Source organism: Bacillus sp. 7884-1 (assembly GCF_002272245.1).
Lineage (GTDB): Bacteria > Bacillota > Bacilli > Bacillales > Cytobacillaceae > Neobacillus.
In genome coordinates this window covers 57,672-101,321 of sequence record NZ_NPDD01000129.1, presented here as the reverse complement: position 1 = coordinate 101,321, position 43,650 = coordinate 57,672, and the positions used below count along the sequence as shown (strand labels likewise).

45 protein-coding genes and 2 pseudogenes (1 of these 47 cut by a window edge) are annotated in these 43,650 nt (G+C 41.3%); 11 read left to right on the top strand and 36 right to left on the bottom strand.

Annotated features, from left to right (window positions below; translation table 11 throughout):
• The 4 genes from CHI06_RS15810 to CHI06_RS15795 form a co-directional block, all read right to left on the bottom strand.
• Nucleotides 1-660, bottom strand: a 660-nt coding sequence (locus tag CHI06_RS15810; RefSeq protein WP_257009322.1) for an ArsB/NhaD family transporter, incomplete at its 3' end; no start/stop codon positions are given.
• 15 nt (nt 661-675) lie between these two features.
• Nucleotides 676-1,026, bottom strand: a complete 351-nt coding sequence (locus CHI06_RS15805) for an ArsR/SmtB family transcription factor (protein ID WP_095249587.1) — start codon at nt 1,024-1,026, stop codon at nt 676-678.
• Nucleotides 1,027-1,906: 880 nt separating this feature from the next.
• Nucleotides 1,907-2,215, bottom strand: a complete 309-nt coding sequence (locus CHI06_RS15800; protein ID WP_095249586.1) for a monooxygenase — start codon at nt 2,213-2,215, stop codon at nt 1,907-1,909.
• A gap of 14 nt (nt 2,216-2,229) precedes the next feature.
• Nucleotides 2,230-3,150 carry a DsbA family protein gene (locus CHI06_RS15795; protein WP_095249585.1) on the bottom strand — a complete coding sequence of 307 codons (921 nt, stop codon included), beginning with the start codon at nt 3,148-3,150 and terminating at the stop codon, nt 2,230-2,232.
• 144 nt (nt 3,151-3,294) lie between these two features.
• Between CHI06_RS15795 and CHI06_RS15790 the strand changes: the two genes are divergently transcribed.
• On the top strand, nt 3,295-3,849 hold the full coding sequence (locus tag CHI06_RS15790; RefSeq protein WP_095249584.1) for a TetR/AcrR family transcriptional regulator: 555 nt from the start codon (nt 3,295-3,297) through the stop codon (nt 3,847-3,849).
• Between the two features lie 609 nt (nt 3,850-4,458).
• On the top strand, nt 4,459-4,833 hold the full coding sequence (locus CHI06_RS15785; RefSeq protein ID WP_095249583.1) for a YmaF family protein: 375 nt from the start codon (nt 4,459-4,461) through the stop codon (nt 4,831-4,833).
• A gap of 81 nt (nt 4,834-4,914) precedes the next feature.
• Here CHI06_RS15785 and CHI06_RS15780 read toward each other — a convergent pair whose 3' ends face one another.
• The 13 genes from CHI06_RS15780 to CHI06_RS15720 form a co-directional block, all read right to left on the bottom strand.
• Nucleotides 4,915-5,265, bottom strand: coding sequence for a hypothetical protein (locus tag CHI06_RS15780; protein ID WP_095249582.1), 351 nt, complete (start codon nt 5,263-5,265; stop codon nt 4,915-4,917).
• 191 nt (nt 5,266-5,456) lie between these two features.
• Nucleotides 5,457-5,573 carry a YjcZ family sporulation protein gene (locus CHI06_RS29400; RefSeq protein ID WP_133370119.1) on the bottom strand — a complete coding sequence of 39 codons (117 nt, stop codon included), beginning with the start codon at nt 5,571-5,573 and terminating at the stop codon, nt 5,457-5,459.
• A gap of 219 nt (nt 5,574-5,792) precedes the next feature.
• Nucleotides 5,793-6,983 carry a phosphopentomutase gene (locus CHI06_RS15770; protein WP_095249580.1) on the bottom strand — a complete coding sequence of 397 codons (1,191 nt, stop codon included), beginning with the start codon at nt 6,981-6,983 and terminating at the stop codon, nt 5,793-5,795.
• Between the two features lie 2 nt (nt 6,984-6,985).
• Entirely contained in the window at nt 6,986-8,146 is a 1,161-nt protein-coding gene (locus CHI06_RS15765; RefSeq protein WP_095249579.1) for a YhfX family PLP-dependent enzyme, read from the bottom strand.
• Between the two features lie 43 nt (nt 8,147-8,189).
• Nucleotides 8,190-9,326, bottom strand: a complete 1,137-nt coding sequence (locus tag CHI06_RS15760) for an aminotransferase class V-fold PLP-dependent enzyme (RefSeq protein WP_095249578.1) — start codon at nt 9,324-9,326, stop codon at nt 8,190-8,192.
• Nucleotides 9,327-9,329: 3 nt separating this feature from the next.
• Nucleotides 9,330-10,256, bottom strand: coding sequence for a phosphotriesterase family protein (locus CHI06_RS15755; protein ID WP_257009321.1), 927 nt, complete (start codon nt 10,254-10,256; stop codon nt 9,330-9,332).
• Nucleotides 10,257-10,331: 75 nt separating this feature from the next.
• Nucleotides 10,332-11,624: a YhfT family protein gene (locus CHI06_RS15750; protein ID WP_095249576.1), complete on the bottom strand. Its 1,293-nt coding sequence runs from the start codon at nt 11,622-11,624 to the stop codon at nt 10,332-10,334.
• Nucleotides 11,625-11,650: 26 nt separating this feature from the next.
• Nucleotides 11,651-12,007, bottom strand: a complete 357-nt coding sequence (locus CHI06_RS15745) for a DUF2620 domain-containing protein (RefSeq protein WP_095249575.1) — start codon at nt 12,005-12,007, stop codon at nt 11,651-11,653.
• Nucleotides 12,007-12,384: a PRD domain-containing protein gene (locus CHI06_RS15740; protein ID WP_095249574.1), complete on the bottom strand. Its 378-nt coding sequence runs from the start codon at nt 12,382-12,384 to the stop codon at nt 12,007-12,009. Before CHI06_RS15740 ends, CHI06_RS15745 begins: the two co-directional genes overlap by 1 nt.
• 64 nt (nt 12,385-12,448) lie before the next feature.
• Entirely contained in the window at nt 12,449-13,381 is a 933-nt protein-coding gene (gene yhfZ, locus CHI06_RS15735; protein ID WP_095249573.1) for a GntR family transcriptional regulator YhfZ, read from the bottom strand.
• A gap of 175 nt (nt 13,382-13,556) precedes the next feature.
• Nucleotides 13,557-14,909, bottom strand: coding sequence for a glycosyltransferase family 2 protein (locus CHI06_RS15730; RefSeq protein WP_095249572.1), 1,353 nt, complete (start codon nt 14,907-14,909; stop codon nt 13,557-13,559).
• A gap of 336 nt (nt 14,910-15,245) precedes the next feature.
• Nucleotides 15,246-16,226, bottom strand: a complete 981-nt coding sequence (locus CHI06_RS15725) for a siderophore ABC transporter substrate-binding protein (RefSeq protein ID WP_095249571.1) — start codon at nt 16,224-16,226, stop codon at nt 15,246-15,248.
• Between the two features lie 432 nt (nt 16,227-16,658).
• Nucleotides 16,659-18,734 (bottom strand): carbohydrate-binding domain-containing protein, encoded by a 2,076-nt coding sequence (locus CHI06_RS15720; RefSeq protein ID WP_179292643.1) that lies wholly within the window; start codon nt 18,732-18,734, stop codon nt 16,659-16,661.
• 174 nt (nt 18,735-18,908) lie between these two features.
• Here CHI06_RS15720 and CHI06_RS15715 point away from each other — a divergent pair, with 174 nt between their 5' ends.
• Together CHI06_RS15715 and CHI06_RS15710 are read left to right on the top strand one after the other, a co-directional pair.
• Nucleotides 18,909-19,592: a response regulator transcription factor gene (locus CHI06_RS15715; RefSeq protein WP_095249570.1), complete on the top strand. Its 684-nt coding sequence runs from the start codon at nt 18,909-18,911 to the stop codon at nt 19,590-19,592.
• A complete protein-coding gene (locus CHI06_RS15710) occupies nt 19,592-20,887 on the top strand; it encodes a sensor histidine kinase (protein ID WP_095249569.1) in 1,296 nt (431 codons plus the stop codon). Before CHI06_RS15715 ends, CHI06_RS15710 begins: the two co-directional genes overlap by 1 nt.
• A gap of 63 nt (nt 20,888-20,950) precedes the next feature.
• Here the strand turns inward: CHI06_RS15710 and CHI06_RS15705 are convergent, their stop codons facing one another.
• Nucleotides 20,951-21,448: an SRPBCC domain-containing protein gene (locus CHI06_RS15705; protein ID WP_095249568.1), complete on the bottom strand. Its 498-nt coding sequence runs from the start codon at nt 21,446-21,448 to the stop codon at nt 20,951-20,953.
• A 252-nt stretch (nt 21,449-21,700) separates the two neighbouring features.
• On the opposite strand from CHI06_RS15705, the gene CHI06_RS15700 reads away from it, so the two are divergent.
• Nucleotides 21,701-22,399 carry a polyphosphate polymerase domain-containing protein gene (locus CHI06_RS15700; RefSeq protein ID WP_095249567.1) on the top strand — a complete coding sequence of 233 codons (699 nt, stop codon included), beginning with the start codon at nt 21,701-21,703 and terminating at the stop codon, nt 22,397-22,399.
• Nucleotides 22,400-22,429: 30 nt separating this feature from the next.
• Nucleotides 22,430-23,113, top strand: coding sequence for a DUF4956 domain-containing protein (locus CHI06_RS15695; RefSeq protein WP_095249566.1), 684 nt, complete (start codon nt 22,430-22,432; stop codon nt 23,111-23,113).
• Between the two features lie 71 nt (nt 23,114-23,184).
• On the opposite strand, the gene CHI06_RS15690 is transcribed toward CHI06_RS15695, so the two are convergent.
• From CHI06_RS15690 to hprK, 3 genes and pseudogenes are all read right to left on the bottom strand, one after another.
• Nucleotides 23,185-23,961, bottom strand: coding sequence for a transposase (locus CHI06_RS15690; RefSeq protein ID WP_095249565.1), 777 nt, complete (start codon nt 23,959-23,961; stop codon nt 23,185-23,187).
• Between the two features lie 637 nt (nt 23,962-24,598).
• Nucleotides 24,599-25,132, bottom strand: a pseudogene (locus tag CHI06_RS15685) (cupin domain-containing protein); the annotation flags it as partial.
• An 88-nt stretch (nt 25,133-25,220) separates the two neighbouring features.
• The gene (hprK, locus tag CHI06_RS15680) at nt 25,221-26,171 is read right to left on the bottom strand and encodes an HPr(Ser) kinase/phosphatase (RefSeq protein WP_095249564.1); all 951 of its coding nucleotides are present in this window, start codon (nt 26,169-26,171) and stop codon (nt 25,221-25,223) included.
• Between the two features lie 197 nt (nt 26,172-26,368).
• Between hprK and CHI06_RS15675 the strand changes: the two genes are divergently transcribed.
• Entirely contained in the window at nt 26,369-26,656 is a 288-nt protein-coding gene (locus CHI06_RS15675) for a restriction endonuclease (RefSeq protein WP_095249563.1), read from the top strand.
• 36 nt (nt 26,657-26,692) lie between these two features.
• Here the strand turns inward: CHI06_RS15675 and CHI06_RS15670 are convergent, their stop codons facing one another.
• The 3 genes from CHI06_RS15670 to CHI06_RS15660 all read right to left on the bottom strand — a co-directional run bounded on the left by CHI06_RS15670 (nt 26,693) and on the right by CHI06_RS15660 (nt 28,927).
• The gene (locus CHI06_RS15670; protein WP_095249562.1) at nt 26,693-26,884 is read right to left on the bottom strand and encodes a hypothetical protein; all 192 of its coding nucleotides are present in this window, start codon (nt 26,882-26,884) and stop codon (nt 26,693-26,695) included.
• A gap of 191 nt (nt 26,885-27,075) precedes the next feature.
• Nucleotides 27,076-27,807 carry a hypothetical protein gene (locus CHI06_RS15665; RefSeq protein ID WP_095249561.1) on the bottom strand — a complete coding sequence of 244 codons (732 nt, stop codon included), beginning with the start codon at nt 27,805-27,807 and terminating at the stop codon, nt 27,076-27,078.
• A complete protein-coding gene (locus CHI06_RS15660; RefSeq protein WP_179292642.1) occupies nt 27,794-28,927 on the bottom strand; it encodes a hypothetical protein in 1,134 nt (377 codons plus the stop codon). Before CHI06_RS15660 ends, CHI06_RS15665 begins: the two co-directional genes overlap by 14 nt.
• Before the next feature lie 144 nt (nt 28,928-29,071).
• Here CHI06_RS15660 and CHI06_RS15655 point away from each other — a divergent pair, with 144 nt between their 5' ends.
• Nucleotides 29,072-29,563 carry a GNAT family N-acetyltransferase gene (locus tag CHI06_RS15655; protein WP_257009320.1) on the top strand — a complete coding sequence of 164 codons (492 nt, stop codon included), beginning with the start codon at nt 29,072-29,074 and terminating at the stop codon, nt 29,561-29,563.
• A 99-nt stretch (nt 29,564-29,662) separates the two neighbouring features.
• On the opposite strand, the gene CHI06_RS15650 is transcribed toward CHI06_RS15655, so the two are convergent.
• Nucleotides 29,663-30,487 (bottom strand): aldo/keto reductase, encoded by an 825-nt coding sequence (locus CHI06_RS15650; protein ID WP_095249559.1) that lies wholly within the window; start codon nt 30,485-30,487, stop codon nt 29,663-29,665.
• A gap of 200 nt (nt 30,488-30,687) precedes the next feature.
• Here CHI06_RS15650 and CHI06_RS15645 point away from each other — a divergent pair.
• A pseudogene (locus CHI06_RS15645) lies at nt 30,688-31,404 on the top strand (3-ketoacyl-ACP reductase).
• Nucleotides 31,405-31,527: 123 nt separating this feature from the next.
• Here the strand turns inward: CHI06_RS15645 and CHI06_RS15640 are convergent.
• From CHI06_RS15640 to CHI06_RS15630, 3 genes are all read right to left on the bottom strand, one after another.
• Entirely contained in the window at nt 31,528-32,472 is a 945-nt protein-coding gene (locus CHI06_RS15640; RefSeq protein WP_095249558.1) for an ABC transporter permease, read from the bottom strand.
• A complete protein-coding gene (locus tag CHI06_RS15635) occupies nt 32,465-33,397 on the bottom strand; it encodes an ABC transporter ATP-binding protein (RefSeq protein ID WP_095249557.1) in 933 nt (310 codons plus the stop codon). The genes CHI06_RS15640 and CHI06_RS15635 overlap by 8 nt, the downstream gene beginning before the upstream one ends.
• A 381-nt stretch (nt 33,398-33,778) precedes the next feature.
• A complete protein-coding gene (locus CHI06_RS15630) occupies nt 33,779-34,471 on the bottom strand; it encodes a hypothetical protein (protein WP_095249556.1) in 693 nt (230 codons plus the stop codon).
• A gap of 210 nt (nt 34,472-34,681) precedes the next feature.
• Between CHI06_RS15630 and CHI06_RS15625 the strand changes: the two genes are divergently transcribed.
• A complete protein-coding gene (locus CHI06_RS15625) occupies nt 34,682-34,990 on the top strand; it encodes a hypothetical protein (RefSeq protein ID WP_095249555.1) in 309 nt (102 codons plus the stop codon).
• Nucleotides 34,991-35,813: 823 nt separating this feature from the next.
• Nucleotides 35,814-36,014 (top strand): hypothetical protein, encoded by a 201-nt coding sequence (locus tag CHI06_RS15620; protein ID WP_095249554.1) that lies wholly within the window; start codon nt 35,814-35,816, stop codon nt 36,012-36,014.
• Nucleotides 36,015-36,163: 149 nt separating this feature from the next.
• Here the strand turns inward: CHI06_RS15620 and CHI06_RS15615 are convergent, their stop codons facing one another.
• The 8 genes in view from CHI06_RS15615 to CHI06_RS15580 are tightly spaced (at most 38 nt apart) and all read right to left on the bottom strand, a layout consistent with a single transcriptional unit that may run on beyond the window.
• Nucleotides 36,164-36,691 (bottom strand): chromate transporter, encoded by a 528-nt coding sequence (locus CHI06_RS15615; protein WP_095249589.1) that lies wholly within the window; start codon nt 36,689-36,691, stop codon nt 36,164-36,166.
• Complete coding sequence (locus CHI06_RS15610) at nt 36,691-37,263, bottom strand: chromate transporter (protein ID WP_095249553.1); 573 nt, start codon at nt 37,261-37,263, stop codon at nt 36,691-36,693. Before CHI06_RS15610 ends, CHI06_RS15615 begins: the two co-directional genes overlap by 1 nt.
• 22 nt (nt 37,264-37,285) lie before the next feature.
• Nucleotides 37,286-38,896, bottom strand: a complete 1,611-nt coding sequence (gene ggt, locus CHI06_RS15605) for a gamma-glutamyltransferase (RefSeq protein WP_095249552.1) — start codon at nt 38,894-38,896, stop codon at nt 37,286-37,288.
• A 38-nt stretch (nt 38,897-38,934) separates the two neighbouring features.
• Nucleotides 38,935-39,951, bottom strand: a complete 1,017-nt coding sequence (locus CHI06_RS15600; RefSeq protein ID WP_095249551.1) for an ABC transporter ATP-binding protein — start codon at nt 39,949-39,951, stop codon at nt 38,935-38,937.
• Nucleotides 39,948-40,922: an ABC transporter ATP-binding protein gene (locus tag CHI06_RS15595; RefSeq protein ID WP_095249550.1), complete on the bottom strand. Its 975-nt coding sequence runs from the start codon at nt 40,920-40,922 to the stop codon at nt 39,948-39,950. Before CHI06_RS15595 ends, CHI06_RS15600 begins: the two co-directional genes overlap by 4 nt.
• Nucleotides 40,923-40,940: 18 nt before the next feature.
• Nucleotides 40,941-41,771, bottom strand: coding sequence for an ABC transporter permease (locus CHI06_RS15590; protein ID WP_095249549.1), 831 nt, complete (start codon nt 41,769-41,771; stop codon nt 40,941-40,943).
• Nucleotides 41,771-42,724: an ABC transporter permease gene (locus CHI06_RS15585; protein ID WP_095249548.1), complete on the bottom strand. Its 954-nt coding sequence runs from the start codon at nt 42,722-42,724 to the stop codon at nt 41,771-41,773. Before CHI06_RS15585 ends, CHI06_RS15590 begins: the two co-directional genes overlap by 1 nt.
• 36 nt (nt 42,725-42,760) lie before the next feature.
• Nucleotides 42,761-43,650: the 3' portion of an ABC transporter substrate-binding protein gene (locus CHI06_RS15580; protein ID WP_095249547.1), read on the bottom strand. It continues 673 nt past the right edge of the window; the window shows 890 of its 1,563 coding nt (coding positions 674-1,563); the start codon falls outside the window, past its right edge — the gene reads right to left on this strand; it ends in the stop codon at nt 42,761-42,763.

Genomic DNA, 43,650 nt, shown 5'->3' with positions numbered 1-43,650 from the left:
GGCTTCGACAGGTTGCTTTAAATGAGCTAAATCATATTTCTTAGGTATGTTCCTTCTAAAGTAAATGTACAAGACTAAAATACTTGCCACTAAAGAAAATAAATTTGGAACAAACATTCTAGAGGCAAACTCTGCAAATCCAATTCCGAAAAAGTCAGCAGATACGATATTAACTAGATTACTCACCACTAGTGGCAATGAAGTTGTATCTGCAATAAAACCACTGGCAATAATGAACGGAAATATCATTTTTTCTTCTAGCTTTAAATTTCGTACCATTGCTAATACGATTGGTGTAAGGATAAGGGCAGCCCCATCATTTGCGAAGAATGCTGCCACGAGAGCACCAAGAACGCTCACATAAACAAACATTTTTATTCCGTTGCCTTTCGCCGCTCTTGCCATGTGTAGTGCTGACCATTCAAAGAACCCAATTTCATCTAATATTAAGGAAATAATGATAATGGCAATAAATGAAAAGGTAGCATTCCATACAATTTTGGTTACTTCGAGGACGTCCTGAAAGTCAACCACTCCTACAATTAAAGCTAGAATGGCTCCTCCACATGCTGACCAACCAATGGATAAGTTTCTTGGTTGCCCTATAACCAGAATAAGCGTAATTAAAAAAATCAATGATGCGAGTATCGTAGATACCAATATTTAGACCCCCAATTATTCACATGAAATTCGTAACCCTTGCTCTTCCAATTCCTTTAATCTAAAACCTTGGTTTGGAAGGTGTTGCAATAAATCTTGAACCAATGAAAAGTATTCATTATCTTTATTCAAAGAGTAGATTATCCATTGTCCTCTCCTTGTTTCCCTAACCAGCCCAGCATCTTTTAACTTACGAACATGTTGACTGATGGCTGGCTGACTAGTTTTAAATATTTCTACAAATTCACAAACACAAGCATCATGATTATCCAGAATTTTAATCATGGTTAAACGCGTTTTATCCCCTAACAATTTTAAGATGTTAGAAACCCGCTCTATTTCTACGATTGATTTTGTTTCCGACATAAATACCCCTCCCTAGCGTTTTATATAAGTAAATAATAATATTCTTATAATCATGATAAGTAAAATAAACTATAAAATATTTTTCGTTAAACCCTCAAATATTATGTAAGCAAACAGGATAGTACTATATATAAATAACCACTTATATAATAATTCACTTATATATAGATTACAAGTAATAGAATGTAAAGATATTGTTAAGAATTAAAAACGCCAACTGAAATGACAGCCATTCTTTTAAGTATTGCCTCGTAACAAAATTATTTAGGTTATCAAACCGCTTGTTAGCAAACATTCCGCAAGGCAAATCCACCATGAAAGTTCAGTAGAATAAAACCAAGTTATTTTCGTAAAGCAGGTTCTACCAATTAGCCGTTCCATTTGATTTCTGATAAAAAAGCAATTTCATAATGTTTCTGTTTACTACTCGTCAACTTTCAATGAACGCAGAATAGCACTTTAATATTATATAAAGTGCTATTTAAATGGTTAAAGAACTACCTCTTCTTAAACTCCCTCAGTTTGATACGAATATCTAACCTGCTTCGTTAGTTTAAGAACAAAATTTCACATTTTTATATTTGTTTAACATAAAAACCCAACATAACCTTTCATTCTCAAAACCCAATCCATACTTTTTTGTATGTTAATTTGTATCCAAAAATGTAGGTGTATATGTAAGGGTACACCAGCCAGTGTACCCTTACAATTTTATATACATTTTGTTATACAATTTTCAGTAAAAAACGCATAGAAAACGCTATATACCAACAAAAAACGCCTATCAAATTATCGTCCAATTCGATAGGCATTTTACTCTACATTTTCTTTGTTTGTGATAGGGAACGGAACCCGTTATCCTGAGCTCCCCCATTAAGTATTATTTCAAACTCGGAGCTTTTGTAATATCACTAAGCTTAGGATTAATGGCCATGATTTTCGCGTTGACACCTGTAATTCCAAATCCAGCTAATCTTTTTGTATGCATATCCAAATATTTTTGTGCAGTTTCTTTTGTTTCAAAAATATAAATGCCGCCGGCTTCGTTTGTTTCAGGGCTCTCTGTCCATATTTTCCACATGAAGCCTTCTTCCTCATTTATGCTTTGTGCTAAACCAGAAAACGCTGCCGCCATTTCATCTCCGAAAGGTCCATTCATTGTAAAATCAACTTGTAATACGTATGCCATATATCATTCTCCTTTTATTTTGTAAAATATGATTCCCCTAGAATTTCTTTCTTTTGATAACTGCCTTGTGGTAGTTCTTTTTCAACAAAAGCGCTAATTTCCGTTTGTTCAAGATCGTACATCACTTCAATTTCTTTTGAAAATAAAAGCTTTTCTTTTTCTAGTAAGCTAGAAAGAGAAAGTTTTGGGTTTGGCTGCAATTCTTCCTTGTTCAATACCTGCTTTAGACCATCGACATAGGATTCAAACGGACGCCCGCCTACAATTTTCACACCTTTGTTTTCTTCATTGATCATAATAATCGTTGGAAATCCTCTAGCACCAAGACTTCTAGCAAGAGCAAAATCTTCATTTAATAATTGCTGTCCTGCTGGCTGTTCCGCTTCATTAACAATCGCTTCTCCATCAAGACCGAGTTTATTGACGATTTCGATTAGAACAGATGGATCCGATATATTTTGATTAAATGGAAACAGGACTTCTCGAGCACGTCGTAAATACTCATAGGCCAATGCATCGTTATGATTTTTTTGAATCACTTTATAGACGCGTGAAGGCGGGAAGGATGATTGAACGGGATTGTCAATCATGAGTGATCCATCAATCGGCATGCGAGAATGTTCTCCCACTTCCCTCCAATGAGGGGCAACGTCCGCAGGCTTATAAATTCCGTTTGCAGGATCAATGGGGCCATCATGCCATTTCTCCAATAATCCACCCATCACTGGATGAAAGTTAAAATAGTGCCCATATTGTTCTTTGAAACGACGAAGGACCGGTTCAATCGCCCAGCAATGAGAGCAAATAGGATCCGTTACATAATAAACTTCAATGGATTTCTTTGGTTGACTAAAATCAATCAGCCCCATTTCTTCCTCTCCAGCTACTCCACATACACCTGTTTCTAAATCACAAATCATATTATTGTTCTTCATGTTCAATCCTCCTACAATCGTTTGTATTTGCTTTATACTACTATCTTAGTAAATAATGATAGTAATCCATACCGATAGTTCCTTCGATATGTCGGTTATACAACACATTGAAGAAATTGTTGAAAAAGTAGGAGTGATTACAAAATGACTCAATCAAAGACGGATCCCCGAGTGCTGCGGACTCGCAGATTAATTATGGATTCTTTCATTGAACTTTCCGCTAAAAAAGAATTTAAGGATATTACCGTAAAGGATATTACAACAGAGGCGATGATCAATCGTGCCACTTTTTATTATCATTTTGAAGATATCTATGACTTATTAGAGAAGGCATTATCTGAAGTATTATTAGTGAATTTGAACGGTGATTTTTATAAAAATGACAAACTAAACGATGAGGCGTTCGTTAGTATTTTCATAGCAATCACCAATTTTCAAAAGTCATTATCCAATCGCTGTCATAGAGGGTACGAGGATACCATTGCCCGTATTATTAGGGAACAGCTTGAGATTATTTTTTATAAAATGTTGGTAAAACAAAATGCAGCGGAAGAAGATGCAACACATAAAATCAATGCTGTCATCTTAAGCTGGGGGATTTATGGAGCTTCTTTGGAATGGAAACGAAATGGGATGAACGTACAGCCAGAAGATTTCATTAAACCATCCCTTCCCTATTTAATGTCTGGGATTGAGTAATGTTTAAAGACTGGCTTGGCTTTCGTAAAAAGTCAATTTCGACAAAAGATGATTGAATCCCTCTTAATTAAACGTTTGATTTAAACTCCACTAAACCCTTATGAAAAACGAACTTTATTCTCCTTTCAAAAGAATTTCTTGTCGAGGAGGAGGTTTGTTTTTTCCCCAAAATCCTGCAATTTTATCCAATAAAAACGACTTTCCACAATCTTTGACGGGTTCTTCCACGTTGGCATGGTAATCAAACGTTTGTGTAAAAATGGAATAACCCCCGCTAAGAAAGCTTTCTCTATTAAATCATGTAAATAAATTGTCGGTCGGTGGGTAGAATTTAATGTTTATCTTGGTAAAACCCCTTAAAATGAGTTATTTCCCCTTTAAAATACATTCTTTTGCAAAAACCTTGTTTTTCCCCTATTACACAAACGATTGATTAAATATGGCCCAAACCCTTTTAAACACATGGTCATCACCCAAATTCCTATGAAAAATAGATCGAAACCTGCATCCCTAAACGAGGATATCCGCAATGCCTTTCATAATGGGCAATAGCACAAATGTAAAAGAGGTTGAATAATGTGTTAAAAAGCTTTTTAGGAGTGATGACTCATGGATATCCCTGTTTCTGGCTTTATGTATGCTTCAGATGATTCAGACCCAATGCATTCCCATCGACTTTATATAACTTCCTGGGATGGAAGGCCCGTTCATGCTCATGGATTTAGCGGCATTACATCTTTTGACGACGGACACAGCCATCAATACGCCGGACAGACCGAACCGGCACCTACTGGGGTCCCGCATACCCATAGATATTTCACGTTTACTTCAGTTGATGATAGACATAGACACCAAATACAAGGGGTAACTGGCCCTGCCATTCCTTATGGAAATGGTGGACATTATCATGAATTTAATGGTTTTACCACTGTGGAAGGATCCCGGCCACATAGACACCATTATGGCGGAAGTACAGGCCTCTAAAATCAAACCTATCCAAGTGAATTTTTTCATTAATAAAAAAAGGGAGGATTCTAAGAAAATAGAAATCATCCCTTTTTTGCATTACCAGCATCTACATGTAAATAAACAATTAATATTCCGGCATTGTTTGCGTTCATTATGATTATTGTTTTGCTTTTCATCATGATTGCAATGATTGTTTTTCATTTGACCACATTTGTTGTTTTGATTATCCGTGCTCTTTTTGCAATGATCTTGTTTGTTGTTTTGGTCCTGCTTTTTGCAATCATCATGCTTGTCATTCTTGTCTTGCTTTTTGCAATCATCATGCTTGTCATTCTTGTCTTGCTTTTTGCAATCATCATGCTTGTCGTTTTGATTCTGTTTTTCCTTATCTTCTTGTTTGTCTTTACCTTGATGATGCTTATGATGGTGTTTCTTCTTACCTTTCATTCCCCTTACTCCCCTTCTTAACAAACTCTTATATAACTAGTTTATTAAAATATTGGAAAAGGGTTTGGACGAACTGCCATCAATTTTACTTAAATTATGTAAGTGGGAACCAACAGGGACGGTTCTCATGGTTTTTATTTGACTAGTACGACCACAAGAACCGTCCCCACGTCCCCACACGGCCCCATTGTTTAATCGCAGAAAGCAAAGGCACCTATAATGATTAATAAAATAAACAACACGATTATTATGATAAAACTATCGCAACCACGTGTTTGAACACATGGAGCAGCATAGCCGTAATGCATTGGAGGCTGAGGAAGTACATTTGCCCCCATAGTATTTGACGGAATCATATTATCCATTGTAACACTTCCTTTCATGTGCGTAGAGAGCTGTATGCCAATACACTATATAATACACATGAAAAGGAAATTGGAGCCCGTCTAGATAAAAAATTTGGTTTCCTTGAAGGTTTTGACCAATTCAATCAAAGAGTAAGTGCTCAACTTAAATTACATAAAATTCTAAAGGATTTGTTTGTAAAAGCTTTCCCCTTCTTCTGTCTGAGGAAGTCCAAAGAATTCACTTAGTGTGGCTCCAACATCAGCCATCGAGTTTCTTCTGCCAATATCGGCAGCTTTGACCTTGTGGCCCGCGATCATTAATGGTACATATTCTCGTGTGTGATTGGAGTGCCCGATGGTTGGATCGTTCCCATGATCTGCCATGATGAGGAGGATATCTGCTTCTTCCATCTTGGGCAGGAATTTCGCCAGCCACTGGTCTGTGGTATTTAATAGTTTTGCATACCACTCTGCATCCTCAGAATGACCAGCTAAATCGGTTTCTTGTACATTCACAAGGAATGCTGCCTCTCCACTTTCATTCAAATACGTTTCCTCTAAAACTCTTAAAACTTCATCTGTATCTACGATCGGATAGGAAGGGCCTTCCCCATGCAAGACATCAGCCGTTTTTCCAATTCTATAAACCTTTAATCCATTTCGGGCCGCAATCATCGGGAATTGCCCATCAATGTTTACACCGTAGCCCATATGATAAACCTCATAGCCTTTTCCGTATACCTTGGCTTTTGGCGCATCCACTCCCCACTGTCCAGGGTTTTTCTCATGAACGGTAGAAAGGATATGCTCAATCGATGTATAAGGTCCTCCAAAGGCAATCACTCGGCTTGTATCAACGTGCTGACGGACTACTTTTCCCACTTCTTTTAATTCTGTGAAAGGCATTTTTTTAAAATCAGCTGTTAAATTAATAATGTTTCCAACGGCAGATTCGAGATTATCCCCGATGACACATGCACCATTTACGAGTAATACCGGTCGATCACTCCATGGGTATTCCACATGATATCCTGCCTCACTTAATGCATCAGCGAGCATACCATGAATATCGCTCATTAACCTTTTGTTCGAACATTTTGGGCAGCTTCCTGCAATTTCCTGATGTCCTAAATACGTATCTGCTCCGTGATGGGCAAGAGCAGAGGATCCAAAGGCATTCAAAGGTGCATCCTGTCCGTCTACAAGAGTCCCGAGACCCAGCCCATATAAAGTAGGGATATTTAAAAAGTTAACACGTTCTCTAATATGCTTATAGGTATTGGCATGGCAGTCAGTTGGGTTAAAGTCTTCACAATCGTCCATTGCCCCAATCCCGAAGCTATCCAATACAAGTAAAATTACTTTTGCCATCCTTACCATTTCCTTTCAAAGTGAACCAATTCCGGCATGCCGCTTTGGATTCCTTTAACAAGCGCAACATGTGCTCTCGTCACAAACACCTGTGTTCGAAAGGAGAAAACAGCTGTATCACCTGCCGTAATCGAAAAACCCTCTGGCTTTTCGATGGCTCCATAATAGTCAATTGCCTCTGGTGAAGGTTCAATCGCAGGTACATACTGATCCAAGATGGTGTCCTCATTATTGCCTACAAGGCAGCCCGTGAGATTCGAACGACCATAATAGCCTCCGCCAATCACATAATAATGATCTTCATCTTCATGCGAAACCTCTGTTACATAAGCAATAGCCGGCTTCTCTGCAAGGTCATAATAAGCATGCAGAGGGGTCGTTCCAGTAAGAGCATGTCCTGGTTCACCATGTGTCACACCCTGCTCTGCTAAAAATGGAATCGTTTCACAGCTCGTAGCACTTGGCCCGTTCACCTGCTTCACTTCTATGCCATGGTCTTCAAGGACCTTTTTAGCCTGTAATAAGGTTTCAAAATTAGGAGTCGGCACCATTTTGGTTTTGTCTGCAGCCAGCTGGAAATTCGGGAAGGTTGTGACACCAACCACAGAAATCCCCTGAAGGTTCTTTAGCCGCTCTACCTCCCCAGCTAGTTTGTTTAACAGAAAACCGCCTTCCTGCCCAGGATAAATCATATCTGTTGGTCGATAAACCTTCAGAATCACGTCCTGGACTTTCCCGGACTTTTCCGCTGCTAAAGAAAGCTGGCAAGCACGGTCATAGGAAAATAGTGTGACCACTTCCGGGTTCCACGACAAAACCTCTGGCCATTGGTTTTTCCCTGGCTGGACAAGATGGCCGACATTGCCGATTGCAACCCCTCCATCCGCTAGCGTCTTCGCTTCATCAAACTCCACTGCCACCGCCTTTTTAATACCAGACTCGGCAATAAACTGGCCAATAATGGGGAGTCTTCCTAGCTGCTTGCTCATGAAATAGAGCTGAAAATCATGTTTGCTCGCCGTCCGAACCAATGCTTCCACATTCTCTTTTAAAAGATCCAAGTCAATCACATACGTATTCGGAGGTATTTCCCCGCTTTGATGCAGCGTTACACCAGCTTGAATCAGTTTTGGATTCCTACGTTTGGTAACATTCAGAAACACAGAAGCTTCCCCCTTTCTTTACGGGTATCTAGTTGAAAAATCATCATTTGTTTTCTTTAGCTAAAGGAATTACTTTTTGTAAAATATCAATAATCGTGCTGGCACCTGATTTCATCGGATTAATCCGCAGTCCATATTCTTTTAATTCAGGCTGTGCTTCCAGAAAGCTTCCAGAAACGCGGTAGATCATCGGTATAATTTCGTATTTTGATTCCGCTCCAACTGGATGCGTCGCTGCACCATGAGTGTCACTTAATTTTATGACCTCTTGTGCAATGGGATCTTCAAGCTCGACAATTACGTTTTTCGATTGCGCATTGGTGATATACGCAGCACGAATTCCAGCAACGGCTCCTTCATTCAATTCCTGACAAAGTTTTTCCACTTGCTCCCCTTGAATCGCAAGAGATACAGGAGCAAAGGTCATCATCCGCAGCATTTCCATCGCCTCATAGCCTTGTACCTGTCCGCCCCCGGAGTAGTTATACTGATGAACGCGTTCAATACCTTCCTTTTTCCCTGCTATAACAGCAATCCCCTCAGGCCCAAGCAGTTTAAAACCGGAGAAAGTAGAGTAATCAGCCCCCAGCTCTACACCAATTCCCTTCATTTTCATTGCACAATAGTTATCATCAACGACGATTGGCAGATCAGGTCGTTCCTCTTTAACGGTCTTAATCACGTCTTCGAGATGGTAATGGTCCGTTGGCTGCTGACGGGCATGCTGGACATAAAACACTTTTACATCAGGATGATTTCGAATCGCCGCACGAACACTGTCCAAATCATTGTAATCTGCACCAACTGTTTTAATCCCTAGTATCCTAATCGTTTCTTTTGTCGTGGTATAAACAGGAGCGGTGTGAATGAACATCTGCTCTCCTGCCGATAAAAGCATACTTAAAATGTTTCGAATCGCGCCTGTGCCGGCACCGCGAACCAGGGCACAATCTTCTGTTCCAAAGAAATCAGCTAACACTCTTTCAACAAGATAGGTCTGTTCCGGCCGCTTATATTTAGGAGCCACCCCAAGGTCACCCATGGAAAGGAATTGTCTCCCTTCAAAATGGCGGCTCATCATATGAACCAATTTAAATTGTTTTTCCTGTGCTTCTTCTATGGATAAACTAGGCAAAACGGAATAGGCATACTTTAATTCCGCCCGATTATATGTTGTCATATTTTATCGCTCCCTTACCTGAAAAGCTCTAGATGGATTGACGATGAAAAATTGATCAAGCAATTCCTGTGAAATGCCCGCCGCCTTCATTTTTGGAATAAAATCCTCAAGGACCAGTCCATACCCAGGGCCTCCATGCTTTTTCCAATGTGATTTGCGCGTTAAATCAGCTGACAAGAGAATCTGTTTTTCAAATCCAAGCTTAATAAAATCAAGCAAAAACTCCACTCGCTCTTCATCAGGACGATAATTCACTTTACCAATCGTATCGAAAGCAATGTACGCGCCGGTTTCTAATACTGCCAGTACTTCATTCTTATTGGCATTCAAATCCTGATGCCCGATAATAATCTGGTCAACCGGAAGCCCATATTCTGTAAGGAGCTGAACCTGCTCGTACCCAAGTGTTCCAAGTGTCGTGTGAGTGGTAACAGGAAGACCTGTTGCCTTTCCAGCGAGAGCTGCTCCAATCAGCAGTTCCCTTTCAATTGGCTTGATTTCATTATGACTCGTACCTACTTCGCCAATAACCCCCGGCAGGATTCCGGTATCACCGATTCCCTCTGTTGCTTCCTTGATAAAATGCGCTGCAAACTGCTCTGCTGCCCACCCTTGTGTAAATTCAGGAATGAAAGGATCCTTATAAAAACCAGTACATGTAACCAAATGAACGCCTGTCGCTTCACTTAATCTCTTTAAACGCAGTACATCTCGGCCCATGCCGTCATTGGTAACCTCGACCATTGACCTGCCGCCTAAGCGGTAGAAGTCTTCAAGTTCCTCTATCATGCCTTGTTCGTCATCTAAAATGGTATCAGGGTCTTTTTTGATTCTTGATAAATCGATTGAAAGATGCTCATGTGCGGCACAAATTCCAAATTCTTCAGGAGAAATTTTTCCAAGAACGGTTTGTATCATGTGTTGTTCCACTCCGTTTCCTCTGATGTGAGTTAGTTGTAAAGGCCCTACTAACGAGGGCCCCAAACAGCAATTATTTTTCAAAAACTATTGCGGAATGACCATTAATCCAAGCGCAACAAGGATATTGGCGATAATCCCAACAGCGATGGCACCTACAGGACCTACAGCCATACGGACAATCGGACGTCCGGCAATTTCATTTAGCAGGTAGAAACCAGCAATGAAGAAGAAACCAAATCCTGGAGCAATCGTATTGGCAGCATTCGCACCACCGATTAATAGCGCTACTTCAAGAAGCTTCGTCATCGCACCGCGGATGTTTTCACCAGAATTACGGATACCAGGATATTTATCTAGGAACTTAGCAATGGAGCTTAATAGTAATACTTCTAAAGCGATGATGATCGCTCCGACTACTAAAGCAACCCATACATTCGGTGCAAAGAAGCCGACAACGAAGATGAGTGTGAACCCTACTGGGCTGTATACCCCAGTAACAATGGCGGTACTTGCCACAAGCGGAATAAATCCAAGTGCACGTGCTGCAGCGGCCAAACCAGCCTCAGACCCTTTACCTTCAGCTAATAACTGCAACGAAATAGGATCTCCAGCCATAATCGCGAGGTTTGTTGCCGCAGCAATTAATCCACCGATGACCATAAAGAACACAACATTCTTTCTGATTTTCGCAACCTTATCACTGAATATCGCTGCTAAATTTACACCAGCGCCCTCCTCTGCTTTTTCCTTCATCGCAAATACAACTAAAAAGATCATACCGGCAATCAGTGCCATACCTTCTTGGTTCAGTACCACAGGAGTACCAGAGAAATTTAAAACTTCCGTACCATTTAACCAAACAGCCAGCTGTCGAACGAGTGCAGCAACGATAAATGTGATAACACCTTTTTTGACACTAAACTGCATCGCTACCGCCAGTGCAGGGAATGCCATGAATGTAACAACAACAGGTGCTCCAACGCCTCCCATTGCTTCTAGGAAGTTAAGCGGCAGGTAATCAAACAGCTTGACAAAACCTTCCAATCCTACTAACAAGCCTGCTCCATAAGCACCGCCAATAAGTGCTGCAAGCGGCGTTCCCCATTTATTCTTTGGAGTCATTAAACCGATAATATCTGTTCCTAGTAAAATACTATGAACAAGGATAATACTAGCGGAAAGGGTGAACGGTATTCCAAAGCCAATGACAAGTCCGAAGCTCATCGCAAAGGCTGTAAAGCCAAGGTCTCTTCTCGTCATCCGTCCTTCTACGTGCTCGGAGACAATTGGACGAAGCCCATCATTAAAAACCGCAATACTTCTATTTGCCAATATGGCAGCAATCGCACCAATCAAAATAATAAACGCCATTTCCATGTTCTTTCCCCCTATACCCTATTTTTCTATTTATTTTTCAATGCATTGATAATCATAGGGACAGCCTGATCCTTATGGTCAGCCGTAAATCCAAACGCTTTTTTCCCTGCCTTTACAGCACTTTCAATTTTCCCAGCCGATGGCTGGTGTCCAGGCATTGAAACGGTTTCACAATTTGGCATTCCTAATAGGGCAATCGCCATCGCCAGCGCACCCCCGCCTCCAGTATGGCAGGCGCCGACATAATAATCAGCCTGACCAGTTTTAACCGCCATCGCTGCCTCAAGATCGGATTTAACCATCGTCGTAATCGAGCTGTCCAGCCCCTTAATTAATTGCTCAATTTCCTTTTTATCAACCTGTCCTCCAATAACAATCTTCATTATTCATTTCCTCCTTCGTTTAGTTGTAATAGTGCCGCGTAATGCATCAATAAGTAATCTAATTCTTCCTGAGGTAATCTTCCCGTCCATAATGTTTGGACATAGTCGATTTCCCTGCTAGCCTGGGCAGAATAAGGAGAATTCTTCACCTCAGTCAACAAATCAGGATGCGGTGCTTCCACCTTTTCCTCATTTTCAATTCTTGAGAGCGCCATTGGCAGATGAGTAAACAGCATTTCAGCCTGGTCAATTTCTTCCTTTTTCAAAGTGGATTGAAGATGAATAAATGCGCTTGCCGCAACCTCTGCCGCTTTCTTTGAGATGACATCGGACTGTAACAGAATGCCCAGCCTCTCGTTTAACTCAGTTAAAATCATGGTTTGTATCCTCCAGTATACTGTATTTAGTATATTGATAGAATTAGAGAAATATCCCACCAGTTTAATAGTGGGGGTACTTCTTTTCCTCTTCCACCAGCTTTTGTATCTCAATAATCATGTTATAATCCAGCATATCCAGCTGATTTTTAATCCCCTGTCTCTCCGATTCAATCACAAGCGCTGCCCGTGATGCTTTTTCTGCAAGTTCCTGCGCCTTTCTTGAGTGAAATCCTGAAGAAGCAAGCGACCTAAATGCCCTTGTTTCATCCGAATTCCAGACAGCCGCATCAATACTGCCGTTTTTCAACATGGAAAACAGATGCATATAATTGACTTCGATCAATTCAACGTCTAGCCCTTCACATTCCAACAGAGTGATATTGGCTTGGTCAGGTGATGAATAATCAATTCCAACACGCATACCAGCAGTAATCCTTTTTTGTTTCGTGTCGGAGAAGAACACTTTATGTGATGTGACATACGTTTCCGGACCGAGTGCCCTGAGAATTTCCAAGCTGTCAGATTCAGCAATGGCTTCTTCTGCCGCCAAAACCGACATAATGGCAAAATCATAACGTCTTGATTTTAGAGCTTCCAGCCGATTTCTAGCACCTCTCATAAAAGCAAGACCAGATTTCTTTTGAATCTCCTCAATCGCTTCGACAATTCCTGTTGCTAAACCCTCATATTTCCGTGAGTACGGCAAAGGCATGACACCAACGATTGGTCCGATTCCGGCAATTTCATAGAGAAGATGGAGATCCCGCTTTTTTAAAAATGTACCAAGATGGCCCCTTGATTCTAATGAAATCGCATGTAAATCCTCCAAAACCTTTAAAGCTCCCTGAACCGTTCCTCTACCTAAAGAAAGTTTCTCTGTAAAATCACTGATTCTCGGGATCCTCTCACCTTCAAGAACCTGGATTAATTCCTTCGCAATAAACTTTGCTGCTAAACCATTTTTCGAATATAAACTTTCCCAAATTCGACTCATGTACATACCTCTTTATCTTCAATATACAAAATCTCGTATTCTGTACATACTTAGTATAACGCTTACATTAAAACAATTCAACTAAAAGGGTTTCCATAGGGACGGTTCTCATGGTCATTTATTTGGCTAGTACTGTCCACAAGAACCGTCCCCATGGTCCCACCATGGATCCTTCTCATTTCCATTTCCTTTTAAATTTAAAAAACTCTTGTAGATAACCGTATACAGATACGGGGGACATAATCAATTGATAACCAAGAAAGTAAAAAATAAAGCCTATTATATTTTTACGAATTTTAAGTTGTAATCGTTTGAATACAAAATTTCTTTGATAAAAATATAGAAAACTATAACTGATAAGGGTTAAGGGCAAAACAAATAATGTTGCGGGACCAACAATCAAGTAGTTCCCGAAACACGCCAATATCAGTCCGGGAATCCAGCATAATGTGAAGATTAAATCTAAATAAGGCATAATAAAATTGATTCCAGTCATATATTTCACATAAATTTGTGGCTGTTTCCAAGGTTTTACTTCATGCAATCCTTCAATCATACCCCTTGCCCATCTTGCTCGCTGCCGTACCAAATGTTTTAACGAACTGGGAACTTCAGTAAAGGCAACAGCACATGGCTCAAAGTAAACCTTCCATTCTCTTTCGAGCAGACGCCAAGTTAAAACAATATCTTCACCGATGGCATCCGGCCAACCTCCCACTTCTTTAATGCATTTTGTCTTGTACAGACTGTATGCGCCCTGGGCTACTAAGGTTCCTTGATATAGACCCTGAAGTCTCTTTATGGAGGCGATACCCAAGAAATAATCCCACTCTTGTATCCTAGTCAATAAATTCTCTCTACTGTTTTTCGCCAATACACTGCCCGCGACTGCACAAACTTCCTCTGGGCTGGATTTCATTCTTGATACAAGGTATCGGATAGAGGATTGATGAAGCAGTGTATCAGCATCCAAGGTAATAAAATAGGGAGTAGAAACAGTCTTTAGCGCATGATTTAAGGCATGAAATTTTCCAGGTTTATTTTCATGAATCAGCCTAATTTCAATGGACAATTTCTTCTTTGCCCTTCTTACTTCATTTGCCGTTTGATCTGTAGAACAGTTATTAATGACGGTTACATTTATTTTACCCAAATAGTCTTGTCTATCTATATATTGCAGCGTTTGAAAAATTTTATCTTCTTCATTATGTGCAGCAATAAGTATCGTAATGTCATCGTGAGGATTTTCATTTTTAGAGGGAGGCTGACGATCTAAGATTAGGCTAATTACCAAAAAAGCGTTCATATAACCTGGGATGTACGCTAGCCCGCCAATGATAAGTAATGCCAGTGGATATGATACATGATAGGCTAAATCTTTTAACCAAGGATGAGCTATATAAATCGAAATACATAACCATAAAAGGGCAAAGCTGTGACTCAACCAAAACTTAATTACAACTGGAATGTATAGTGGATTATGTGTAGTCTCTACTTGTGAATCGACTGGTTTTTGTTTAGGTATCATACATTATGCACCTTTCACAGTTAAATTTAAGTCTAACTCTGGTTTTCTCTTTCACTCCTAAAGGAGTTAAAATATTAAATTAATTATTCGACAAGAAATCCGCCAATTCCTTTAAATTAGATAAAATAACCTATGACAAATTACCCAAAAATCTCAACAAACTCCGGGAGAGGTGACAGGCACCGGTTAAGGTCTTTCCATTCCATTAGTGCGAAGCGCTGCCAAGCGCACAAAGCCCCCTTCGAATGATACGAAGGGGGCTTTGCTAAATACATGGGGACGGTTCTCATGGTTTTTTGTGGTTATTACGGGACACAAGAACCGTCCCCATGGAACTCAAGAACCGTCCCCATGGAACTGCTCTATTGCTGCTTTCACTTCTTCTATCATGGATTGCGTTGAAGTAATCCCATTTCCTGCAATGTACCAGTTCACTGCATCTAGGTAGATAATCTTTCCATTTTTATACGCATTTGTTTTCTTTACTAACTCATTTTCAATGGTATCCTTTGCTGCTATTTCTCCACCAACTGCAGCAGAGCGGTCGATAACGAATAGAACATCTGGATTTTTTTCTAAAATATATTCAAACGTGACACTTTGACCGTGCTGTGCAACTTCAATATTTTCGTCTACTGCTTTGAAACCAAACACATCATGTACAAATCCATAGCGTGATGCTGGACCAAAGGCACTTATCTTTCCTTCATTTGCCAGTAGAATTAAGGCTTTGCTATCAGACGCGGATGCTTCTTTATTTAACTCACCAATACTTGCCTTTAGCTCATCCATGTTTGTAACAAGTGCGTCTTCCTTTTCAAAAATTTCAGCTAAGAGGTTGAAATTCTTTTCAAGTGAGGGTATGTAGTTAGCATAATCTACATCTACAAACACCGTTGGTGCAATTTCTGCAAATTGATCATATAACTCTGCTTGTCTTCCTGAGATGAAAATAACATCTGGCTGTAATTCGTGGAGCGCTTCAAAATCAGGTTCTTTCAAGCTACCAACGTTGGTATATTCTGAACCTGCATACTTCTCCAACGTTTTAGGAACGATTGCTTGTGGAAGGCCAGTTATTTCAACACCCAATGTGTCTAATGTATCAAGTACTCCAAAATCAAATACAACTACTTTCTTGGGGTTCTTTTCAATGGTAACTTCCCCGTATTTATGGGTAATCGTGACTTCTTTTGCTTTCTCTTCTGTTTTTTCACCTTCAGAACCTGAAGATTTGCTCGTTTCCTCTGTGCTGCCGCATGCAGATAATAAGAAAATCAGTGTGAATATAATTGATATAAAACGTAGGTTTTTCATACTTTTTGTCTCCTTTTAATTAAATTTAACCAAAATACTTATGTAAGTCGTTTGTATCGACTACTTCTAGATAGTTAGTAAATCTATCTGTCTATCAATTAAATCTATATCAGCTCCTCATATTTTTGCTCTAGTTGAAAATGATTATCATTATCATAATTAACATGATATATTTTCAGACAAATAGTGTCAATAGGTAATTGAGAATAATTTTCATTTGGATCCTTGGGGACGGTTCTCATGGTCTTTTTTGGTTAGTTCCGTCCACAAGAACCGTCCCCTTGTCCCATGCCAACATAAAAAAGGGAGTGCCTTAGCACATCCCTTTACTGACTTTTCAATTATTGATATGAATTTTGGACGGTTCTAATGGTCTTTAATTTGGCCAACGATGTCCACTAGAACCGTCCCCACGGTTCACAAGAACCGTCCCTACGGCCTTCCTCCAAATTCAACCCCGAGTTCTGCCAATTGGGCCTGCGCCTCTTCCCTGGTTATCGTTCCTGTTCGTTCTTTTTCCATGATTTCCTGTGCCTTTGTTCTCGTTTCTTCGTCTAGATTTGAGAACATGTCACCACGGTTCCCACCGTCCATAGGGGTTTGCCCTCCACGGCCGCCACCGCCAGGACCACCGCTTTTAGCGGTTGTAATCCCCGATTCATTCAGCCACGTTACAGAATCCGCAATCTTGAATTCGACTACTTTCGTACCACCTGAATAGTCTCCATCCTTATACAACCCATTCGCTTCACTACCGGTCGCTTTTCCATCAGAGTAAAGGGTGTATGTTCCATCCTTCTCAAGCTTTGGAGAACTGATGAATACAGCTTGGTAGTCTTTTTCAGGTGCAAAGGTTGCAACTGTATTTCCTTTGCTGTCTTCCAAATGAAGAATCGTTCCTGCTGCCTGTGTTTCAGGATAGGTCATCAGCATGGACTGCTGCTTGGAATCCTCTGATGCAGCCTGTACCATTCCGGAACTCCCTGCAGCAATCAGCAAGCCGCCAGAAATATCTAAGGTTTGGACATAATCAAGAGAACCATTGCCATTATTAGTCGGGCCGCTGACAATCACTGTACCGTCAGTCATCGAAATCGATCCATTCGAATCCAAACCATCGCCCTGCGCATTCACATAAACATTCCCGCCACTAATGGTAAGAAGATTGTTTTCCGAAGTGGTTGATTGCATATCTGGGTTAGAGCCACCTACACCGCCACCAACATTGATCCCATCGTCACTTGCATTAACTTCGAAGTCACCTGCTGCAATGGTGATGACCAAGCTTTCAATTCCCTCATAACTTTTGCTGATCGTGATGTCGCCGCCATTAGCAAAAACCGCTGAATCCCCATGAATCCCGTCATCACCAGTAGCAATGGCCATTTTTCCACCCGTTATCGTTACACTGTTATTACTGTGAACAGCATCATCTAAGGAATCAATCTCAAATGTACCGCCGCCGATGCCAACCTCCGTTCCTGCTTTCAAGCCTTTTGCACTATCCGATTCTGCAACAGTAGTTGTTGTAGTGGTGGTAGTCTGTCCTGGTCTTTGTCCCCCACCTTCTTTGTTTTCAACCATTTCAGGACTTCCACCACCGGTTGAGATGGTAAAGTCTCCATCTGCAATCAATAACGAGGTTACTGCCTGGAAACCATCATTAGCCCCAACAAGATCGAAAGCTCCGCCTTCAATGGCAATAACTCCTTTTGAAGCATCTTTATCGTTCGTTGATTTTACCGCATCTCCGCCTGCTTTAATGGTGAAATCCCCATCTTTCACAGCCAATAAGTCACGGCCCATCAGTCCATCATCAGCCGCCTCAATTTCAATGGTTCCGCCTGTAACCTTTAAATCATCCTTGCTGGTAATCCCATTATTGTAATTTCCTTTGACAACCAATTTCCCTATACCATTAATGGTAAGGTTACCTTTGCTGAAGAGCGCTGCATTCGGTTCATCGTCCGAGCCTTCAAGGTTGTAGGTTTCACCATCCGAGATTGAATTTTCCGTCCCATCCTCCAGAGAAATGACCGTTTTTTCCGCCTTCTTCACATAAATCGGCGAATTCGTGGAGGAATTGATTTCCGCTCCATTCATTACAAGCCGGACAGTTGCTTTATCCTCTGCATCGACAATAATTTGCCCATCGTTCAGCTTCCCACTGATTACATAGGTGCCTGAAGTTTTAATGGTGATGATATTTCCTTCAGCAATTGCCCCGCCGGAATCCTCAACTGTAGCTCCCGTCCCCGTTAATTGAATGGAAGTCGTATCCTCACTTTTCCAGTCCGTATAAAGGTCATCTTTGTCATACGTAACGATCCCATTAATGACATCGGCAATATTTTTATCACCAATGGTACTCCAACTTTCTGCATTCACTGTGGCAACACTGTTATTGGCAGTATCACTCTCGCTGCTGTTATTGCTGCAGCCAAACAAGAGTGCCGTACACATAAGCGATGTAGCCAATTTTGTATATCTTGATTTTTTTATCAACATGATTAGCTCCTTTATGAAAATTTTACTGAAAGTAATGGGTTTGTTTTCCCTATGAGCCACATTATTAAGGACGAACCTTAAACCAACCTTAAAAAATAAAACCATTTGCATTTTTGGAGTTTGCCACTATAATCGGACATACAAAAGCTCAATAAGAAAAAAGGATGACGGTCAATGAAGCTATTAATCATAGAAGATGATAAGCATCTTTCAGATACGATTCGCGAAACAACCCAGGACCTGTTCGAAACAGCTCAGGCCTTCGATGGCGAGGAAGGACTTTTTCTGGCAGAGCAAAATATATTTGACGTCATCATATTGGACATTATGATGCCGGGATTGAATGGTTATGAGGTTTTAAAAGAGCTGCGGAAAAGCAATATTGATACTCCTGTCATCATGCTGACAGCGAAAGATGGGATCGATGATAAGATTCAGGGTTTTAAGATTGGCGCCGATGATTATATGGTCAAGCCTTTCCATCGTGAGGAACTGCTTTTACGCCTGGAGGCAATGGTCAGGAGAGCCGGTGGCCGGTTTAAGGAAAACATCCTCTCCTTTAAAGAGCTAATGCTCAATCTAAAAAATAAAACAGCTGAGATAAATGGAGAATTACTAGGAAAGCTGAACGGCAAGCAGTTCGACCTGCTCGAGTATTTAATTAACAATAAAAATACCATATTAACGAAAGAACAGATTTTTGACCGCATTTGGGGATTCGAGTCCGATACCTCAACAACAGTGGTGGAAGTGTATGCAAGCAATTTGCGGAAAAACCTGAAGAAGTATGGGTATGACCACTATATCAAGACCTTCCGCGGCCTTGGCTATATGCTGAGCGAAGATGGTGAAAGCTAATGTTCAAAAGGAAGATTTTCCGACAGCAGCAGTTTAAGTTCATGATTCTTAATCTGCTGGCGTTTACCATTATTTTTGCGATATTCGGCATAATTATTTTTAGCCAGGTCCAAAACACTTTATATTCAAAAACAGATGAAGAGCTTTCATCGTTTAAAAATAAAATTGCCAACCATTTTTCAGGAGAAATAAAGTCTCCCATGCCGAATAATGGTGTAGATCCTACCGGTCCGCCAAATCGCCGGCAGAAAAATCCCAATCCTCGGATCATGGTCGTAGAGTGGAGTGAAGAAGGCCAAATCTTGAATAAAGATGAAATCGGGACCCTGCTCTACGAAAATTATTTGTATGATTACCAACTTGATAAGACAAATATTGATCAAGTTACGATGACACGAATTCATGACTTGTATGATTTCCGATATATCCTAATTGAAGATACAAATGAAGGCGATGAGATTGCCTACACACAGCTGATGATCAATGTTGATCCAGAACAGTTAATCCTCAACAACTTCGGAAAGCTCATCATCATCTGCTCTGTGATTTTCATTGTCCTGTCGATATCTGCAAGCTATTTCTTGTCGAAAAAAATGATGACCCCAATCATTCATTCCTGGAATAAGCAAGCTGAATTTGTTGAAAATGCCTCTCACGAACTTAGGACACCATTGACCATTATCCAGAACAAGTTGGAACTCTTGCTTACCGCACCTCAGGAAAAAATAGCGAGTAAATTTGAAAATATTGCGTTAAGCCTGGCAGAAACTAGGCGTCTGTCTAAGCTAACATCCGATTTGCTAACATTGGCGCGAGCGGATTCTGCCGAGACACAGTTGGTGAAACAGAAGATTCATGTTGATTCATTCATTCGTAATGTCTGTGTCCCCTACAGTGAAATTGCGGAATCCCAGGAAAAGCACTTTTGGCTGAATTTAAAGAGTGATATTCAGATTGAAGCCGATGATGTCCGGCTCCATCAGCTTTTGGTCATTTTATTGGATAACGCTTTAAAATACACGGGTGAAAACGACAGCATTGGGGTAAAGACATATTTGGAGGAACAAAGAATTGTGCTAGAGGTAAGTGACACCGGAATCGGTATCAAAGAAGAAAACCGCAAGCAAATTTTTGAACGATTTTACCGTGAGGATAAAGCCCGTACGCGAGAATCCGGTGGCGTTGGTTTGGGATTATCCATTGCTCAATGGATCGTTGAACAACATAACGGAACCATCAAAGCCATTCCAAACCACTTAAAAGGGACCACCTTTAAAGTAAAGCTGCCAAAGTAGTAGATCATTATTAAGATAAAGCAAAAAACACCGATGTTCGGTGTTTTTTTTGCTGCGGTTATTTTAAACGGTTTTTATTTTTGTTAGGTATTCATCTAATTGATCATAGGTTCCGCTATATCCTTCCTGAGCCATCTCTTTTGAATCCTCGAAGGTTTTGACCTCTTCCTTAGTCGGGGATACGGGAGCAACAATCATTGTAAGGGTTGTTTTTCCTTCCTCCTCGATGAACGTAATGGTATTCAGGGTTTCCATTGGCCAATTTTCGTGAAAGGGTGCTCGAACAGTGTTACCTTCTTCATCGGAAAAGAAACTGGAGTAAACGATTTTCTCGGGTTCAATAATTTCACTGTATACAAATTTAACCCACATTACGTCGCCATCAGCAGGTTTCTGGCTGTAATGAAAAACACCACCCGAACGGAAATCTGATTTAGAAACCTCAAACATCCATCCCTTTGGCCCCCACCAATTCTTTAAATGGTCTGAATCAGTGAAAGCCTTAAATACAAATTCACGTGGAGCATTAAAAGTATGCGTGACTTTAATTTGAATTGACATAGTAATTCCTCCAATAGTTTTAGTTTTCCAAGTGTCCAAGGGGACGGTTCTCATGGTCCCTTATTTTAATAGCACTGGCCAATGGAACTGTTAAATGACTCCTTTTTCACGCAGATATCCTCCTCATTGTCCCCAATAAATGGCCACGAGAACCGTCCCCCTGGCCCCACCCCTGGCTCCTTTTAAGGTTTGTTTAAGGTTCGTCTTTAATAATGTCAATCATAGAGCAACACACGAGAGGAGAATGATGACATGAAGACGATGACCTTGAATGGCGTGAGAGGCAGATACGAGTTGAAGCATGAAATTTCCAAAATGGATTGCTTCCTCCTGAGAAATAGATTGAAGCATGTGATGCAGTCAGACCCCCATGCAAAGAATGATGGAAAATATTTAATCCGAAGTGTTTATTTCGACAACTTTGATAATAAGGTACTGAACCAGAAAAAGGAAGGATTTATTGAGAGGGATAAGTTCCGGGTCAGACTGTACGACCATAATACAAATCTCATTAACCTTGAAAAAAAGAGCAAGCGCAATAACATGACCTATAAACAAAAATGCAAGATTAGTGCGGAAGAATATGAACAAATCCGGCTCGGCGATATTGCATGGATGGAAAACGATGCGAGACCGCTTATCCAGGACTTATTTATACAAATGAATCTATTTCAACTAAAGCCTTTCACCGTGGTCGACTATGAGAGGGAGGTATTTATTTATGAATACGGGAACGTCCGAGTCACCTTCGACAGTTCCATTAAAACAAGCTTCCGCAACAATGAAGTCTTGAATCCTGATATACCGATGGTTGAAACCAATTCGGATATTGTCATTCTTGAAGTGAAATATGACGAATTCCTGCCAGATACTATCAAATATCTTCTACAGCTAGGCGACAGGCGCAGAGGAACTTACTCAAAATATCAAATCAGCCGGATGTTTGGCTAAACACTAGAAAAACTTTGGAGGAAAAAGAAAATGGAAATTACAAATTTTAAAGATATCTTCAAATCTAGCATTTTGGAAAAGGCGAGCAGCATTTCGATTGTCGATGCCCTTATTGGTATGTTGGTGGCATTGGCTTTGGGATTGTTCATTTACATGATTTACAAGAAAACATTCACCGGGGTGATTTACTCCCACACCTTTAATATATCGCTCATCATTATGGCCTTGGCCACCGCCCTGATTATCATTGGAATTTCGTCCAACGTTCTCTTGTCGCTTGGTATGGTTGGTGCTTTATCGATTGTGCGTTTTAGGACCCCTATTAAAGATCCGATGGACATTGTTTATATCTTTTGGGCAATCGTTGTCGGCATTTTATGTGGGGCAGGCTTCATCGCGCTCGCAGTTACAGGCTCCCTTTTAATTGGACTAGTCTTATTTTTCTTTGTAAATAAAATCAAAATCGAGAACCCTTACCTTTTGGTAATAAGATACAATGAAAATTCGATTGAAAACTCATTAGAGCACGTCATTTCAGGACACGCCAAAAAGCATTCCCTTAAATCAAAATCCGTCATGCCTGGCAATGACTTTGAAGTAACCTATGAAATCCGCGTCAAAGAAAATGATATGAGCTTCATCAACAATATCTCCGCTATCGAAGGAGTAAAATCAGCCATTATGCTAAGCTATGACGGTAACTTTACAGCTTAATGGTGTCAGGTCCATGGGGACGGTTCTTGTGGTCTTTATGACCACAAGAACCGTCCCCATGTTTCACAAGTTTATGCTTTAGAAATAAGTGTTTTTGAAACGCCAAGGATTCTTGCGGTTTGGCGTTGGGAAAGGCCTTTGATTTTTTTTGTTTTTTTGAGGATTTCATTTCTTTGGAGTCTAGGTAAACTCTTAACTTGGGCGATTTCAATTCCAATCAGCATCTTCTTTATCTCTTCCCTGGCTTCCTCATCTGTTAATCTTCTTTCATCCACGTGGTGATCTAGACATTCATCCTGATTGGCCATTTCATTAAATTCTATAAATCTCTCTCTTGCCAGAATGTTATCCGCCGAAAACATTCCAAAAATGTAATCAGAGTCTAGCAATTTCCTTCTCTCATCGTGAGTACCGTAGTATTGCCGGCAACTGCTCCACCTCCATTCATCCACCCGCCTGGCCATTCCTGCTTTAACTGGATTTTGATGGATATACCGTACCACGGTTAATAAGTACCGTATATTTTCTATATTCTCACTCTTAAACCTATCTTGAAAAAGATGCCCAGTTGTTCTGTACTTCCAGTTATAGTAGGAGACATAACTTACACCTATCCGTTTAATTGTAGCGGACACATCTTCATTGCCCTCTTTTAATAGCAGGTGTACATGATTACTCATCAAACACCAACTGAAAATCCCCACCTCGGTTTTCAGCTTATATATATGTATTAAATCAAGAAACTTCAAGCAGTCCTCATCATCATGGAAAATTTCCTGTCGATTGGCGCCTCGTAGCATAATATGATAGATTCCGCTCTTGCTTTTAACTCTAGCTCCCCGTGGCATCTTAAACACCACAGGAAAACATCGGTCTATTCTTTTGCTCATTGATCATTAATAATTCCATTTACACTTCTCCCTTTTTTTCCATAGGGACGGTTCTCATGGTTCTAGTGAGGTTAGGCCAAAAGAACCGTCACCATGGACATCTATTTTTTAAAATGAGAATATTATAGTTACTGGTAGTCAATGGAGATTGATTCAAGAGTGGTTTGATTATTGAGGCAAGCCGTTAGCAATTTGAATAATGAGTTAGAAGAGGTAGTGCCATTGAATTGGGCAAAAAGTAAAATGATAGGTTAATAAGGTGGGTAAACAAAAGTGGAAACATTAACAGAATGAATGGAGGAAACACTATTACTATCAAAATTATCATACACCAATTTTCAAAATACTTCATTCATTTTTTGCTTACCCTGCTACTAAAATATATGAATAAAACAAGTAGAACCTTCCAAACATTAAGGGCATTACCGTTGTTCCAGTAATGCCCCCGTTTAAGGCCAAGAGAACCGTCCCCATGTCCCGTCTCAGTAATATTGCGGCCAAGTAGAATATTGATAATTTGGTGGATAATACGCTGGTGCAGCGTACCCATTGTTATGGTGTTATTTGAATATTGTGCATCTATTCTTCCAATCCGTCTTTCGCAGGATTTTGTTGGACCAATAAATGTGGAAGGTTGAACTGGTTTAATTGCTTCTTTCCACTGATTTTCATCGAGGCAATAGGTGTGGGCCATAATAGTTGAGGGTGTCAACTTTAAGATATCTGATCCTAGAATGACTTCGGGAGTTGGTGCATTAAAAATAGCTAATAGGTGTGTGTTATCAACAGTCGCCTCTTCATAATGCCACCAACCATGCGGAACGTTTGCTACTTGACCAGGTGTAATTGGATAATTTTGAATTTGTTTGGTATATGGATTCAAGATAGATACAACAGCAGCACCAGAAATGCAGTAAACGAGTTCTGCAGCATTCTGGTGATAATGTGGTTCTATCACGTTATTCTTGCTTAGGAAAATATCAAGTAAAGACACATTTTCAAGTGTATTAAGCTGTTTAATCCCTAAAACATTAATGTAGTTTTGATTATCCTTTTTCATGACAGGACTTGTATTTACATCAAAAGTGAATTGTGTTGAGGAAGAGGAATAGTCCAAGTTCGTAACCATATAAATTTCCTTCCTTCATCTATTAGTTTTTACTACAAACTAATTTATGCAACTTCCATGGGGACGGTTCTCATGGTCCCATGTTGTGTTAGCACGGACCACAAGAACCGTCCCCACGGTCATTGATATCAGCCTCAACCCTGCTCATAAACTCTTCTACCGCGCTATACCCTTGCTGCTTCAAGTACCAGTTATTTGCGGCTGCCTCGATTAGCCCTGCAACATCACGCCCAGGCTGAAGCTGGATTTCCATTGTGGGGATTTTCACTCCCATATAGTCGGTATAATGATATTCCTGTTCTAGGTCGTTATATAAGGCATCCTTTTCCCACTTCGTTAAATGGATATCAAGGGAAATTCGTGTTTCATCCTGGAACGCCTTACGACCGTACAAGCGGACCACATTTAACAGCCCAATACTACGGAGAGCCAAAAATTCCCTCGTCTTTCCATCATGTGTCCCAAGTATGGTTTGCGTACTCAGTTTCTTTAGGACAACGACATCATCCGATACCAACCGGTGTCCGCGGCGAATTAATGTGTGGGCCGTCTCGCTTTTTCCAACCCCAGAACTGCCCCGCAGTAAGATTCCAATGCCAGACACATTCATACAAACCCCATGAACAGCCATTTCTGGTGCCAGTTCCTTGACCAAAAACGCATCCAATTTCGCGATAAATTCTGAAGTGGTCTCAGGCTGGTTTGTCACCAACAAGGGAATCCCCTGCTCTGTACAATGGTGAATTAAATACGTAAGCCCTTCCTCACCAGCGGTAACAATAAAACACGGCGGATGATAGTGAACAATATTTCCGATTCGAATTTTACGTTCCTCTTTACTTAACTTATGTAAATAGGTAATTTCCTTTTTTCCTAGGATCTGAATTCGCTCTGTTGGAAAAAAATCAAAATGGCCAACAAATTCCAGTCCCGGACGATGCACCTGCGATTGGGTAATAACCTTCTGCAGACAGCCTTCTCCAGCCAGGACCTTCAATGAAAACCTTTGAATCAAGCTTTCTATTGTTACTTTTTTCAATCTATACTCACGTCCTATTTCCCTTTTATTATAAGATTATAACTTAATTACACTGGAAACGTCATCCATTTTGAAAAAGGATATCTTTAAGCAAGACACTGGGAATCCTTCTATGCAATACATGAATTTAAAGAAGGAAAAATGCAAATAAATATAACGGAGTTTACCAATCACAGGCTAAATCGGGAGGCATCAAAATGGGTACATGTGAGCTTAGTGAGCGTGAGGAGGTCGAGCCAACGGTTCACCATCTGCTGCCTAAAGAGATGGGAGGGACATTTGGGGCTACGGCAAATTTGTGTATCCCCTGCCACAAACAGATCCATGCTCTTTATAAAAACGCCGAAATCGCAGCACGTTTAACAACGATTCCAGAGCTAAAAGAGGATGCCCAACTATTTCGGTTTATTAAATGGATACGTAAACAACCTCCAACAAAACTAATAAAAATCAAAAAGTCTAACGACCGGAAACGGAAGCGTTAGACTTTTTGATAAACTAGAAGCTGCGTTTTATATCGTTTATACATACTTTGCCCAATAATAAATAACATACACCCAGCTCAACAGTCCGTGGAAGATCGCCCAAGGGATAGATTTCCACGCAGTATACGATATAACGATAGCCAAACATGTTCCGAACGAGATTCCCTTTTTAATAGAAGATTCTACCTTGCGAGTTCGCTCACTTTTCTCATAACCATATTCATTCATGATAATTGTCCCTCCCTATGGCGTGCTTATTGGTTCCTTTCTTTTTAAAATCAATGTAAAAAATAGTAATATCCACTTGAATATATTCAAGAAAACTCTTACTTATCCTACTAAAAAAATCCATTTTCAACCGAATTCAATTGTTCCTACTAAAACAATAAGCCAGGCGGGCAGCCAGGCTTAGGTTTAGATTACTTCAATATAAATAACAACACCATCAACAAAACAGAAACACCCTGTCCAACTGCCAACCCAATCAGCCATTTTTTTAACTGGCCTTCTCGCCTTACACCACTTTCAACACTCAGCTCCAACTCTTCCTGAACGCCTTGGTGGATTTGCTCAACATCTTCACGCAGCTGCGCAATTTCCGCCTTGTACCTGTCTTCAGCTGAAGCAATCTCGTGTAAAATCACACCTAATCGATCACTCACCACTTCATATTTCACATTCAAGGCGGAAGTCTGCTCGCTCAACCGCTCCTGAAGTTTCCGAATACCCGTCAGTACCCTTTCGGTTTCCCCGACGATAAACGCTTGATCCTCCTGCTGAAACCCTTTAGCATCGGCTAACAGCTTTTCCGTCCTCTCGAGATACTCTTGATATTGCTGGTGCCAAAAGGCAATCTTCTTTTCCAGCACCAGAATATTCTCATCAAACCGTTCCATCCCGCGGCCAAATAACTCAGTCTGAGGGTGAATGAGCTCATCCTTTAGCTTCTCGCTAACCTGCACGGGGAAACTGTCCATCGACTTCTTCATGTTTTCAATCGATTCATAGACTTCTCCATTCAGCTCCGAAATCGTTTCTTCCCGGTCCTTCATCAGCTTCTTCAGGTCATCATAGAAAAGTTCGTTATTGATTTTCTTCAGTGATTGAATGGCCTCGTTATATTTCTCATCCATTGTATTAGAAGTATTCATTTCCAATAATCCTCTCCGCTTGCTTTAAAATTATTTGGCAGTACTGGTGATAGGCCCATCGTTCCTCATCAGAAGCATCCTCAGCGAGCAACTTCTCCTGCCAGCCAGAAACAACTCTCACAAACTCTTCTTTTAAAATATCATCCAGTAGCTTGGGCCGCAGCAAACCCTGTTCCCATTCCGGCTTCGCTCTACCCAACTGATCCTTAAGCTCTACCATCCGCTCTTCCAATTGCCGATTCTTTTCCTGCAACTCTAGCACCTTTTCATCCGCTAAACGGTTCTGCTCGTTCTTACGATCCCATAACTGCACCAATTCTTCTTTAGCATTCCTCTGAAACTGGTTGATCTGGTTAATATAATACTCATAAACAATTTTGTTATTCCATTCTAACGTTCCAAGCGCAATCCAATAATCCTCTTCAAAATTCCCTGGTTTTAAATATTGATCAAGGCCCCGTCCATGCTTCAAACTTACATCCACGATAGGCGGATTGGTTTCAAAATCAAAATTGGCGGTGGATGCGATGTTCTGCATACTCCGTGTCAACAACAGCCAAACCTCAGATAGCTGCCTTTGATAAAACTCAAGCATTTCCGTCTCGACCAAATGATAGTTTTCCATCAACCTGGAGATCTTCCGCTCCTTAAAAACCACTTGATCCTTTTTATCAAAAGTAAACTTGTCATCAAAAAAGAACTGGAACTTTTCTAACTGAATCCCATCCAAGCCCTTCGTTCCAGTCTCGTAAATCGCAAGCTCCTTTTGCAATACAACAAGTTCTGCCTCTAAATTCTCGAGACTTCGCCGATTTTCTATCAGGGTTTCTTCCAGCGTTTTCAGCTCCAGCTCCATCCGTTTGAGATTAAGACTCTTCTGTTTGCACAGGCTATGCTCGATGACTTTAATCTCTATAATCTGATCTTCAGGTGATCTTAGCTCCTGATACTCCGCATACTTTTCACCATCAAATCGCTCAATCGCATCGTAAATCCACTGGTCCTTCTCTTCCTCAAGCTTCGTTAACAAATCGGTGACCAAACTTGCACTCACCATCCATTCCACTCCTATAAAACTATTTATTTCCATTTTACTACACTTCGCAGCAGACTTCGACACATTTCCATGGGGGTTTCCATGGGGACGGTTCTCGTGGTCCAAGTGAGAGATGAGACCACGAGAACCGTCCCCACGGTCTTCTCGTGGTCTTTCTTCAAAAAAGGGTATTTGCACCAAATGAAGAATATTTAAGGAGTATTAAAATTGGGATTAGAGGGAAATGAAATGATTATATTAAAGGAAATAAATAAACAAAACTGGTTGGACATTATAAGACTTAGCAGTGCAGAAGACCAACAAAACAGAGTATTTGAAAAGACCATTGCCTCAAACTGTTTATCCCTAGCACAAGCTAGTATAGAAGAGAATTGGACAGTTAGAGCCATTTATCAAAATGATACGCCCATAGGCTTTACCATGTATGGGTATTCGGACGAACTTTCTGGCTATGAAATTTGTAGAATCATGATTGATTACAAGTTTCAAGGAAATGGGTATGGTAAGCAAGCCTTACTATTAGTTATAAATGAAATGATTAATCAATATAATTGTGACGAAATATTTATAACCTTTGTTCCTGAAAATGAAATAGCAAAACAACTATATTTATACGTAGGTTTTAAAGATACCGGCAAAGTAATAACGGCTGTTGAAGATGAAGTAATCTTTTCCATTAATACTAAGAACCAATTATAGCAAAATAGACCTGCATAAAAAGGGAACAAAGTGTCCAAGGGTGTCCAAGGGGACGGTTCTTATGGTTCGAATGAGGACCATAAGAACCGTCCCCACGGCTCACCGATTATGCAAGTCGTTTGGATGTGCGCCTTTACGTCGATTGCGATTAAGTTTATTTATTTGGTCCATTTCATTCGCGGACAGTTCGAAATCAAATACGTTAATGTTTTCTTTGATTCTTGATGGTGTTACTGATTTCGGAATGACGATGGTGTTGTTTTGTAAATGCCAGCGCAACACCACTTGTGCTGAGGTTTTGCTATGTGATGCAGCAAACGTTTGAATGACTTCGTCCTGCAGCACCTCTCCTCCCTGGTCTAGCGGGCTCCACGCTTCTACAAAGATATTATGTTTTGCACAAAACTCTTTTAACTCATTTTGAGCAAGGTATGGGTGACATTCAACCTGATTTAATACCGGCACGACTTCACATTCTTTTAAAATGCGCTCTAAGTGTTCAATTTCAAAGTTACAAACCCCAATTGCCTTCACTCGGCCATCATGATAAAGCTTTTCTAGAGCCTTATAGGTATCAACATATTGATCAAAGTTAGGGGTTGGCCAGTGAATCAAATATAAATCAACATAATCCAGTCCCAATCTGTCCAAGCTTTCATCAAAGGCACGTAAGGTTTTGTCAAAGCCTTGGTCAGCATTCCAAACTTTGGTTGTAATAAATAACTCCTCGCGAGGAACGGAAGATTCAGCAATCGCCCTCCCCACGCCCTTTTCATTTTTATAAATCATCGCCGTATCAATAGAGGTGTAACCAACTTTTAATGCTATCTCTACTGCCTCTGTCGCTTGGTCATCCGGAACCTGCCAAACACCAAATCCTAGCTGTGGCATTTTCACGCCATTATTTAAAGTGACAAAATTCATGTTACATTCTCCTTTTACAATCCATATGTATTTACCAGTCAAGTCGTAATCGTATCATACCTGTTAATTTATGCTCCATTCTTAGGCTTTCTATTCATCATACATCTTTCTCTTAACCATGAAATGATTTTGAAAAATAGGGAGAGAATACATATGTTGGATTGATGACTACTAACTCATTAAACATAGGGAGTGTACAGATGATCTCTTTAAAAGGAAAAAACGCGATGATTACGGGAGCAGGAAGAGGAATTGGCCGAGCTACGGCCATTGCTTTAGCCAAAGAAGGCGTTAATCTTGGCTTAATTGGCTTAAATATGTCCAATCCTGGAAAAAGTGGCAGATGAACTAGCACCATATGATGTCAGTGTATCTGCAGCCGCCGCCGATGTAGCGGATTTAACGTCCGTTCAACATGCTGTAGAGCATATACAATCAGACCTAGAGTCTATTGATATTTTAATTAACAACGCAGGGATTGCTAAATTTGGCGGCTTTTTAGAGTTATCGCCTGAAGAGTGGGAAAACATTATCCGCGTAAACGTAATGGGTGTCTACAATGTTACAAGAGCGGTCTTGCCTGGGATGATCGAACGGAAATCCGGTGATATCATCAATATTTCTTCTTCAGCAGGGCAAAAAGGAGCCCCAGTTACAAGTGCATATAGTGCATCCAAATTCGCGGTCCTCGGGCTGACAGAATCGCTCATGCTAGAAGTAAGAAAAACAATATCCGTGTAACAGCATTAACACCAAGTACAGTAGCAACGGACCTAGCCTATGATACAAATCTAATCACTGGAGATCCAGAAAAAGTAATGCACCCAGAAGATCTAGCCGACCTTATCGTCTCTGGATTAAAGCTCCACCCAAGAGTTGTCCTAAAAACAGCCGGACTTTGGTCAACGAATCCATAACCGAGGGACCATAGAGGGACCATAGGGACGGTTCTCATGGTTTTTTATATGTTTAGTACAAGACCACAAGAACCGTCCCCTCGGTCTTTCCAAGAACCGTCCCCACAGTCTTTCCACGGTCTTTTAAGCCGCTACATCTCTACGTGTAAATAGAAGCCAGGAAATCAAATTGAACACGAGGAAATAGACAACGAGCACGACGATGGAAAAGGACAATGTCATTCCCTCTTGGAAAGGATGCCCGTTCAGATACTGGGTAAGATCGGTGTTGGCGAACAACAGATACTTACTCCAATCAAACCGCTGCAGTGCCTCCAGAACAATGTTACCCGCAAACAAGGCGCCGATGGAAAACCCGATTGCCATCGCGCTGCTTCGGAAGGCGGACGAAATCATAAAGGCCATGGTTACGTACATAACCGTGGATACACCGCCCAGCATATACGTTTTCCACAGATTGAGGACCATATTTCTTTCGACGATTTGCCCTTCCGCAGTCATGCTGATCAACGGTAGATCCATGTTACCAAAGCCGTATAAGATTCCGTTGACCGCGACAGATATGACAAACAGCGTGAGTAACAACAGCATGCTGAACAATAGAAAAGAGATATACTTGGAGACCAGGATCTTGACCCTGCTAGCCGGCCGGATGAGCAGCAGCTTGATCGTGCCAGATGAAAATTCACCTGCTAGACTGTCTCCTGCAATGATGATGGTGAAAATTGTAATCACGATCATCATGCCTGCCGAACCGTTCACGCCATCCCACATTGTGCCATCCGTTGAACGAATATTCTGCTCCAAGTGATAATCGTTAATGGCAATCCGCTCCTGGTAGAACGTTCGATCATCTTCACCCAGCTTGGGCTGCTTCAGAATTTCGCTATATTGCTGATTCTCCTGCTGCAGTGCTGACCGCCAGCCTTCGCCTTCCGCCTTTTTTCCATCGGAATGCCATTCAATGAAATTGACAAAAAGCACAAAAGCGGCCATAAGTCCGACCAGGATCCATGTTCGCACCCGTCGGTAAATCTTCATATTTTCATTGAGTACTAGATTAACCAATTTGTCTTCCCCCCGTAATTTCCAAGAATCGTTCTTCCAGAGTCTGGTTAATAATCTGGACGCCGTAGATACGAATACGGTTCTCCATTAGCCCGACTAGAATTTCCGGGATGCATTCCCTCTCGGTGGAAACCTCGACGAGCCCATCCTGAATTAGTTTGACTTCTACGACCCCATCCATCTTTCTTATGGTCACCAACGCCTGTTCCGGCGGCTGTGCTTGGATATGATACGTTTGAATTTGATCGTTCCCACGAGTAAATCCCTGAATCGGCATTACCTCGACCAGCTTGCCGCGTTGGAGGATAGCGACCCGGTCACACATGAGTTCCATCTCAGACAACAGATGGCTAGAGACGACAACGCTGATTCCTTCCGTACGGGTCAAATGCCGCAAATAATCGCGCAATTCGCGAATCCCCGCAGGGTCAAGACCGTTCGTCGGTTCGTCGAGAATGAGCAGAGATGGCCGGTGCAGCAGTGCTTGGGCGACTCCCAAACGCTGGCGCATGCCGAGCGAATACTTTTTAACTTTGTCATGGATACGGTTTTCTAGCTTGACCAGTGACACCACTTCGTCAATCCGTTCCTTGGTTACCCCCGGCACCATACGAGCGTAATGAACAAGATTCTGGTACCCGCTCAGATATTTGTACATTTCCGGACTTTCTACAATGGCGCCGACATGGCGGATCGCTTGCTCGAATTCGGTTTTGATATTTTTCCCCTTAATCAGTATCTGACCCTTGGTGATTGACATCAGCCCAACGATCATGCGGATAGTAGTGGTTTTTCCAGCCCCATTTGGACCAAGGAAGCCGAAGATTTCACCTTGTGGTACATCAAACGTAAGATTATCGATAATGGTAGTCCGACCAATTACTTTGGTCACATTACTCAAGCTGATGATAGGTTCGTTACTCATACACGTACTCCTTTTTAATGGATTTAATCATTTCGTCTTTTATTACTTATTCGAATTTAACACAAATTTTATCGTTTATCAATAAAATATTATTGAAATTAATTACATTATTATTGTTTGTATGATGTATTAAGCATCAAAACCTATTCCCCAACGTCCGTCAAAAAGGCATTTTTGCTTTAAAAACATGATACCCATGAAATCTTAAAAAACATTCTATGAAAATCTTAAGATTTCCTTAGTATTAAAAAAGACAAAAAAAAAACCGCTGCCAAATAGATTTGACAACGGCCTTTCTGACCATAGGGACGGTTCTCTCGTCCTTTTAATATAGGTAGTGCAGACCAAAAGAACCGTCCCTACGGTCCCCCCACGGTCCCATCACCATGAAACAACAATCCACTCCTCTTGCTTTTCGATTGAATAATCATCGCCAAATTCTTGTGGACCTAGCACTTGAACACTTTCTCCTGTTTGAGCCACTTGTTTGATACCTTCGATAACTTTTTCTGAAGACTCGCCTTTATCTACCATCAAATCACAAAGAATATCGATGTGGTTTGGCGTTGCACTCGCAACCCCAGTACTCATACCGACGAGCACCTCTTCATCTTTCACAATGGCAAAAACATCAGAATACGGAATAGCATAAAGGCTTGCCCCATATTTCACCGCAACGTTTATCCAATCCTGAAACTTTTCTTCTTTCATCAAATTAATATATTTCGTATCTCCGATCATAATAGAATCCTCGGCAGGTGTTTCTTCTTTTTCCTCCACTAAGGGTTCCGTAGGTTCCTTTGATAGGGTTTGAATTTCATTTTCCCCTTCCTCTACCGTCTGAGAAGAAAGTAAACTTTGCGTTTCAACATTGCTATTATTTTCACTGTTTATCAGTTGAATATCTTGATTGCTCTCCATCATTTCATTCTCAGTTATCAATTGGGTTGGTTCTAAGGTCATTGTTTCTGGAGATAATTCATCGGTAGTATCTACCTTTCTCTGAGAAACATCTTCAGAAGAACATGCAGCCATTAACATTAAAAAAGTGATCAAAATTAAACCTTGCCTCATCTTTTTATTCCCCCCCAAAAATTCTCACTATCTATTAAACGTTTTAAAATTGGAAATGTTCCCTATTTTCTTAAAAATAGTCCTAAAGTTACAATACGCAAATTTCAACCATTCCAACAAGACTATCTACTATATAATAGAGTAGAGATGCACGTTAAACACGTTAAAAAAGGATATTTCTAATTTCTATTTTAAATACCCGCTTCTACATTGAATGAAACCACGGTTTTAGTAGAAATTCCGGCAGTAGTTTTAATTGGGAAGTTTGTATTTCTATTAAAAAATGGTGAAACAGAGGAGTTTGGTCCATTTACCTGCTCAAAATATAATCTAGAAAACTCCTTACATATTAAAGAACTTTTAGCTGACAAAAATATTTCAAACACTACCGATCAATTATTAGCGAAAGAATGGGACTTTATAGAAGTGGACATGGAATTTGAAGAAGAGGCAAATCCTGAAGTTATTTATTCTGTGTTTCAATACACCCCAGAAACAAATGAGTACTATAATGTCTAGTATGATTGAATAAATCCAGTTATGGAATGTTTTTACTTTCAGAATAATCCAATAAATGGTACTATTAAATCATAAATATAAACCTATAGTCACAACGTCACTGTTCTATAGTGACTATACAATGGCTGAACCACCGGTTTAATCATTCAAAGGGAGTGTTTTATTTGAATTTAAAATCCATCCTTTGTTTCTTTCGCAGACGACATAAGTACAGTTATTACACCAGTAAATGCATCAGATGTGGAAGAAGTAGTAAATCTATGTAAAAAGAGCCTCGGGGCTCTTTTTTTCCGTCTTTTCAAGCAGACTTCGACATTACTCCACCATCTTTCCTTCCAATCAATCGATTGATTAATAGTGTTAAAAGCCCTTTTAAAAAAAGAACTCTTCAAGGTTTTCAAGAAAATTTATAGTCGAGGATTGGCACGGTTATATCCCACGATTTTACAAAGACTGTCAAAATAAAGGCTCTTTTATAATCCTCGAGAGGTTCCAACAGAAATTGATTTAATTAAACGTTTGATTAGAACTGGAAAATAGCCCACTAAATCAAACTTTTTCTCTTAAAAGTGGGAAAAAGGAAGTCGAAATGTGAAAGGTAATTCTTGCGATTTATATGATCTAGCCGAGAAGAACACTAGTATTATACTGAATACTAATTTCTCGATTAATTCGGAAAGGAAAGGGTAAAATTAACTTGAGGTGAAAAAAAATGAAAGTTACCATTACCATAGACGCAAAGCAGCAGCTTATAAATGTACTTGGTGAAGAGCCAACCATTAAGATTGATGAAATCCGAACTACTGGCTGAGGGGCCACGTATATGTACGAACTTGCTCAGGTTGAGCAAATAAATAATGAAGAGATATTTAAAGTCGAAGCCATTACCATTCTAATTGACCCATTGGTGATTAACCATCTAGATGGAGATATCGTAATCGACCATAAAAAAAACTATGGATTTATTCTTAAAAATAATTATGAGATCTTAACTTTTGGAATGAAATTAAATATGAAATCCTAATGACAGAAAAGCCATTGTTTTCAACTGAAACAGTGGCTTTTTTTCGTTCAATGGGGACGGTTCTTCCGTTCAATGGGGACGGTTCTCCTGGCTTTTATGTTTTAACGAGGTCCACAAGAACCGTCCCCATGGTCACCCATGGCATGGTCTTACAAATTGATTGCACCGTAAATGAGGGAACCAAATACGACTATTCCGGGGTGGACTTTTACTTTTTCCATTAGTAAATAACTGCCGATTCCTAGAAATAGAATGTGTCCGATTCCGATTTGGAAGTATGATTCATAGAATGATTGAAAGGTCATCACTCCTAGAAGTACCGCAATGGTGGGTTTGACGTAAAGCGTCATCCGTTTGACTTGCGGAGATTTCCTAAACTTATAGAGAAGACCCATTAGAGTAAGCATCAGTATCAGAGACGGAGCGACTGTTGCTAATACTGCCAGCATTGAACCAAAGTAGCCTCCTACTTGAAATCCGATGTAGCCTGCCATCTTTGTTGCAATCGGACCGGGCAAGGCATTTCCCATTGCCAAAGCTTCATTAAATTCTTGTGTTGTTAACCATTGATAGTGTTCTACTACTTCTTTTTGAATGAGAGGAATGGTGGCTGGTCCTCCGCCATACCCTAAAATATTCGCAAAGAAAAAGGCCCAAAAGATATGCAAGTAAATGATCATACTGATAGTCCCTTCTCTTTGTCCCTTTTCACAGTGATTTTGGTTGGTTTTACTAAGGCAAATACTAAAAGAGCTCCTATTACAAAGCCGGGGTGAATACCGAAGTATTCAATTAGTACTAATGCGACAAGGATGTGCACGGTGGTAAAAAACCACTTGAGTCCTTTAATAGCACTCTGGATGAATTCCCACGTTAAGACTCCAAGCATCACGGCTACTACCGGTACAACTGCCTTTGTCATACCTTGAACCCATTTCAAATCTTTAAACTCAATTAAGGTGCTAAGTAATATAATCATGAAAAAGATCGTAGGTAAAATGGTGGCAAAGATGGCGTTGATCATGCCAGGTACGCCACCAATGCGAAATCCAATATAGCCTGCCATCTTTGTTGCAATCGGGCCAGGCAATGTATTCGCAATGGCTAACACATCGCCAAATTCCTCATTGTTCATCCATTTAAACCGTTCTACTACCTCTTTTTGGACGAGAGGTATCGTTGTAGGTCCCCCGCCATATCCAAGCATACTGCTTCGAAAAAATGCGATAAAAATGTCTCGTTGTTTCATAGAATCAATCCCTTACTGTGGATTACCAACTGGCAATGGCCCCATCTGTCCGTGATTCTGTGCCCCCCATCAGTACACCTGTTTCAGGATTTCGCCATATAATTTGTCCGCGGCCAAACGAACCTGAGTCTACCATCACTTTAATGTCATGTCCTTTTTGCACCAATTCTTCTGCGATGTGGAATGGGAAGGTTTTTTCTACCTCTACTGTTTTATCATTCTTCCATTGCCATCTTGGTGCATCTAAAGCTGCTTGGGGATTTAAGTGAAAATCGATGGTATTCATAATGACTTGAACATGACCTTGTGGCTGCATGTATCCTCCCATTACACCGAAAGGTCCAACAGGTTGATTACCCTTCGTTAAAAATCCCGGAATAATCGTATGGTACGTTTTCTTGCCACCCTTAAGGCAGTTGTAATGCGTTGGGTCAAGGCTGAAATCATGTCCTCGGTTTTGTAAGCCAATTCCCGTTCCTGGCACTACAATCCCAGAACCAAAGCCCATGTAATTACTTTGGATAAAGGATACCATGTTGCCCTCTCCGTCAGCTGTTGCAAGGTACACGGTTCCTCCGCGCGGTGGTACACCTGGAGCAGGCGTGGATGCTTCACTTCCAATCAGTGCTTGGCGCTGCTGGCCATACGAAATACTTAATAGCTCTTCTGCACTTACCCCCATATGGTTAGGGTCTGTAATATATTGCTTGCCGCATGTAAAAGCAAGCTTCATGGCTTCGATTTGTTTGTGGTATGTGTCTGTTGCTTCTTTTGCTGTAAAATCAAAGCCTTTTAGTATGTTCAGAGCCATAAGAGCTACAATACCCTGCCCGTTTGGCGGGATTTCCCAAACATCATAGCCGCGATAGTTTACCTTAATAGGATCTACCCACTCAGGTTGAAAGGCGGCTAAATCATCTTTTGTTAAATAGCCTCCGTTAGCCTTGGAAGCTGCTGCTATTTTTTCTGCAATGGCCCCTTTGTAAAAGCTTTCTCCGTTTGTCCTTGCGATTTCTTCCAGTGTGTCAGCATGGTCAAGTGAGGACCATGTTTCTCCGACTTCAGGTGCTCGTCCCTTTGGTGCAAAGGTCTCAAACCATGCTTCGAACTCTTCCCCTGTACATTGCTGCTTGTATTGTTCGAATGCCCTTTTCCAAAAGCGTCCTAGTGTAGGTGAAACAGGAAAGCCGTTTGCTGCATATTCAATGGCTGGCTTCATCACCTCTAGCAGCGGTAGACGGCCGAAACGTTTTGATAATTCTACCCAAGCTGCCGGAGCACCAGGTACAGTTACAGGGAGCCAGCCGTACTTTGGAATCCTTTCGTGTCCATCTTGTTTTACTTTTTCGATGGAGATCTTCATCGGTGCCGGACCACTTGAATTTAGTCCGTGTAATTGTCCTTTTGTCCAAACAAGCGCAAAAGCGTCTCCCCCAATTCCGTTGGAGGTAGGCTCTACTACGGTCAAACAAGCAGCGGTTGCAATCGCTGCATCAATTGCATTTCCGCCTTGTTTCAAAATATCTAACCCTGCTTGTGCAGCCAAGGGCTGAGACGTAGCGACCATTCCATTCTTGGCATATACTACATTTCGTTGTGATGGATAAGGATAATGTCCAGCATCAAAATTCATGTTTTGTTACCTCCTTTAGTCTCTAGCAATTGGATGATTTATCCGATCATTTCTTCTTTGCTTTCTTTTACCTTCCCCTCCGTAAAGAGATGACAGGAAACCTGATGTCCGCTATCAATGGCTTTTAGAATGGGAATTTTCGTTTTACAGCTTTCATTTGCGACCGGGCAACGAGGATGGAATGTACATCCTGACGGCGGGTTAGCCGGACTTGGCAAATCTCCCTGAAGAATGACCCGCTCCCGCTTGGCTTTCGGATTCGCAATGGGCACAGCCGATAATAAAGCTCGCGTATATGGATGGCTTGGGTTAGTGAAGAGCTGCTTTTTATCGGCAATCTCCACCACACGCCCCAAATACATCACGGCAATACGATCACATAAGTGCCTGACAACGGATAGATCGTGAGAAATGAAGATCAGCGTAAGATTAAACTCCTTCTTCAAATCCTTTAATAGATTCAAAACCTGCGATTGGATGGAAACATCAAGAGCAGAAACCGGTTCATCCGCAATAATTACCTTCGGCTTAAGGATGAGAGCTCGCGCGATCCCAATCCGCTGGCGCTGACCACCGGAGAAGTCATGGGGATGACGGTCTAAGTGCTCTTTTCTCAGCCCTACCACTTCGATAATTTCCTCCACTCTTTTCATCCGTTCCCCACGGGATGATCCAATCCCATGCACTTTCAGGGGCTCAAGCAGAATCTGCCTAATCGTTTTGCGCGGGTTGAGAGAAGCATAGGGATCCTGAAAGACCATTTGAATATCCTTGCGCATCTGCCGCATTTCTTCCTTGGACAGTTTCGCCAGATCCTTGCCATTGAACAACACTTCTCCAGCAGAGGGATTCAATAAACGCAAAATCGTACGTCCCGTGGTCGATTTTCCACAGCCTGATTCTCCCACTATTCCTAAGGTCTCACCTGGCATCACGCTAAAATCCACCCCGTCAACAGCTTGGACGTGACCGGTTACTTTATTGAAAAAACCCGTCTTAATAGGAAAGTATTTTTTTAACCCTTTGATCTCTAAAATAGGCTTGTTTTCGCTCATGATGCATCCTCCTTCGTAACAAGCCAGCAGCGGCATTTATGTTGGCTTTCGATTTCCATCAGCTCTGGAGCATGTTGATGACAAATCTCCTTCGCCCAGCTGCATCGAGGAGCAAACCGGCATCCTTTCGGCATCTCATAGGGAAGCGGAACGGAGCCGGGAATCGTATTCAAATATTCCTTTTCATCCTCAAAGGATGGAATGGAATCAATCAGCCCCATCGTATAGGGATGCTTCGGATTTTCAAACAAAGTCTGTACATCTGTCTCTTCAACAACTTGGCCGGCATACATGACGATTACGCGGTCACACATTTCGGCTACAACCCCTAAATCGTGCGTTATGAGCATGATGGAAGTTCCTGTTTTATCTTTTAAATCTCTCATTAAATCCAAAATTTGCGCCTGAATGGTTACATCAAGGGCCGTGGTTGGTTCATCCGCAATGATTAATTTGGGATCACACGCCATCGCCATAGCAATCATTACGCGCTGACGCATGCCGCCTGACAGCTGATGGGGATATTCACCATAAATCTCTTGTGCTCTCGGCATCCCAACTGCATTTAGCATCTTAATCGCTCTTTCCTTGGCCTCTTGCTTGGAAATGTTCATATGGAGAATAACAGCTTCTTCGATTTGCCTTCCTACCGTATGCAATGGATTAAGGGATGTCATCGGTTCCTGGAAGATCATCGCGATATCATTTCCCCGAACCTGCTGCATCTGCTTCTCCGGAAGGGATATCAGCTCCTTCCCCTGGAAGGTTATACTTCCTTCATTGCTGGCATTGGACGGCAGAAGCCTCATAACCGAAAGGCTAGTCACACTTTTTCCGCATCCAGATTCCCCAACGACGCCAAGCGTCTCACCAGGCTTAATGGAGAAATCTACACCATCAACAACACTAACGGTACCGTAATCTGTTTTAAACTTTGTTTTCAGATTTTTGACCTCCAAGATAGCACTCATGTTCACATCTCCTTTCCATTATTTTCGGATTCTTGGATCCAAGGTTTGCTGTAATCCATCACCTAGCAGATTAAATCCGAGAACAACCAAGAAAATGGCCATACCAGGAAAAATAGTTGCATAAGGAGACACATTCATTAATGTTTGGGCCTGGTTCAGCATACTTCCCCATGATGGGGTCGGCGGCTGCACCCCTAGTCCTAAATAGGATAAGGAGGCTTCTGCAAGAATTCCTGCTGCCATAGCCAGAGTAGATTGAATAATAATTGGATTAAGTGCATTAGGCAGGATATGACTGAAAATAATGCGAAGATCTTTCACGCCTGTCGCTTTGGCCGCAAGAATATATTCCATATTACGAAGCTGCAACACCTGTCCTCGTGTAATCCGGATAAAAGCGGGGGCAAACCCTATTCCAATGGCGATCATGGCATTTCCAAATCCATTTCCTAACACGGCGGCAATCGCCAGCGCCAGGATAAGAAAAGGGAAAGCCTGCATGGCATCAACAGATCGCATGACCACCCATTCATCCCAGAATCCGCCAAAGTAACCAGAAAGAAGTCCAATGGGAACTCCAATGAGGATGGCAATCCCTACCGATAATAAAGCCGCTTTAATTGAAATTTGTGCTCCGTAAACGACACGGGAGTAAATATCCCGTCCTAAATCATCCGTTCCAAAAAGATGCTCTCCGCCTGGGGGCAATAGAATAGCATTATAATCTTGGGCGTTCGGATCAAAAGGTGCCAATTGTTGAGCAAAAATGGCCATCACAACCATTGTTAAAATAATAAGGGCACCTAAAACCCCTAATCCTGTTCGCAAAAACTTTTTGAACGTCTTCATCACGATACCCCCTTCTCCGCCTTGATTCTTGGATCAATGACAGCATAAAGAAGATCCACGATCAGATTTACAAAGACAACCAATACGGCAGATACCAGGATCGCTCCCTGGACGGTTACATAATCCCGTTTAAAAACGGACTCTACAATGAGTCGGCCAAAGCCGGGAATGGAGAAAATCGATTCGGTTATAACCAATCCGCCAAGAAGTCCGGCAATCATCAAGCCGGAGGTAGTCACAACCGGGATCATGGCATTACGGAGAACATGTCCTAAAATGGTCTTCACTTCATTTAGCCCTTTGGCTTTAGCTGTACGGACAAAATCCATATTGACGACCTCAAGCAAAGATGAGCGAAGCATTCTCATAAGCACCGCCGACTCACGAAGACCTGTGGCCAAACAAGGTAAGATCATGGCCATCAAATTCTGGACTGGATTTTCTGAAAACGGAACATACCCCGAGGCCGGAAGCCAGCCTAACTCTACTGAAAAATAAATAATTGCCATCATAGCCAGCCAAAAGCTTGGGATACTCATCCCGCCCAAAGCAATAAATGTACTGGTATAGTCGATAACTGTTCCTCTTCTAACGGCTGCAAGGATACCGGCAGGAAAAGCAATCAATAATGCGACCACAAAGGTACCAATCGTTAATTCAACCGTAGCGGGCAATCGTTGGAAGATTAGTTCGGTGACAGGCACCCGATCCGTGATCGATAATCCCAGATCTCCTGTCACAACATTCCCAACCCAGGTAACGTACTGAACAACAATAGGCTTATCCAATCCTAATTCTGCACGAAGTGATTCATAGGCTTCTGGTGTCGCTTCTTGACCAAGAATGACCCGGGCTGGATCACCCGGGATCATATGGATCAAAGAAAATGTCAGAATCGACACTAGGAAGAGAATCGGAATGGTTAACAGCAAACGCCTTACTAAGAATTTCATATCCTTCTCCTCCTCAAAAGTTATTTCAAGATGATCTTATTGCTTGTCTAATTTTTGTGTATGGATGATGCCGTCTGGTATATATTCAAAACCAGTAACCTTCTTAGATACACCAAAACGGTTGAAATCATGGTAAATATACACGTACTCAGATTCATCATGGACAATTTCCATCGCCTGATCATAGAGTCCTTTACGTTTCGCCGGATCCAATTCAGTTCGAGCTTTCTTAGCGAGCTTGTCCAATTCCGGGTTTGAAACAGCTGCATAGTTGTTTGGCTGATCGGTTACGACGAAATCGAAGAAGCTTTGGTCTGGGTCGGGACGTCCTGACCATCCGAGCTGAAGAGCTTGGAATTTATGATTAGCCCCATTTTCCAACATCGTACCAAACTCCACCTTTTCTAGTTCTACCTGGATACCATAGGTCTTTAACATGCTTTGAATAACAGCCCCGAACTGTTCATTGACAGGAGAGGTGCCGATTTGTAATTTAAAGCTGAATCCATCTGGCTTACCGCCCTTGTCCAGCAGATCCTTAATTTCCTGTTTATCCGGCTTGCTCACTTTATCCGAGTCTCCATGTGCCAGATTACCTGGTCCGAACGGAGAGTTTGCAGGTGCTCCATAGCCGTCTAGTACTACCTTGATGAAAGCTTCACGGTCGACCGCCTTATTTACAGCTTGACGAAGGTATTTGTTGGTGAATGGCTCTTGTTTGGTGTTCAGGTAGAACCCTTGGTAAGCCATTCCGGATTCAGCAACCACTTTTCCAACAGGATTGTTTTCTAATCCCTTAATTTCTTTAGTCGGAACATCATCGATGAAATCAAGTTGACCCGATTTTAAGTTTTGAACCGCTGCTGTGCCATTCGTAAACACCTTGTAATTTAATTCATCAATTTTGACTTCACCATTCCAATAGT

What these genes read in the sequence shown, in the direction of transcription:
- CHI06_RS15805 (WP_095249587.1), bottom strand. Translation starts at nt 1,026, where the DNA reads ATGTCGGAAACAAAATCAATCGTAGAAATAGAGCGGGTTTCTAACATC.
- CHI06_RS15800 (WP_095249586.1), bottom strand. Translation starts at nt 2,215, where the DNA reads ATGGCATACGTATTACAAGTTGATTTTACAATGAATGGACCTTTCGGA.
- CHI06_RS15795 (WP_095249585.1), bottom strand. Translation starts at nt 3,150, where the DNA reads ATGAAGAACAATAATATGATTTGTGATTTAGAAACAGGTGTATGTGGA.
- CHI06_RS15790 (WP_095249584.1), top strand. Translation starts at nt 3,295, where the DNA reads ATGACTCAATCAAAGACGGATCCCCGAGTGCTGCGGACTCGCAGATTA.
- CHI06_RS15785 (WP_095249583.1), top strand. Translation starts at nt 4,459, where the DNA reads ATGGATATCCCTGTTTCTGGCTTTATGTATGCTTCAGATGATTCAGAC.
- CHI06_RS15780 (WP_095249582.1), bottom strand. Translation starts at nt 5,265, where the DNA reads ATGAAAGGTAAGAAGAAACACCATCATAAGCATCATCAAGGTAAAGAC.
- CHI06_RS29400 (WP_133370119.1), bottom strand. Translation starts at nt 5,573, where the DNA reads ATGCATTACGGCTATGCTGCTCCATGTGTTCAAACACGTGGTTGCGAT.
- CHI06_RS15770 (WP_095249580.1), bottom strand. Translation starts at nt 6,983, where the DNA reads ATGGCAAAAGTAATTTTACTTGTATTGGATAGCTTCGGGATTGGGGCA.
- CHI06_RS15760 (WP_095249578.1), bottom strand. Translation starts at nt 9,326, where the DNA reads ATGACAACATATAATCGGGCGGAATTAAAGTATGCCTATTCCGTTTTG.
- CHI06_RS15750 (WP_095249576.1), bottom strand. Translation starts at nt 11,624, where the DNA reads ATGGAAATGGCGTTTATTATTTTGATTGGTGCGATTGCTGCCATATTG.
- CHI06_RS15745 (WP_095249575.1), bottom strand. Translation starts at nt 12,007, where the DNA reads ATGAAGATTGTTATTGGAGGACAGGTTGATAAAAAGGAAATTGAGCAA.
- CHI06_RS15740 (WP_095249574.1), bottom strand. Translation starts at nt 12,384, where the DNA reads ATGATTTTAACTGAGTTAAACGAGAGGCTGGGCATTCTGTTACAGTCC.
- yhfZ (WP_095249573.1), bottom strand. Translation starts at nt 13,381, where the DNA reads ATGAGTCGAATTTGGGAAAGTTTATATTCGAAAAATGGTTTAGCAGCA.
- CHI06_RS15730 (WP_095249572.1), bottom strand. Translation starts at nt 14,909, where the DNA reads ATGATACCTAAACAAAAACCAGTCGATTCACAAGTAGAGACTACACAT.
- CHI06_RS15725 (WP_095249571.1), bottom strand. Translation starts at nt 16,226, where the DNA reads ATGAAAAACCTACGTTTTATATCAATTATATTCACACTGATTTTCTTA.
- CHI06_RS15720 (WP_179292643.1), bottom strand. Translation starts at nt 18,734, where the DNA reads ATGTTGATAAAAAAATCAAGATATACAAAATTGGCTACATCGCTTATG.
- CHI06_RS15715 (WP_095249570.1), top strand. Translation starts at nt 18,909, where the DNA reads ATGAAGCTATTAATCATAGAAGATGATAAGCATCTTTCAGATACGATT.
- CHI06_RS15710 (WP_095249569.1), top strand. Translation starts at nt 19,592, where the DNA reads ATGTTCAAAAGGAAGATTTTCCGACAGCAGCAGTTTAAGTTCATGATT.
- CHI06_RS15705 (WP_095249568.1), bottom strand. Translation starts at nt 21,448, where the DNA reads ATGTCAATTCAAATTAAAGTCACGCATACTTTTAATGCTCCACGTGAA.
- CHI06_RS15700 (WP_095249567.1), top strand. Translation starts at nt 21,701, where the DNA reads ATGAAGACGATGACCTTGAATGGCGTGAGAGGCAGATACGAGTTGAAG.
- CHI06_RS15695 (WP_095249566.1), top strand. Translation starts at nt 22,430, where the DNA reads ATGGAAATTACAAATTTTAAAGATATCTTCAAATCTAGCATTTTGGAA.
- CHI06_RS15690 (WP_095249565.1), bottom strand. Translation starts at nt 23,961, where the DNA reads ATGCCACGGGGAGCTAGAGTTAAAAGCAAGAGCGGAATCTATCATATT.
- CHI06_RS15675 (WP_095249563.1), top strand. Translation starts at nt 26,369, where the DNA reads ATGGGTACATGTGAGCTTAGTGAGCGTGAGGAGGTCGAGCCAACGGTT.
- CHI06_RS15670 (WP_095249562.1), bottom strand. Translation starts at nt 26,884, where the DNA reads ATGAATGAATATGGTTATGAGAAAAGTGAGCGAACTCGCAAGGTAGAA.
- CHI06_RS15665 (WP_095249561.1), bottom strand. Translation starts at nt 27,807, where the DNA reads ATGAATACTTCTAATACAATGGATGAGAAATATAACGAGGCCATTCAA.
- CHI06_RS15650 (WP_095249559.1), bottom strand. Translation starts at nt 30,487, where the DNA reads ATGAATTTTGTCACTTTAAATAATGGCGTGAAAATGCCACAGCTAGGA.
- CHI06_RS15635 (WP_095249557.1), bottom strand. Translation starts at nt 33,397, where the DNA reads ATGAGTAACGAACCTATCATCAGCTTGAGTAATGTGACCAAAGTAATT.
- CHI06_RS15630 (WP_095249556.1), bottom strand. Translation starts at nt 34,471, where the DNA reads ATGAGGCAAGGTTTAATTTTGATCACTTTTTTAATGTTAATGGCTGCA.
- CHI06_RS15620 (WP_095249554.1), top strand. Translation starts at nt 35,814, where the DNA reads ATGTACGAACTTGCTCAGGTTGAGCAAATAAATAATGAAGAGATATTT.
- CHI06_RS15610 (WP_095249553.1), bottom strand. Translation starts at nt 37,263, where the DNA reads ATGAAACAACGAGACATTTTTATCGCATTTTTTCGAAGCAGTATGCTT.
- ggt (WP_095249552.1), bottom strand. Translation starts at nt 38,896, where the DNA reads ATGAATTTTGATGCTGGACATTATCCTTATCCATCACAACGAAATGTA.
- CHI06_RS15600 (WP_095249551.1), bottom strand. Translation starts at nt 39,951, where the DNA reads ATGAGCGAAAACAAGCCTATTTTAGAGATCAAAGGGTTAAAAAAATAC.
- CHI06_RS15595 (WP_095249550.1), bottom strand. Translation starts at nt 40,922, where the DNA reads ATGAGTGCTATCTTGGAGGTCAAAAATCTGAAAACAAAGTTTAAAACA.
- CHI06_RS15590 (WP_095249549.1), bottom strand. Translation starts at nt 41,771, where the DNA reads ATGAAGACGTTCAAAAAGTTTTTGCGAACAGGATTAGGGGTTTTAGGT.
- CHI06_RS15585 (WP_095249548.1), bottom strand. Translation starts at nt 42,724, where the DNA reads ATGAAATTCTTAGTAAGGCGTTTGCTGTTAACCATTCCGATTCTCTTC.